54 protein-coding genes and 2 tRNA genes (2 of these 56 only partly in view) are annotated in these 56416 nt (G+C 70.3%); 43 read left to right on the top strand and 13 right to left on the bottom strand.

Annotated features, from left to right (window positions below; all coding sequences use genetic code 11):
* The 7 genes from ABEA46_RS06850 to ABEA46_RS06820 form a co-directional block, all read left to right on the top strand.
* Window positions 1–1452, top strand: the 3' portion of a protein-coding gene (locus tag ABEA46_RS06850) for an FAD-dependent monooxygenase (RefSeq protein WP_345543629.1). It extends 429 nt beyond the left edge of the window; 1452 of the gene's 1881 nt are visible here — the last part of the coding sequence; its start codon lies beyond the left edge, outside the window; the stop codon is at window positions 1450–1452.
* A 161-nt stretch (window positions 1453–1613) separates the two neighbouring features.
* Window positions 1614–2615, top strand: a complete 1002-nt coding sequence (locus ABEA46_RS06845) for an amidohydrolase family protein (RefSeq protein WP_345543628.1) — start codon at window positions 1614–1616, stop codon at window positions 2613–2615.
* A gap of 26 nt (window positions 2616–2641) precedes the next feature.
* Window positions 2642–3658, top strand: coding sequence for a DODA-type extradiol aromatic ring-opening family dioxygenase (locus tag ABEA46_RS06840; RefSeq protein WP_345543627.1), 1017 nt, complete (start codon window positions 2642–2644; stop codon window positions 3656–3658).
* Window position 3659: 1 nt separating this feature from the next.
* Window positions 3660–4325, top strand: coding sequence for an RraA family protein (locus ABEA46_RS06835; protein ID WP_345543626.1), 666 nt, complete (start codon window positions 3660–3662; stop codon window positions 4323–4325).
* A gap of 2 nt (window positions 4326–4327) precedes the next feature.
* Window positions 4328–4996, top strand: a complete 669-nt coding sequence (locus ABEA46_RS06830) for an RraA family protein (RefSeq protein WP_345543625.1) — start codon at window positions 4328–4330, stop codon at window positions 4994–4996.
* Window positions 4993–5628 (top strand): 4-carboxy-4-hydroxy-2-oxoadipate aldolase/oxaloacetate decarboxylase, encoded by a 636-nt coding sequence (locus tag ABEA46_RS06825; RefSeq protein WP_345543624.1) that lies wholly within the window; start codon window positions 4993–4995, stop codon window positions 5626–5628. The genes ABEA46_RS06830 and ABEA46_RS06825 overlap by 4 nt, the downstream gene beginning before the upstream one ends.
* 10 nt (window positions 5629–5638) lie before the next feature.
* Window positions 5639–7303, top strand: a complete 1665-nt coding sequence (locus ABEA46_RS06820; protein WP_345543623.1) for an FAD-dependent monooxygenase — start codon at window positions 5639–5641, stop codon at window positions 7301–7303.
* A gap of 56 nt (window positions 7304–7359) precedes the next feature.
* Here ABEA46_RS06820 and ABEA46_RS06815 read toward each other — a convergent pair whose 3' ends face one another.
* Window positions 7360–8736 carry an aldehyde dehydrogenase family protein gene (locus tag ABEA46_RS06815; protein WP_345543622.1) on the bottom strand — a complete coding sequence of 459 codons (1377 nt, stop codon included), beginning with the start codon at window positions 8734–8736 and terminating at the stop codon, window positions 7360–7362.
* A 112-nt stretch (window positions 8737–8848) separates the two neighbouring features.
* Window positions 8849–10045, bottom strand: a complete 1197-nt coding sequence (locus ABEA46_RS06810; RefSeq protein ID WP_345543621.1) for a PucR family transcriptional regulator — start codon at window positions 10043–10045, stop codon at window positions 8849–8851.
* A gap of 114 nt (window positions 10046–10159) precedes the next feature.
* On the opposite strand from ABEA46_RS06810, the gene ABEA46_RS06805 reads away from it, so the two are divergent.
* From ABEA46_RS06805 to ABEA46_RS06765, 9 genes are all read left to right on the top strand, one after another.
* Window positions 10160–11770, top strand: a complete 1611-nt coding sequence (locus tag ABEA46_RS06805; RefSeq protein ID WP_345543620.1) for a thiamine pyrophosphate-binding protein — start codon at window positions 10160–10162, stop codon at window positions 11768–11770.
* 116 nt (window positions 11771–11886) lie between these two features.
* Window positions 11887–12564 (top strand): FadR/GntR family transcriptional regulator, encoded by a 678-nt coding sequence (locus ABEA46_RS06800; protein ID WP_345543618.1) that lies wholly within the window; start codon window positions 11887–11889, stop codon window positions 12562–12564.
* A gap of 92 nt (window positions 12565–12656) precedes the next feature.
* Window positions 12657–13706, top strand: coding sequence for a pyridoxal phosphate-dependent aminotransferase (locus ABEA46_RS06795; RefSeq protein WP_345543617.1), 1050 nt, complete (start codon window positions 12657–12659; stop codon window positions 13704–13706).
* Window positions 13707–13905: 199 nt separating this feature from the next.
* Window positions 13906–15675: an ABC transporter permease gene (locus ABEA46_RS06790; protein ID WP_345543615.1), complete on the top strand. Its 1770-nt coding sequence runs from the start codon at window positions 13906–13908 to the stop codon at window positions 15673–15675.
* A 19-nt stretch (window positions 15676–15694) separates the two neighbouring features.
* Entirely contained in the window at window positions 15695–16810 is a 1116-nt protein-coding gene (locus tag ABEA46_RS06785; RefSeq protein WP_345543614.1) for an ABC transporter substrate-binding protein, read from the top strand.
* A 40-nt stretch (window positions 16811–16850) separates the two neighbouring features.
* Window positions 16851–18005, top strand: a complete 1155-nt coding sequence (locus ABEA46_RS06780; protein WP_345543613.1) for an ABC transporter ATP-binding protein — start codon at window positions 16851–16853, stop codon at window positions 18003–18005.
* A 23-nt stretch (window positions 18006–18028) separates the two neighbouring features.
* A complete protein-coding gene (locus ABEA46_RS06775) occupies window positions 18029–19294 on the top strand; it encodes an amidohydrolase family protein (protein ID WP_345543612.1) in 1266 nt (421 codons plus the stop codon).
* A 1-nt stretch (window position 19295) separates the two neighbouring features.
* Window positions 19296–19610, top strand: a complete 315-nt coding sequence (locus ABEA46_RS06770) for a hypothetical protein (protein ID WP_345543611.1) — start codon at window positions 19296–19298, stop codon at window positions 19608–19610.
* Complete coding sequence (locus tag ABEA46_RS06765; RefSeq protein ID WP_345543610.1) at window positions 19607–19996, top strand: Rieske (2Fe-2S) protein; 390 nt, start codon at window positions 19607–19609, stop codon at window positions 19994–19996. Before ABEA46_RS06770 ends, ABEA46_RS06765 begins: the two co-directional genes overlap by 4 nt.
* 137 nt (window positions 19997–20133) lie before the next feature.
* Here the strand turns inward: ABEA46_RS06765 and ABEA46_RS06760 are convergent, their stop codons facing one another.
* Entirely contained in the window at window positions 20134–21057 is a 924-nt protein-coding gene (locus ABEA46_RS06760; RefSeq protein ID WP_345543609.1) for an aminoglycoside phosphotransferase family protein, read from the bottom strand.
* Between the two features lie 91 nt (window positions 21058–21148).
* Here ABEA46_RS06760 and ABEA46_RS06755 point away from each other — a divergent pair, with 91 nt between their 5' ends.
* The 4 genes from ABEA46_RS06755 (at window position 21149) to ABEA46_RS06740 (ending at window position 25274) form a co-directional block, all read left to right on the top strand.
* Window positions 21149–21928 carry a DeoR/GlpR family DNA-binding transcription regulator gene (locus ABEA46_RS06755; protein WP_345543608.1) on the top strand — a complete coding sequence of 260 codons (780 nt, stop codon included), beginning with the start codon at window positions 21149–21151 and terminating at the stop codon, window positions 21926–21928.
* Window positions 21925–22866: a 1-phosphofructokinase gene (locus ABEA46_RS06750; RefSeq protein WP_345543607.1), complete on the top strand. Its 942-nt coding sequence runs from the start codon at window positions 21925–21927 to the stop codon at window positions 22864–22866. The genes ABEA46_RS06755 and ABEA46_RS06750 overlap by 4 nt, the downstream gene beginning before the upstream one ends.
* A 32-nt stretch (window positions 22867–22898) precedes the next feature.
* Entirely contained in the window at window positions 22899–24923 is a 2025-nt protein-coding gene (locus ABEA46_RS06745) for a PTS fructose transporter subunit IIABC (RefSeq protein ID WP_345543606.1), read from the top strand.
* 81 nt (window positions 24924–25004) lie between these two features.
* On the top strand, window positions 25005–25274 hold the full coding sequence (locus tag ABEA46_RS06740) for an HPr family phosphocarrier protein (RefSeq protein ID WP_345543605.1): 270 nt from the start codon (window positions 25005–25007) through the stop codon (window positions 25272–25274).
* Between the two features lie 103 nt (window positions 25275–25377).
* On the opposite strand, the gene ABEA46_RS06735 is transcribed toward ABEA46_RS06740, so the two are convergent.
* Window positions 25378–26010: an MBL fold metallo-hydrolase gene (locus tag ABEA46_RS06735; RefSeq protein ID WP_345543604.1), complete on the bottom strand. Its 633-nt coding sequence runs from the start codon at window positions 26008–26010 to the stop codon at window positions 25378–25380.
* 106 nt (window positions 26011–26116) lie between these two features.
* Between ABEA46_RS06735 and ABEA46_RS06730 the strand changes: the two genes are divergently transcribed.
* Together ABEA46_RS06730 and ABEA46_RS06725 are read left to right on the top strand one after the other, a co-directional pair.
* Window positions 26117–26192, top strand: a tRNA-Glu gene (locus tag ABEA46_RS06730).
* A gap of 41 nt (window positions 26193–26233) precedes the next feature.
* Window positions 26234–26309: transfer RNA gene (locus ABEA46_RS06725), tRNA-Glu, on the top strand.
* Window positions 26310–26378: 69 nt separating this feature from the next.
* Here ABEA46_RS06725 and ABEA46_RS06720 read toward each other — a convergent pair.
* Together ABEA46_RS06720 and ABEA46_RS06715 are read right to left on the bottom strand one after the other, a co-directional pair.
* The gene (locus ABEA46_RS06720) at window positions 26379–27554 is read right to left on the bottom strand and encodes a DUF4349 domain-containing protein (protein ID WP_345543603.1); all 1176 of its coding nucleotides are present in this window, start codon (window positions 27552–27554) and stop codon (window positions 26379–26381) included.
* The gene (locus ABEA46_RS06715) at window positions 27551–28120 is read right to left on the bottom strand and encodes an RNA polymerase sigma factor (RefSeq protein ID WP_345543602.1); all 570 of its coding nucleotides are present in this window, start codon (window positions 28118–28120) and stop codon (window positions 27551–27553) included. Before ABEA46_RS06715 ends, ABEA46_RS06720 begins: the two co-directional genes overlap by 4 nt.
* 268 nt (window positions 28121–28388) lie before the next feature.
* Here ABEA46_RS06715 and ABEA46_RS06710 point away from each other — a divergent pair, with 268 nt between their 5' ends.
* From ABEA46_RS06710 to ABEA46_RS06680, 7 genes are all read left to right on the top strand, one after another.
* On the top strand, window positions 28389–29426 hold the full coding sequence (locus ABEA46_RS06710) for a TerC family protein (protein ID WP_345543601.1): 1038 nt from the start codon (window positions 28389–28391) through the stop codon (window positions 29424–29426).
* A 196-nt stretch (window positions 29427–29622) separates the two neighbouring features.
* The gene (leuC, locus tag ABEA46_RS06705) at window positions 29623–31095 is read left to right on the top strand and encodes a 3-isopropylmalate dehydratase large subunit (protein WP_345543600.1); all 1473 of its coding nucleotides are present in this window, start codon (window positions 29623–29625) and stop codon (window positions 31093–31095) included.
* 1 nt (window position 31096) lies between these two features.
* A complete protein-coding gene (gene leuD, locus ABEA46_RS06700) occupies window positions 31097–31693 on the top strand; it encodes a 3-isopropylmalate dehydratase small subunit (RefSeq protein ID WP_345543599.1) in 597 nt (198 codons plus the stop codon).
* Between the two features lie 110 nt (window positions 31694–31803).
* On the top strand, window positions 31804–33186 hold the full coding sequence (gene murA, locus ABEA46_RS06695; RefSeq protein ID WP_345543598.1) for a UDP-N-acetylglucosamine 1-carboxyvinyltransferase: 1383 nt from the start codon (window positions 31804–31806) through the stop codon (window positions 33184–33186).
* Between the two features lie 4 nt (window positions 33187–33190).
* The gene (locus ABEA46_RS06690; RefSeq protein WP_345543597.1) at window positions 33191–33955 is read left to right on the top strand and encodes a lysophospholipid acyltransferase family protein; all 765 of its coding nucleotides are present in this window, start codon (window positions 33191–33193) and stop codon (window positions 33953–33955) included.
* Window positions 33945–35081 (top strand): NAD(P)H-dependent glycerol-3-phosphate dehydrogenase, encoded by a 1137-nt coding sequence (locus ABEA46_RS06685; RefSeq protein WP_345543596.1) that lies wholly within the window; start codon window positions 33945–33947, stop codon window positions 35079–35081. Before ABEA46_RS06690 ends, ABEA46_RS06685 begins: the two co-directional genes overlap by 11 nt.
* Entirely contained in the window at window positions 34981–36081 is a 1101-nt protein-coding gene (locus ABEA46_RS06680; protein WP_345543595.1) for a D-alanine--D-alanine ligase family protein, read from the top strand. Before ABEA46_RS06685 ends, ABEA46_RS06680 begins: the two co-directional genes overlap by 101 nt.
* Before the next feature lie 17 nt (window positions 36082–36098).
* Here ABEA46_RS06680 and ABEA46_RS06675 read toward each other — a convergent pair whose 3' ends face one another.
* Window positions 36099–36602, bottom strand: coding sequence for a DUF3515 family protein (locus tag ABEA46_RS06675; protein WP_345543594.1), 504 nt, complete (start codon window positions 36600–36602; stop codon window positions 36099–36101).
* Window positions 36603–36739: 137 nt separating this feature from the next.
* Here ABEA46_RS06675 and thiL point away from each other — a divergent pair, with 137 nt between their 5' ends.
* Both thiL and ABEA46_RS06665 read left to right on the top strand, forming a co-directional pair.
* Window positions 36740–37735, top strand: coding sequence for a thiamine-phosphate kinase (gene thiL / locus ABEA46_RS06670; RefSeq protein ID WP_345543593.1), 996 nt, complete (start codon window positions 36740–36742; stop codon window positions 37733–37735).
* Window positions 37736–37779: 44 nt separating this feature from the next.
* Window positions 37780–39162, top strand: a complete 1383-nt coding sequence (locus tag ABEA46_RS06665) for a serine hydrolase domain-containing protein (protein WP_345543592.1) — start codon at window positions 37780–37782, stop codon at window positions 39160–39162.
* On the opposite strand, the gene rsmD is transcribed toward ABEA46_RS06665, so the two are convergent.
* Window positions 39123–39683 (bottom strand): 16S rRNA (guanine(966)-N(2))-methyltransferase RsmD, encoded by a 561-nt coding sequence (gene rsmD, locus ABEA46_RS06660; protein WP_345543590.1) that lies wholly within the window; start codon window positions 39681–39683, stop codon window positions 39123–39125. The genes ABEA46_RS06665 and rsmD overlap by 40 nt on opposite strands.
* Window positions 39684–39778: 95 nt before the next feature.
* Here rsmD and ABEA46_RS06655 point away from each other — a divergent pair, with 95 nt between their 5' ends.
* From ABEA46_RS06655 to mutM, 6 genes are read left to right on the top strand one after another with little or no spacing between them, the layout of a single operon-like run.
* Window positions 39779–41941: an ATP-dependent DNA helicase RecG gene (locus ABEA46_RS06655; protein WP_345543589.1), complete on the top strand. Its 2163-nt coding sequence runs from the start codon at window positions 39779–39781 to the stop codon at window positions 41939–41941.
* A 40-nt stretch (window positions 41942–41981) separates the two neighbouring features.
* On the top strand, window positions 41982–42479 hold the full coding sequence (coaD, locus tag ABEA46_RS06650; protein ID WP_220299661.1) for a pantetheine-phosphate adenylyltransferase: 498 nt from the start codon (window positions 41982–41984) through the stop codon (window positions 42477–42479).
* 42 nt (window positions 42480–42521) lie between these two features.
* Window positions 42522–43067 (top strand): YceD family protein, encoded by a 546-nt coding sequence (locus tag ABEA46_RS06645; protein WP_345543806.1) that lies wholly within the window; start codon window positions 42522–42524, stop codon window positions 43065–43067.
* Between the two features lie 2 nt (window positions 43068–43069).
* Complete coding sequence (gene rpmF / locus ABEA46_RS06640) at window positions 43070–43279, top strand: 50S ribosomal protein L32 (RefSeq protein ID WP_045297913.1); 210 nt, start codon at window positions 43070–43072, stop codon at window positions 43277–43279.
* Window positions 43280–43292: 13 nt separating this feature from the next.
* Window positions 43293–43994: a ribonuclease III gene (gene rnc, locus ABEA46_RS06635; RefSeq protein WP_345543588.1), complete on the top strand. Its 702-nt coding sequence runs from the start codon at window positions 43293–43295 to the stop codon at window positions 43992–43994.
* Window positions 43987–44904 carry a bifunctional DNA-formamidopyrimidine glycosylase/DNA-(apurinic or apyrimidinic site) lyase gene (gene mutM, locus ABEA46_RS06630; RefSeq protein WP_345543587.1) on the top strand — a complete coding sequence of 306 codons (918 nt, stop codon included), beginning with the start codon at window positions 43987–43989 and terminating at the stop codon, window positions 44902–44904. Before rnc ends, mutM begins: the two co-directional genes overlap by 8 nt.
* Before the next feature lie 12 nt (window positions 44905–44916).
* Here the strand turns inward: mutM and ABEA46_RS06625 are convergent, their stop codons facing one another.
* From ABEA46_RS06625 to ABEA46_RS06615, 3 genes are all read right to left on the bottom strand, one after another.
* Window positions 44917–46011: a GNAT family N-acetyltransferase gene (locus ABEA46_RS06625; protein WP_345543586.1), complete on the bottom strand. Its 1095-nt coding sequence runs from the start codon at window positions 46009–46011 to the stop codon at window positions 44917–44919.
* The gene (locus tag ABEA46_RS06620; protein ID WP_345543585.1) at window positions 46004–47086 is read right to left on the bottom strand and encodes a GNAT family N-acetyltransferase; all 1083 of its coding nucleotides are present in this window, start codon (window positions 47084–47086) and stop codon (window positions 46004–46006) included. The genes ABEA46_RS06625 and ABEA46_RS06620 overlap by 8 nt, the downstream gene beginning before the upstream one ends.
* Before the next feature lie 77 nt (window positions 47087–47163).
* Window positions 47164–47418, bottom strand: coding sequence for a hypothetical protein (locus ABEA46_RS06615; RefSeq protein WP_345543584.1), 255 nt, complete (start codon window positions 47416–47418; stop codon window positions 47164–47166).
* A 488-nt stretch (window positions 47419–47906) separates the two neighbouring features.
* Here ABEA46_RS06615 and smc point away from each other — a divergent pair, with 488 nt between their 5' ends.
* From smc to ABEA46_RS06590, 5 genes are all read left to right on the top strand, one after another.
* The gene (gene smc, locus ABEA46_RS06610; protein ID WP_345543583.1) at window positions 47907–51473 is read left to right on the top strand and encodes a chromosome segregation protein SMC; all 3567 of its coding nucleotides are present in this window, start codon (window positions 47907–47909) and stop codon (window positions 51471–51473) included.
* A 44-nt stretch (window positions 51474–51517) separates the two neighbouring features.
* A complete protein-coding gene (locus ABEA46_RS06605) occupies window positions 51518–52186 on the top strand; it encodes a hypothetical protein (RefSeq protein WP_345543582.1) in 669 nt (222 codons plus the stop codon).
* A 64-nt stretch (window positions 52187–52250) separates the two neighbouring features.
* The gene (gene ftsY / locus ABEA46_RS06600; RefSeq protein ID WP_345543581.1) at window positions 52251–53123 is read left to right on the top strand and encodes a signal recognition particle-docking protein FtsY; all 873 of its coding nucleotides are present in this window, start codon (window positions 52251–52253) and stop codon (window positions 53121–53123) included.
* A gap of 81 nt (window positions 53124–53204) precedes the next feature.
* The gene (locus tag ABEA46_RS06595; protein ID WP_345543580.1) at window positions 53205–53705 is read left to right on the top strand and encodes a DUF2004 domain-containing protein; all 501 of its coding nucleotides are present in this window, start codon (window positions 53205–53207) and stop codon (window positions 53703–53705) included.
* A 2-nt stretch (window positions 53706–53707) separates the two neighbouring features.
* Window positions 53708–54370, top strand: coding sequence for a hypothetical protein (locus tag ABEA46_RS06590; RefSeq protein ID WP_345543579.1), 663 nt, complete (start codon window positions 53708–53710; stop codon window positions 54368–54370).
* 109 nt (window positions 54371–54479) lie between these two features.
* On the opposite strand, the gene lipA is transcribed toward ABEA46_RS06590, so the two are convergent.
* On the bottom strand, window positions 54480–55511 hold the full coding sequence (gene lipA, locus ABEA46_RS06585) for a lipoyl synthase (RefSeq protein WP_345543578.1): 1032 nt from the start codon (window positions 55509–55511) through the stop codon (window positions 54480–54482).
* Window positions 55508–56146 carry a lipoyl(octanoyl) transferase LipB gene (gene lipB / locus ABEA46_RS06580; protein ID WP_345543577.1) on the bottom strand — a complete coding sequence of 213 codons (639 nt, stop codon included), beginning with the start codon at window positions 56144–56146 and terminating at the stop codon, window positions 55508–55510. The genes lipA and lipB overlap by 4 nt, the downstream gene beginning before the upstream one ends.
* A gap of 100 nt (window positions 56147–56246) precedes the next feature.
* On the opposite strand from lipB, the gene ABEA46_RS06575 reads away from it, so the two are divergent.
* Window positions 56247–56416, top strand: the 5' end (the start) of a protein-coding gene (locus ABEA46_RS06575; RefSeq protein WP_345543576.1) for a hypothetical protein. 262 nt of this gene lie beyond the right edge of the window; 170 of the gene's 432 nt are visible here — the first part of the coding sequence; the start codon lies at window positions 56247–56249; its stop codon lies off the right edge, out of view.

Here is a 56416-nt window from a genome sequence, read left to right as displayed (position 1 = left end):
CGCCTCGACCCGCTGCTCTACCGGCACGCCCTTGCCGCGGCGCCCGGTCGCATCCGCAAGCGCCAGGAGGTCGTCGCGATCGATCAGGATGCCGACGGCGCCACCGTGGGGATCCGGGATGTGGACTCGGGCGAGGTGCGTCGCATCAGAGCCCAGTACGTGATCGCGGCAGACGGCGGGCGCGACAGCTCCACCCTGCTGGGGGTGGAGCTGGAGGGACCCCGCGACATGCGAGAGGTCGTCAACTATCACGTCAGTCTCGATCTCTCGGCCTGGTCTGAGCCCGACGCGCTGCTCGGGCACTTCCTGCACCCGGCCGGCGGCGCCCGCCGTCGCGGGACCATCCAGGCGCTCGGACCGACGCACTACGACCGGGACTCCGAGGAGTGGCTGGTCTCGGTCGCCGGCTGGATGGTCGAGGGGGACCCCGACGACGAGGCGGTGCTGTTCGAATCGATCCGTCGGATGCTCGGCCTCGACGCGAAGCATCCGATCATCATGCACTCGATGACCCGCTGGAGCTACAACGGCCTCGTCGCCGAACGGTTCCGCGTCGGGCGGGCATTCCTCGCGGGCGATGCGGCGCACAAGCACCCGCCCACGGGCGGGCTCGGACTCAACAGCGGCATCCAGGATGCCCAGAACCTGTGCTGGAAGCTCGCGGCCGTGCTCGATGGGCAGGCTCCGGACGGGATCCTGGACAGCTATCAGGCCGAACGGCGTCCCATCGTCGCCTGGTACACGGCGCACTCGCTCGAGAACGCGAATCGTCATCCTCCCATCGCTGCCGCGCTCGGGTTCGGTGACGATGAGCAGGACGGCTTCCGCAGCCTCGAGGTGTTCGTCAGCGACACCCCGGAAGGCGCGGCCATGCGCGAACGGGTCGCGGCCGAGGTGAATCACAACGCCCACGACTACAGCCAGTTGGGGGTCGAGGCGGGGTTCCACTACACGGCGGGTGCGCTCGTCCCTGACGGGACGCCGATCCCTGGCGACCCGACCGATCCCGTGGCGTTCCACCCGACGTCGCGCCCGGGGCACCACCTGCCGCACGTCTGGCTGGACGGACGCGGACCGGACGACCCGGACCGGCGCTCCTCGCACGACCTCGTCGCCGGGACGGGCCTCACGCTCATCACTTCCGCGTCGGCAGCGCCGCGCTGGGGCGAAGCGGTGTCGACGGCCGGCGGCGCCATGCCGATCACCGTCGTCGCCGTCTCCGACGACGACGACGCGTGGCTCGCGGCGAGAGAAATCGCCGACGACGGCGCGCTCCTGGTGCGCCCCGACCGCAAGGTCGCCTGGCGATCGCCGAACATGCCTTCAGACGCAGTCTGCGCGCTCGACGACGCCCTCGCGACGATCCTCCGCGGCGGCGACACCCCTGCCCAGGATCCCGCCGAGCAGTACCTCATGCGGATCCGGGCGGCAGCGAACGTCCTCGTCCAGTAGGGCGCGGCGGTGGCGATCCGGCACCGTTCCTACACGGTGTCGGATCGTCCCGCGCGAGATTCCCGCAGCCCGCCGATCCTTCGGAAGAGGCGCTCTCGTAGCGTCGAGACATCGCCGCACCACCCGCATCGGGACGGCAGAGAAAGCACCAAGGAGCCACCGTGATCATCGACGTCCACGGCCACATGACCGCCCCGGATTCGTACTACGCGTGGAAGGCCTCTCTGCTGGCCGCCCGCGGATCGCACGGCGGCAAGCCCCCGGTCATCAGCGACGACGAGCTCATCGCGTCCTACCACGCGCCGCACCCGAGCTTCGGGCACATCTCGCACATGGCGCACATCGACGGTGCGGGCATCGATCTGCAGCTGCTGTCTCCGCGACCGTTCCACGCGATGCACTCCGAGCGCCCGACGAAGATCGTCGAATGGTTCACGGCCGAGACGAACAACATCATCCACCGCACCACCGAGCTGTTCCCGGGACGGTTCAAGGGGATCGCGGGCATTCCGCAGAGCCCCTACCTCACCGTCGAGCAGTGGCTGCCCGAAATGCGTCGCGCGGTCACCGAGCTGGGCTTCGTCGGCGCGATGGTCAACTCCGATCCCTACGAGGGCACCGAGGTGCCTCCGGCGATGGGGGAGCGGTACTGGTACCCGCTGTACGAGACCCTCTGCGAGCTCGACGTGCCGATGCTGCTGCACTCCGCCGGATGCCGGTTCCCCGCCCGTGAGCCCTACAGCCTGCACTTCATCCAGGAGGAGACGGTCTCGGTCTGGAGCATGATCCAGGCCGACGTGTTCGCGGACTTCCCGGATCTCAAGGTCATCGTCGCCCACGGCGGCGGAGCCATCCCCTACCAGATGGGGCGCTTCCTGCCCTCGGTGGTGCGCACCGGCGTCTCGTACCTCGACAAGCTGCGCAACTTCCACTTCGACTCCTGCCTGTACACGCAGGACAGCCTGGAGCTGCTCATGAAGGCCGTCGGCACCGACCGCGTGCTGTTCGGATCCGAGAAGCCGGGCACCGGCTCGCAGATCGACCCCGAGACCGGGCGGTGGTTCGACGACATCCATCTGCTGATCGACGACATCGCGTGGCTCGACGCCGACCGCCGCGCCGACGTGCTCGAGAACAACGCCCGCAGCCTGTTCCGGCTCTGAGCACCGCATTCGAGAAGGGATCCACCATGACCGAGATCGTCGCCGGGATCGGCACGTCGCACGGACCGCAGCTCAAGGCCGCACCGCCTGAGGCCTGGGAGACCCGGGGCGTCGCCGACCGCCGCAGCAAGGGCCTGAAGTTCCGCGGAGCCACCTACACCTTCGACGAGCTGCGCGAGGCGCGGGAGGACTTCTCCGCCGAGATCAGCCACGATGTCATGCGGCGCCGGTGGGACAGCTGCCAGGCATCGATGGACGACCTGTCGCGGTTCCTCCGAGAGCAGGACGTGGACGTGCTCGTCATCGTCTCGAGCGACCACAAAGAGACGTACGGCGACGAGTGGCTCGCCCCGTTCTCGGTGTTCTGGGGCGACGAGGTGGCGCATGTGCCGTTCACCCAGGCGCAGCTGGACGAGATGGCACCCGGCCTGGCGGAGGCGGCCATGGGCGACGTCCCCGACCACACGATCGCGCGACCGACCCACCGCGCGCTGGGCAAGCACATCATTCAGTCGACGCAGGGCGAGGACTTCGACACCGGTGCGACGGAGATCGTGCCGGCCGGCCGGTACGAGAACCACTCGATCCCGCACGGCTTCGGGTTCATCTATCAGCGCTTCATGGGCGAGGACTCCGCGGTGCCCATGGTCCCGATCTTCATCAACACCTTCTGGGAGCCCAATCCGCCGAGCGCGAAGCGCTGCTATGACTTCGGTCGCGCCGTGGGCCGGGCGATCCAGTCGTTCCCCGGCGACCTGCGGGTCGCGGTGGTCGCGTCGGGCGGCCTCAGCCACTTCGTCATCGACGAGAAGCTCGACGGCGAGTTCATCCAGGCGATGCGTGATCACGACGCGGACTATCTGTCGTCGGTGCCTGCGGACGAGATGGTGTCGGGTGCCTCTGAACTGCGCAACTGGATCGCGGTGGCCGGTATCGCGGACGAGGTGGGCCTGGACGTCATGAGTGTCGACTATGAGCCGTGCTACCGCACCGAGGCGGGCACCGGGAATGCGATGGGCTTCGTCACCTGGGGGCGCGGCTGACATGGCTTCACCGACGGAGATCGTCTCGGCTCTGCGCACGCTCGACAGCTGCGCCGTGTCGGACGCCCTGGACACGCTCGGGCTGCGGGGCGCGGTGACGGGCCTTCCGCCGATGTGGCCTGCGGGGCGCACGGTGGCCGGTCGCGTGCGCACGGTGACCGCCGCGCCCAAGGCGGCTGCCGGCGCCGCGAACCACATCGCCACCGCGCTGGTAGCCGTCGCCGAACCCGACGACGTCGTGGTGATCGACAACCACGGACGCACCGACGTGTCGTGCTGGGGCGGCCTGCTGGCCGAGGCCGCCGTGCAGCGCGGCATCGCGGGGGTGGTCGTCGATGGCGCGTGCCGCGACGTGCAGGAGAGCGAGGCGCTCGGGCTGCCCGTCTTCGCGCGGGCGGCGGTGCCGATCAGCGCACGCGGACGGATCATGCAGCAGGCAATGGACGAGCGCGTCCAGATCGCCGGCGTCGCGGTGGCCTCCTTCGACTACGTGATCGCCGACGTCAACGGCGTGGTCTTCATCGCCGCCGGTCAGGCGGAGCGCGTCGTCGCGCTGGCGCAGCGGATCGCCGATCGCGAAGCCCTCATGTCTCAGGCCGTCCGTGCCGGCCGCGACGTCAGCGAGGTCATGCACGACTCACAGTTCCCCACCGTCACCGCGGAGTAGGCATGTCAGACTCACTCATCCAGCGCTTCGCGCAACTCGGCACGGCGACGGTGTCGGACGCGCTCGACAAGCACGCGCGCCCCGGCAGTCTGCTCGGCATCGCACCGCTGGCCGACGGGCAGCACATGGTCGGACGGGCCTTCACCGTCCGCTATGTCAGCGCGCAGGTGCCGGCGGGCACGGTCGGCGACTTCATCGACCAGGTCGAGCCAGGTCAAGTGGTCGTGCTCGATAACGACGGTCGTGTGGACTGCACGGTGTGGGGCGACATCCTGACGGCCGTCGCCCATCACCGCGGGATCGCGGGAACCGTGATCGAGGGCGTCTGCCGGGACACCCACCGCGCGCTGTCGATCGGCTACCCGATCTACAGTCGCGGACGCTTCATGCGCACCGGCAAGGACAGGGTGGAGGTCGCCCAGGAGCAGGGGCCGGTCACGATCGGCGGCGTCACGGTGCGCCCCGGCGACATCTTGCTCGGCGATTCCGACGGAGTCGTGGTGATCCCGTGCGACATCGAAGAGCAGGTGCTCGAGACCGCCGAGATGATCCACGCGAGGGAGGAGTCGATCCTCGAGGCCGCCCTCGGCGGCGCGTCCATCGCCGAGGCCCGGGCGCGCTTCGGCTATCACGATCTGCAGCGTTCCGGCCGGCAGAAGGCTGACGCATGATCGACCTCGACAGGGATGCTGCGGAGCTGCTGCGTCTGGGCACCGCGACGCTGTACGAGGCGTCGCACAGCGACTGCTTCCTCGACGCGTCGTTCCGGCCCGCGTGGGAGGGGTCGCAGATCGTCGGTCGCGCGCTCCCCGTCACCGCGCAGCAGGGCGACAACCTCGCGCTGCACCACGGCATCGAGGCTGCGCAGAGCGGCGATGTGCTCGTCGTCGACGCCGGAGGCGCGCCGTTCGGATACTGGGGCGAGGTCATGGCGGTCGCCGCGCGTGCGCGCGGCGTGCGTGGGCTGGTCATCGACGGCGGAGTCCGCGACACCGCGCAGCTCGCCGGGTTGGGGTTCCCCGCGTTCAGCACCTCGATCTCCATCCGCGGAACGGTCAAGCACTGGGCCGGAACGATCGGTCTGCCCATCACGCTGCGCGGCCGCGTCGTGCACCGCGGAGACGTCGTCGTGGCCGACCGCGACGGCGTGATCGTGCTTCCCGAGGACCGCTACGACGAGGTGCTGTCGGCCTCGCGGGAGCGTGCGGCCAGGGAGGACGCCTACATGGCGCGCCTCAGCGCGGGCGAGACGACGCTCGACGTGTACGACTTCCGGCGCCTCGGAGCGCCGATCACCGGTTGAGAGGAAGACCATGACCCAGCACCCCGACGCGGACGTCCTGATCATCGGAGCAGGGCCGGTCGGACTCGTCGCCGCACTCGACCTCTCCGCCCGCGGAGTGCCGGTGATCGTGATCGAGCAGCGCGCGTACCTCGAGCCGCCGAACGTGAAGTGCAATCACGTCGCGTCACGCACGATGGAGAGCTTCCGTCGCCTGGGGATCGCCGCCGAGGTGCGTGCCGCCGGACTGCCGGCGGACTATCCGCAGGATGTGGCCTTCCGCACCGCGCTCACCGGTCGAGAGCTGGCGCGCATCCCGATCCCCGCCAGCGGCGAGCGTTACACCTCGCGCACCGGGCCGGACACCTCGTGGGACACCCCCGAGCCGCCGCACCGCATCAACCAGACGTTCCTGGAACCGATCCTGGCGCGGCACGCCGCGGCCGCCCCGGGCGTGACGCTGCTCAACGCGACCCTCTTCCATTCCTTCGCGCAGGACGACGACGGCGTGTCGATCGTGGTGTCCGACCTGGACGGCGGGAACGAGCGCACCCTCCGCGGCCGATACGTCATCGGCGCCGACGGCGGGCGCTCGAAGGTGCGCAAGCAGATCGGCGCGAAACTCAGCGGCGACCCCGTGCTGCAGCACGTGCAGTCCACCTGCATCCGTGCCACCGGCCTGTACGACCGGATGGCGGCTGCGGAGCCGCGTGCGTGGGGGTACTACACCTTCAACGCGCGCAGGATCGGGCATGTCTACGCGATCGACGGGCGCGAGACCTTCCTGGTGCACACGTATCTCTCGCCGGAGGAGGCCGAGACGCCAGGCTCCGTCGACCGGGACGCGGCGATCCGCGCCATCCTCGGCGTGCCGGACGAGGTCGACTATGAGGTGATCTCGAAAGAGGACTGGATCGCCCGCCGTCTGCTTGCCGACCGGTTCCGAGACGGCCGGGTGTTCCTCGCCGGCGACGCGACGCACTTGTGGGTGCCGTTCGCGGGGTTCGGGATGAACGCGGGCATCGCGGATGTGCTCAACCTCACGTGGGCGATGGGTGCCCACCTGAACGGGTGGGCGGGTGCGGGCATCCTCGACGCGTACGAAGCGGAGCGCCGACCGATCACCGAGCAGGTCTCGCGCTTCGCGATGAACCATCAGCAGAAGCTCGCGAAGCCGGCGCTTCCGGAAGCCTTGGAGGACTCGTCCGCCGAGGGCGAGCGGGCGCGCGCCTCGTTCGGCGCCGCGGTGCGGGCGCTCAACGAACCTCAGTTCGCCGCGGCAGGACTGAACTACGGCTATGTCTACGATGCGTCGCCCGTCATCGCCTACGACGGTGAGCAGGCGCCCGGGTACACGATGGGGGAGTACACGCCGTCGACGGTGCCCGGATGCCGCGCCCCGCACTTCCGCGTCCCCGACGGGACGTCGTTCTACGACCTGCTCGCGGACGGCTTCACGCTCGTGGCGCGGCCGGGCGCCGACACATCTGCGCTTGCCGCCGAGGCCGAGCGTCGCGGCATCCCGTTCTGCGTGGTCGAGGCAGACGACCGGACGCTGCCCGTCGAGTACCGCCTCTCTCTCACGATCGTCCGCCAGGACCAGCATGTGGTGTGGCGGGGCGAGCATGCCGATGCCGAGACGGCTGCGGGGCTGTGGGACCTGCTGTGCGGTGCTCCCGTGGTCGCCGCGATCTGACACAGGACGCAGAGGAGGGCCGGTCGCGCAGCGCGACCGGCCCTCTTCTGCACGGCTCAGCGCCGGATGACCTTCGTGGCGGCCATGGCCTTCAGCCCCTCGACACCGAACTCCAGGCCGTAGCCGGAGGCCTTCGTGCCCCCGAACGGGATGGCCGGGTCGACGCCGCCGTGCTGATTGATCCACACGGTGCCGGCTTCGAGGCGCTGGGCGACCTCGGCCGCGGCATCCGGATCCGGACCCCACACCGAGGCGCCGAGACCCTGCTCCGTGCCGTTCGCGCGGCGCACCGCGTCGTCCAGGTCCGTGTAGCGGATCACGGGCAGCACCGGGCCGAACTGCTCCTCGTCGACGATCGCCGCACCGTCCTGGACGTCGGCGATGATCGTGGGCCGATAGAAGAGCGGGCCGAGTTCGGGTGCGGGCTCCCCGCCCGTGACGATGCGGGCGCCTCGGGCCCTCGCGTCGTCGACGAGCCGCGCGACGATGTCGAACTGCGAGGGGTTCTGGATCGGCCCCAGCCGGTTCTGCTTGTCGTGCCCCGAGCCCATGGGGGCTGCGGCGGCCCGGTCGGCGAGCGCCGCCACCATCTCGTCGTAGACGGAGTCGTGCACATAGAGCCGCTTCAGCGCGGCGCACACCTGCCCGGTGTTCATGAACGCGCCCCAGAACAGCTCGTCGGCGATGCCGGCGACGTCGGCGTCCGGCAGCACGATGCCGGCATCGTTGCCGCCGAGTTCGAGGGTGAGCCGAGCCAGGTTCGATGCGGAGCTCGCCACGATGCGCCGGCCGGTCGCCGTCGAGCCGGTGAAGACGATCTTCGCGATGCCGGGATGCGCGGCGAGCGCCGCCCCGACCTCGCGGTCGCCGGACACGGCTGACACCACGCCGTCCGGAAGGTGGCGCCGGAAGATCTCGACGAGGGCGAGCACACTCAGGGGCGTGTGCTCGGAGGGCTTGATGACGACGGTGTTGCCCATCCGCAGTGCGGGGGCGATGTGCCACACGGCGATCATCACCGGGAAGTTCCACGGGCCGATGGACGCGACCACGCCGAGCGGGACGTAGTGAAGCTCGGCGTCGCCGCCGAGCTGCTGGGGCTCGAGCACGATGTCGGCCGCCCCCCGCAGCCAGTGCGCCGCGCCGTGGGCCTCGCCGGCGCCGGCGACCTTGCCCTGCTCCTGCGTGACGATCAGACCGAGCTCCTCGGCGTGCGCCTCGATGTCGTCCGCGACCTCGCGCAGCAGGCGCGAGCGCTCGGCGTGGCCGAGGGTGGCCCACGCAGGCTGCGCCGCGGCGGCGGCCGAGATCGCGGACTCCAGGTCCGAGACCGTCTGCTCAGGGGCGTAGCCGACCACCTCCCGCGTCGCGGCATCGAGGATGGGGCGGCCGCTGTCGGCATCAGCGGAGACCGTGGCGAGGAGTGCGTTCATTGCGGGTCCTTTCCCGATGTTCGAGGGCGACTCCGTGAGCGCCCGCTAAAAGATCAATTCAATATAGTCAATTGCGGGATGCGCCACCACGACGCGCCTCGACGACCTGGCGTCAGCGCAGGCCGGCGAGGGTCGCCACGCGAAGTGCGGTGTGCAGCTCGCGGCGCACGGATCCGTCCGACAGGTCGATGTCGGCGATCGCGCGGACGCGGTCGAGGCGGTAGTACAGAGTGCTGCGGTGCACGTGCAGTTCCTGCGCGGTCCGCTGTGCGTCGCATCCGCAGTCGAGGTACGCCTCGAGGGTCTCGGCGAGATCGGGGCCCGACTGGTTGTCCAGGAGGCGCTGGACCGGCGCGGGCAGGTCCGAGGTGCTCAGCTCCTGCAGGGGGAGCTGCAGCAGGATGCGATCCAGGCCGAGCTCGTCCCAGTGCACGATGCGTCCTCGGGAGGGGTCCACGGCCGCGCCCCGCGCGGCGATGCCGGCCTCGCGGCGGGAGTGGTGCGCGTCGGTGAGGGGGGAGTGGGCGCCGCCGATCCCGGCGTGCAGCTCGCTGAAGGCCGGGATGTCCAGCAGCGCGGCCAGACGCTGCCGGTCGATCTCGTACGGCACGACGATCACGGCCTCGCCGTCGATCACGGCGCCGACGGCCTTGAGGCGGGGGAAGACCGGGATCACCGACAGGGCGCGATCGAGGACGAGCCGGAGTGTGGCGGTGTTCGCGTCGGCGGCGGGCGTCGACAGCGTGATCACGGTGTAGTGCGGCACCGGAGAGACGAGGCTGCCGGTGAGCAGTTCGTCGGCCGCCCTGGTGCGCTGGGCCGGGTCACCGTCGACCAGCGCTGTCACGAGGCGCAGTGCGCGATCCTCGTCCTCCCGGTGACCCAGCGCCATGGCGGCGAGGATCACCCCGATCTGCGCGCGTCCCTCGCGGATGGCGTCGTCTTCGGCGAGCTGCTCGTCAGGAGTCTCGTCCGGGATCGTGGAGGACACGTATCCGACGAGCTGTCCCTCGTGGCGCACGGGGGCCACGTGCCGGGTCATCCCGCCATCGAGCGGGGGGATTCGCACGGGGGCGTCGGCCTGACCGACCCGATACTCGCGAATGGACTCGCGGGCCCGGGAGGACCCCTTGTGGGACAGGATGATCGCCAGCCGGGCGTGGTCGACGTCGCGGTCGTGCACGCTGAATGCGATCACGTTGAACTCGACGTCGAACACGATGATCGGCCGCCCGAGTCTGTCGGCATACGCCTGCACCTGCGCCTCGAGATTCATCGTCCACCTCACCGTGCGCGACGGCGCGCACATCGACCGAGTCTAGGTCGCCGCGAGCGGGGCGCTCAGACGGCGCAGGGTGACTTGTGACGCCCGCGAACATAGACCTATATTCAATATAGTCATTTATGAGAGAGGCGGCCACACATGGCGAAGATGACAGGCGGCGACGCACTCGCACAGGCACTGATCACCGAGGGGACCGAGACCGTTTTCGGCATTCCCGGCGTGCAGCTCGACGGTCTCACCGACGGCATGTACCGGCGGCAGGACGACCTGCATCTGCTTGTGCCCCGGCATGAGCAGAGCACGACGTACATGGCCGACGGCTTCCATCGCGTCACCGGGCGTCCGGGCGTCGCGATGGTCGTACCGGGGCCCGGCGTGCTCAACGCGGGGGCAGGGATGGCCACTGCCTACGCCTGCTCCTCGCAGGTGATGCTCCTCGCGGGCACGATCCCCTCGACCCTGGTCGGCTCGGGCCTGGGCGCGCTGCACGAGATCCCCAGGCAGAGCGAGACGATCGAGGGGCTCACCAAGTGGACGGCGCGGCCGACACGGGTCGAAGAGATCCCCGAGCTCGTGCACGAGGGCTTCCGGCAGATGCGGACCGGCCGTCCTCGTCCCGTCGCCCTGGAGCTTGGGCCCGACCTGCTGCACGCGGTCGCCGACCTCGAGGTCGGCGACCCGTTCACCGTGCCCGCTCCCGTCGCTCCCGAGGACGGTGTCGCCGACCTGGCCGCGCTGCTCGCCGCCGGGCGCCGACCGGTCATCCACGTCGGCGGCGGCGTGCGCGGACGGCGGGCCTTCGACCTGCTGTCGCGCCTCGCCGACCTGCTCGATGCGCCGGTGGTGATGAGCGAGAACGGTCGCGGAGCGGTCGATGCCCGCGACCCGCACGCGCTGCCGGCGTTCGCGCTCTGGGAGCTGCGGAACACCGCTGACGTGGTCGTGTCTTTCGGCAGCCGGTTCCTCACGCCGTTCGGCCAGCAGCTGGCGATCGGCGATGCGCGACTGGCGCTGGTGAACATCGATCCCGCAGACTTCGGCGCCCCGCGCCGCCCCGACCTCACCGTCCAGGCGGACGCGACGGCGGTGCTGGAAGCGCTCGTGGACAGAGTGGAGCGGCGCGCAGGCTGGGGTGACGAGCTGACCCGCCTCCGAGCCGAGGGCGAGGAGCGGGTGCGCGCGCAGGTCGCGCCGCAGATGGCGTTCGTCGATGCCATCCGGGCATCGCTCCCCGAGGACGGCGTGTTCGTCAACGAGCTCACACAGATCGGCTACGTGTCCACATACGGCTACCCCGTGCACGCGCCGCACTCGTACGTCTGGCCCGGCTATCAGGGCACGCTGGGCTACGCCATGCCCACTGCGCTCGGGGCGGCTGTCGGCGCCGGCGATCGACCGGTCGTCGTCGTCAGCGGGGACGGCGGCATCGGCTGGTCGCTGCAGGAGTTCGCCACTGCGAAGAAGTACGGCATCCCGCTGATCACCGTTCTCTTCGAGGACAACAGGTTCGGCAACGTCTGGCGCATCCAGCGCGACACCTACGGCGGGCGCTTCATCGGCTCCGACCTCACGAACCCCGACTTCGAGCTGCTCGCCCGGGCGTTCGGCATCGATTTCACCCTGGCCGAGGACGCGGACGCCGTCCAACGCGCGATCGGCGAGGCCATCTCCGCACGGCGACCGGCCGTGATCAAGGTGCCGGTGGACGTCTTCCCGTCGCCGTGGTCGTTCATCCACGAGAAGCACTGATGCGATCCCGGCGGGACGGCGAGCGAGATCCGTCGTCCCGCCGCGGAATCGTGTATGTCTAATCTGTAGACGCGCCCGCCTGCCCGGCACGTCGTCGACGCAACCGAAGGGGAGACATGACGATCACCAACACCGCGGCTGCGGTCCAGGTGGCGAGAGCCCTTGAGCAGGAGATCACCTCCAACGGCTGGAAGCCCGGCCACTTCGTCGGGCGCCGGCAGGAGCTCGCCGCCCGGTTCGCGGTGGCTCCCGCGACGCTCAGCGAGGCGATCCAGCTGCTGCGCTCGCGCGGTGTGGTGGATGCCAAGCCCGGGCCCGGCGGCGGGATCTTCGTCGCGGCCCGTTCACCCTTCATGCAGCTCAGCGATCAGCTGCTGCAGCTGCGCGAGGAGAAGACGACGGTCGCCAACTGTCTGCGCGTGCTCGACGCGCTGGACGGCACGATCCTGCACGATGCCGTCGAGTTCGCCTCCGAGAGCGATATCGACGAGGTGCGGGAGCGCGCCGCGCGGCTGGAGGCGGAGTGGGACAGTCCGCAGGCCCCGGCGGCGATCTGGGCCCTGCACGCGCGCATCGCGCGGATCACTCCGAACGAGCTGCTGCGCAGCCTCTACACGAACCTCGTCGACTACATCATCGCCGCGGAGCTCGAGGATGCGATGGCGCCGAGCACCCCGGAGCGGCTGCGCACCCACCTCGATTTCGCGGCTGCGGTCGTTGAGCGCGACCATGTCCTCGCCGCTTCCGCAGTAGACCGTCATCGGGGCGCGTCCTCGGCCGCCCTGCACTCCTGAGCAGTCGCGGCCCGCTGGTTTGACAGCGACCAGTCACGAGCATATTGTTCATATTCAATACTGACAATTGCTCGTCCTCAGGAGGAACCGCGATGGTGCTGGAGTTCCGCAGCGTGATCGACCAGATGCTCACCGCCCCCAATCGTCCGGCCGGGGCGACGCCCCCGCCCATCCGTCTCTCGCAGAACGAGATGCCCTGGGCGCCCAGCGAGCCGATCGTGCGGGCGATGTCCTCGGCGGCGCTGTCGGCGCACCGCTATCCCGACTATCACCGCACGGCCGCCCGCACAGCGGTGGCCGACGCCATGGGGGTCGCGGCCGAACGGATCGCCATCGACAACGGCTCCGGCTCGCTGCTGCACGGGCTCGCACGTCTGGTCTGCGAGCCCGGCGTGAACGGCATCTACTGCTGGCCCTCGTTCGAGGCCTATCCGGCGGCCCTCGGGCTCGCCGGCGCCGAACGCACGCCTGTCGCGCTCGCCGAGGACGGCGCGATGGACATGAGCGCGATGCTCGATGCCATCGGGCCCGCCACCCGGATCGCGTACCTGTGCAACCCGAACAACCCGACCGGCGGCTTCGTCGGCGTCGACGCCATCCGCTCGTTCCTCCGCGACGCGCCCTCGAACGTGCTCGTCGTCCTCGACGAGGCGTACCGCGAGTTCGTCACCGCTGAGCCGGTCGACGCGACGGAAGCGCTGCTCGACGAGTTCGACAACCTCGTCATCCTGCGCACGCTGTCGAAGTCGCACGGGCTCGCCGGGGTCAGAGCCGGCTATGCCGCGGCGTCGCCGCGCGTGGCTGAGGCTCTGCGGCGCACCTCGGTGGGCTTCGCCCTGAACAGCGTCGCCGAGGCCGCGGTGATCGCGGCATTCGGGGCGGAGGCCCAGGCTGTCGCCGCGGAGCGCATCGAGGTGATCGTCACCGAGCGCGACCGCATGGAAGCCGGACTGCGCGCGGCCGACGTCTCGTTCCTCCCGAGCCAGTCGAACTTCCTCTTCGTGCACGGCGACGCGCCGCTGCTCATGGAGCGATTCGCCGCGCAGGGCGTTCTCGCCCGCCCGTTCCCCGCGTCCGGCGGTGTCCGGGTGACGATCGGCCTGCCGGCCGAGAACGACGCCGCGCTGGCCGCGCTCACGTGAACGGATCGCCCATCCGAGGGTGATCCTCCGCCCCGGTCGGACGTTGTCCGACACAGTGTCGGATGGGGCGCCGAGGACTTAGGAGCGACGACCGATGATCGCTCATAGCCTCGGTTCGTACGCTGACACACACCAGGACGAAGCCGTCCAAACCCGATTCAGAACCGACGACGTCTGACAGGCGCGAAGGGATGTGGCAGTGGCTGCGACGATCGATTTCGAGCGCGACCGGCGTGCGTCGCTGCGTCGCTCGGTGACCGGCGCCGGCGGGTGGACCATCTTCGCCGCCGCGCTCACCCTCGTCTTCGTCTTCCCCGTGACGATGATCGTGATCGGCGCGTTCCGCGACGGCCTGCCGTCCGACAACCTGCCGTTCACGCTCGACGGTCTCATCGCCGCGTTCCAGGACGAAGAGACCTGGACCACGATGTGGAACTCCGTCGTGCTCGTCCTCGTGTGCGGCACGATCTCGGTCGCCGGCGGCGGGCTGTTCGCCTGGATCGCCGCCAACACCAACGTCCCCGGTCGCCGGCTGCTCACGCCGCTGATGGCGATCAACCTCTTCGTCCCGCCGCTGTTCCACACCCTGGGCTGGATCATGCTCGGCAACCCCCAGAACGGCCTGCTGAACCAGTGGGCGCGGATGCTCGGCGCGACGGGTCCGTTCATGAACATCCAGACGTGGGGCGGGCTGATCCTGCTCATGTCGCTGGGCTACATGCCGTTCGCGTACTTCCTCCTGCTGGGTGCCTTCAAGAACCGCGACCAGTCGCTCGACGAGGCTGCTGCCATCAGCGGGGCGGGTGCCGTCCGCACCTTCTTCACGATCACGCTGCCCTCGGTCGGGCCGGCGATCACGGGGGCGGCGATCCTCGTCGCCGTGCTCGTGTTCCAGGCGTTCGACAGCCCGCAGCTCATCGGCCGTCAGGCCGGCATCTTCGTCTTCTCCACGCAGATCTACCACTACGTCCGCGACCAGGCTCCGGCCGAGTACACGAAGGCGTTCGCACTGTCGCTCGTGCTCATCGTGCTGGTGCTGCTGCTGTTCCTCGCCCAGCGGTGGATGCTGCGGGGCCGCAGCTTCACGACCCTGACGGGCAAGACCTCGCGTCGCGAGCCGCAGGAGCTGGGTCCGGTGCGCTGGGTGCTGGCCGCCCTCGTGCTGCTCTTCCTGCTGCTCAACCTCGTCCTGCCGCTGTTCGCGATGATCCTCGGCAGCCTGCAGCCCATCTTCGGCGTCATGAGCACCGGACTCACATTCGACAACTACGCGCAGATGCTCACCGACCAGGAGTTCAGCTCCAGCCTCGCCCTGACCGCCTGGCTCGCGGTGATCGGCGGCTTCGGGTCGATCGCCGTCGCGCTGCTCACCGCCTACGTGACCGCGCGCCGATCCGGATTCATCCGCTCGTACACGTCGTTCGCCGTGTGGGTGCCGTGGGCGCTCCCGGGCATCGTGCTGGCGCTGGCGTACATGTTCGCCGTGCTCTACGTGCCGGCCTTCCGCAGCATGTACGGCTCCGCATTCCTCATGACGCTCGTGCTCGTGGTGGCCACGATCCCGGTGTCCAGCCGGATCGCGGAGGGTGCCCTCGCACAGCTCTCGCCCGAGCTCGAGGAGGCGGCACGCACCTCGGGGGCAGGCTCCGTACGGGTGCTGCTGAGCATCGTGCTCCGGCTGGTGATCCCGAGCTTCCTGGCCGGATGGTTCCTCTCCGCGCTGTTCATCTCCGGAAACCTCGCCGTGCCGATGCTGCTCGCCCCTCCGGGGCTGCAGCCGGTCTCCCTGACCGCGTTCCAGCAGTTCCTGCTCGGGAACATGTCGCAGGGCGCCGCCCTGTTCATGATCATCCTGGTCGCCGCGATGTCCGTGCTGGGCCTGGCCGCCCTCGCGATGAAGTTCGGCCCGCGTCTGCGAGGACGCTCGACGCGCGCCACCACAGTCCCCCTCACCCGTATCGCACCTTGACACCCCGAGAGGAAGAATAATGACGTTCTCCCGCAAGACAGCCCGCATCGGATCGGCGATCATCGCCGTCGGTGCCCTCGCCGCCCTCACCGCCTGCTCCGGCGGTGCGGCCGCGAAGCCCTCCGAGCCGATCGAGGTCCCCGGCGCGAGCGCCGACGCCAACGACCACATGAACGAGCTGTACGACAAGGCGATCGAAGAGGGCAAGACCGACCTGGTCCTGTACGGTCCCAGCGTCTCGGCGCAGAAGTCGCTCTTCAAGGTGTTCACCGACCGCTTCCCGGGGATCAAGGTCATCCCGCAGGATCAGCCGGACGCGCAGAGCATCACGAAGATCGAGGCCGAGGCCGCGAGCGGCAGCAAGATCGCCGACGTGTACGACGGCGGCGAGTCTCCTCAGGTCGCCGCCGAGCCCGGCATCTGCACGCAGGCGGATGTCCGCACGGCCCCGGAGGGGTTCGAGATCCCGACGAACTTCGACGGCCGGCTCACCTACTACGCGCTGCGCTACTTCGGATTCGTCTACAACACCGACATGGTCAAGGACGCCGATGCGCCGCAGAACTGGGAGGACCTGCTCGACCCGCAGTGGAAGGGCAAGATCTCGATGGGCGACCCCACTGTGCCCGGCGGCATCCGCTACATCCTCACCTCGCTGATGGTCCCCGAGAGCGAGGACAAGTGGGGTGAGGCGTACGTCGAGAAGCTCGCGGATCAGGACGTGCAGTTCGCGCAGTCCGAGCCGAACGTGCCTTCCGATGTCGCCAGCGGCCGCTTCCCGGTCGGCATCGCCGTCTACCAGGGGTTCTACGAGGACGTGAAGGCCAAGGGCGGCCCGATCAAGATGGTGTTCCCGCTCGATGACGGCGGCAACTTCATGTCGCGCACCGGCATGTGCCTGATCAGCGACGCGCCGCACCCCGATTCCTCGCAGCTCTACATCAACTGGCTCTACTCGCCCGAGGGTCAGCAGGCCCTGGCCGAGAAGAACCGCTCCTACGGCTGGACGCCCGAGGCTCCGGGGCCGGAGGGCACGCCGTCGCTCGATCAGCTCGAGCGGCTGCCGTTCTCGAACCCGGACCCCGCGTTCAACCAGCCCTACTTCGACTTCATCGACGAGCAGTTCAAGAAGTAGGCACTCTCCACCTCGGACTCCCGGGAAGGCATCGAAAGAAATGACTGAGGTCCTGGTCTCCGGGCTCACCAAGCGATACGGCAGCAAGTCGGCGCTGCACGGGCTCGATCTGCACATCGGGTCCGGCGAGTTCGTCACCCTGCTCGGCCCCTCGGGCTGCGGCAAGACGACGACGCTGCGCTGCCTCGCCGGCCTCGAGCGCCCGACCACGGGTCGGATCACCATGGGCGACCGCGTCGTGGTGGACACCGATCGACGGACGTTCGTACCGGCCGACAAGCGGCGGGTCGGGATGGTGTTCCAGAGCTACGCGCTCTGGCCGCACATGAGCGTCGCCGAGAACGTGGCATATCCGCTCAAGGTGGCCAGGCTCGGAGCCCAGGACCGTCAGAACCGGGTGCGCGAGATGCTCGACGCCGTGGGCCTGGCGGAGTTCGAGAAGCGTCCGGTCACCGCCCTGTCGGGCGGCCAGCAGCAGCGCGTGGCCCTGGCCCGTGCGCTGGCCGCCCGACCGGGGATCATCTTCTACGACGAGCCGCTGTCCAACCTCGACTCCAAGCTGCGCTACCAGATGGGCCAGCAGGTGCGGGCGCTGCACAATCAGTTCGAGACGACGTCGGTGTATGTCACGCACGATCAGGAGGAGGCGATCACCCTCTCCGACCGCATCATCGTGATGAGCCAGGGCGAGATCGTGCAGGACGGAGCTCCCGCGGAGCTCTACGACCGGCCGCGGTCGGCCTACGTCGCGGACTTCATGGGCTTCCAGAACATCCTTCCCGGCGAGGTCATCGCCGTGGACGACGGCGTGGCGGACATCCGGATCGACAACACCTCGCTGGTGATCGCCGGCACCGCCACCACCGGCGTGGCCGTGGGCGACCGTGCCGACCTCGCCTTCCGTGCCGCCCACGTGCGGATCGACGACCGCGGCGGGTTCGGGGTCGGGCGCTTCACCGGTGTCGTGGAACGCACCACGTACCTCGGCAGCGCGGTCAACCTGCTCGTGCGCGCCGACGGGATCCCGCTGCGCGTGCGCGTGGAGACGTCGGATCTCAGCGCCGACGCCGTGCCGCGAGCCGGCGACGAGCTCGCTTTCGCCGTGAACCCCGCCCGAGCGGTCGTGATCTCCCGCGAGCCGTCCGAGGACGCCTTCCTGACGACCGCGACCGACGCCATCGTGGCCGCCCGCTGACGAACCCGACCCGAGAGGACAACATGAACGACCTGCCCACGCCTCGATCAGACGCGCCGCGCATCCGCGAGCTCGCCGAGATCGGCGGGCGATCCGACACCCGCGACGTGCTCGCCCACGCGACGAAGCAGGCGAAGGACGACTACGACGACTACTTCATCGTCGACATCGACGCGCACGTCTCGGAGGACCATTTCTGGGGCGAGGTCCTCGACCTCATCGACAACGACGTCTGGCGCGACCTCGGCATGAGCCAGTACGCCGGATTCGCCGGCAACAACGCGCTGCTGAACATCCAGCCCGGCATGTCTCACCAGAGCGTCGGCGGCAGGATCGGCCACCAGGGGCGCAAAGAGCCCGTCGAGGGCACGGAGGGGCATCCGTTCGTCACCGCCGCCCGCCGCGGCATGGATGCCATGGGCCTGGACTACCAGGTCGTCTTCCCCAGCGCGATGCTGCTGCTCGGCATGCACCCGCAGGACGAGGTCGAGGTCGTGCTGGGCCGCGCGTTCAACCGCTGGCTCACCGAGGTCATCCTGCCGCCGAACCCGCGCCTGAAGGGCATGCTCTACCTGCCGTACAACACGCCCGAGGTGTGCGAGGAACTGGTGGAGAAGTACGCGGACGACGAGGGCATCATCGGCTACACCGTCTGCTCGACGCGCAACAACCCGGTGCACTCCGACGTGTACACGCGTCTGTACAAGCTGATCGAGGACAGCGGCAAGCCTCTCGCGTTCCACTCCGGGTATCACTGGGGGGACCCCTCGTTCGCCCAGCTGAACCGTTTCCTGTCGATGCATGCGCTGTCGTTCACGCACTACAACCAGATCCACGTCACGAACTGGATCATCAATGCGATGCCCGAGCGGTTCCCCAAGCTCAAGATGGTGTGGGTCGAGAGCGGGCTCGCCTGGATCCCCTTCCTGATGCAGCGGCTCGACCACGAAGTGCTCATGCGGCCCAGTGAGGCGCCGGGGCTGAAGCGTCTGCCGAGCGAGTACATGAAGGAGATGTGGTACACCACGCAGCCCATGGAGCGGACCAACATGGAGCTCCTGGAGGCGACGATGAAGTCTTTCAACGCGGAGACGCAGCTGCTCTACTCGTCGGACTGGCCCCATTGGGACTGGGACGCCCCGTCCACGATCACCCGTCTGCCGTTCCTCTCGGAGCAGGCGAAGCGCAACATCCTCGGGCTGAACGCCGCTCGTGTGTTCAACCTGCCCACCGACCGAAAGAAGCCCTCCGCCGAGCAGGTGCTCGCGGAACGACCGGGGATCTCCTGACATGACTGCTGAAACCACCGCCGCCGACCTCGAGCTCGCCGAGCTCGACACCGTCGTCACCCGCCTCGGCGAGCTCACTCGCCACGTCGCCGACCAGGAGCTCGGAGCCGCCGTCACCGACGAGCAGATCGCCGACGTGCTCTACGCCGCGGCGAGGCTCTTCTCCGCCAAGACCGACCGCGTCGGCAAGATCGCCTGGCCGATCAGGGAGGATGCGCTGAACGCGACCGAGACCGTCGTCCTCGTGACGGCGCTGCTCGACGCCGCGGACGTCAACCTCTTCGACATGGCGATCTGGTACCGGAGAGCGGAGTGAGCGCCGCCGTCGTCCGTCGTGACGTCGTCGTCGCCGGTCTCGACGATCTCAAGGCACGCGAGCGGATCGTCGTCGATGTCGACGGGACCGAGCTCGGCGTGTACTTCCACGCGGGTGAGGTGCGTGCCTGGTACAACGTCTGCCCGCATCAGGGCGGGCCGGTGTGCCAGGGCAAGATCATGCCGCGTACGGTTCAGCTGGTGCGTGGCGAGGACGGCCTCAAGAGCGGCGGTCCCGGGTTCCACCCGACCGACCGCAACATCGTGTGCCCGTGGCACGGCTTCGAGTTCGACATCCTCACCGGCAAGCACCCGGCGGACCACCGCATCGGTCTGCGTCCGGTGCCGGTCCGGGTCGAGGGCGATGACGTGATCGTCAGGATCTGAGGGGCCGAGAACCCGCTGGGCCCGGACGGCGATGCGTCGCCCCCCACCGTCCGGCCAGCGCGGGGTGCGGTCTGCGCACCCCGCCTTCATCGTCCTGCTCCGGTACCGGCCGCGCGGCAGCGGAGCAGTGGATGCCGTCACGCCGGCGCGTCGGCGAGCACCTGCGCGACGGCATCCGTTGCCAGCGCGAGGTAGTCGGGGTTGTCGTCGCTGTGCACGAGGAGGATGAGCACGACGGCGGCGGCCCACGCGTGGGCGCGACGCCACGTGGCGACGTCGTAGCGATCACCGGTCGCGGCGATGAAGCGCGCACGGGCGGGCGCGTCGAAGGCGAGCCACGCGACGCCGAGGTCGTAAGCGGGGTCGCCGGCTGTGACGTCGCCGAAGTCGATGACGGCGGCGAGCGCGCCATCCCGTGACAAGAGGTTGCCGGGATGCAGGTCGCCGTGGATCCACACCGGTGGCAGGTTCCAATCAGGGGCGTCCAGCCCTGCGTGCCAGATCTCCCCGAGGGCGTCCGCCGTCGCCGCGTCGAGTGCGCCCGTCGCACGCGCGGTCCCGAGCCGCTCCTCGAATGCCGCGTCGCGCGTCGCGAGCGGCCGGCCGCGCACCGGGTTCACCGGGAAGTCCGCCGGCGCCTCGGCATGCAGGGCGATCAGCGATGCGGCGAGCAGCTCGACCCAGCCTCCGCGCGCGGCGCGCGGAACATCGAGGCCGCGTTCGCCCTCGATCCACGGCACGACGGACCAGGACCACGGATAGTCGTCCGACGGCACGCCGCACACCACCGGCGCAGGCACCGCGACGCCGAGCCGGGCGAGCCGCGCCGCGATCGCCGGAAGCACACGCTGCTCGTTGACCACGAGCGGAGCGGCGAGCTCGCGGCGCGGAAGGCGCACCGCGTGGGCCTCGCCGAGCCGCCAGATCTCGCTGTCCCAGCCCTCGGAGACCTTCTCGAGGCGGCCGTCGACGATGTCGATGAGTGCAGGCGCCTGCTCGGTCACGAGCCGTCGAACGAGGGCGGCGTCGATGTGGACCTCGGCGGCGGGCTTGTCGGGCATCGTTCGAACCTACTCCCGTGCAGGCGCCTGGGATTGCTTGTGTTTGTGTTGGAACATGTTGTATCGTGTGGGAATCCAAGGAGGAATGCAGATGTACGCAACGGAGCGCCACGAGCAGATCGAGCTTCTGCTGGCCGAGCAGGGCCGCGTCAGCGTCGTCGAGCTGGCAGAGCGATTCGACGTCACGACCGAGACGATCCGCCGCGACCTCGACCACCTCGAGTCGGTCGGCGCGCTGCGCCGCGTCCACGGCGGAGCCGTCGCCCGGGAGCGGGCCAGCACCCGCGAGCCGTCGCTGGCCGAACGGCTCGAGCGCCACGGCGGAGCGAAGGCTGCCATCGGCGCGCGAGCGCTCGAGGCACTGGGCGCGGACTTCAGCGGATCCGTCTTCCTCGACGCCGGCACGACGACGGCCGCCGTGGCCGCCGCCCTCGCGCCGCGCCTGAGCGCCGAGCGCATCGAGGTCGTGACGCATTCGCTCACCCTCGGCTACGCGCTCGCCGCCGTCCCCGGCGCGTCGCTCTCGCTCATCGGCGGCCGCGTGCGCGGACTCACCGCAGCGGCCGTCGGCGCCGACACCGTGCGCGCCATCGGCGCCCTGCGCCCCGACGTCGCCTTCGTCGGCACCAACGGCCTGTCGGCCGCGTTCGGTCTCAGCACCCCGGATCCCGATGAGGCGGCGGTCAAACGCGCGATCGTCGAGTCCGCCCGCCGGGTCGTGGTGGTCGCGGACGCCGAGAAGTTCGGGGCCGAGCTGCTCGTGGGCTTCGCGCCGCTGCACGAGATCGACGTCCTCGTGACGGATGCCGCACCCGACGCCGAGCTCGCCGCGGCGCTCTCCGATGCCGATGTGGAGGTCTGGCTCTCATGATCGTGACGCTCACCGCCAATCCGTCGCTCGACCGCACCGTGACGCTTCCCGCGCCGTTGCAGGTCGGCGACGTGCAGGCCGCCCGGTCGGCGAGAGAGGATGCCGGCGGCAAGGGCATCAACGTCGCGCGGGCCGTCGTCGCGGCCGGCGCGGCCTGCGTCGCCGTGCTGCCGCTCGCGGTGGACGACCCGTTCGACACCGCGCTGCGGGGGAGTGGCCTCGATGCCCACCGCGTGCCCGTCGCCGGACACGTGCGCGCGAACCTCACGATCACGGACCCCGCCGGGATCACGACCAAGCTCAACCTGCCCGGCGCGCGGCTCGCTCCCGACGAGATCTCCGCCGTCGTGGACGCGACTGTCGTCGCCTCGGCCGGCGCCGACTGGCTGGTGCTCGCCGGCTCCCTGCCTCCCGGCGTTCCCGACGACTTCTACGTCCGGGTGATCGGCGCCGTCCGCGCGGTGCACGGCGCCCAGGCCCCGCGCATCGCGGTCGATGCGGCAGGGCCTGCCCTGGCCGCCGTCGTCGCGCACGGTCATCCCGACCTCATCAAGCCCAACGACGATGAGCTCGGCGAGCTCGTCGGCACGTCGCTCGACGGCGCCGACGCGAAGACCGTGCTCGACGTCGCCCGTGCGCTCGTCCCCGACCGCGTCGGGGCGGCGCTCGTGACGCTCGGCGCCCGCGGCGCGGCCCTCATCGAGGCCGACGGGGCATGGGGTGCGGTCCCGCCGCCCATCCGCGTCGTGAGCACCGTCGGCGCGGGCGACAGCTCGCTCGCGGGCTACGTGCTCGCCGAGAGCGGGGGCGGGACCCCCGATGAGCGGCTGCGCCTGGCCGTCCGCTACGGGGCGGCGGCGGCATCCCTTCCCGGCACGCAGGCGCCCGCCCCCGGCGACCTGCCCCGCGGCGACGTGCCCGTCACGCGCCTCGCCTGAGTCCCACCCGATACCGACCACTGGAGGTCACCGTGTCCGACACGATCACACCCGGCCTGGTGAGCCTGGACGCCGCGCTCGGCGCCGACAAGTCCGCCGTCATCCGCGCCCTCGCGGAGCGCGTCGTCGCGCAGGGCCGCGCCGCCGACGCCGAGGCGCTCTTTGCCGATGCGTGGGCCCGCGAGCAGAAGGACGAGACCGGCCTTCCTGGCGGCATCGCGATCCCGCACGCCAAGAGCGCCTCGGTCACGACCCCGTCGCTCGCCTTCGCCCGACTCAAGCCCGGCGTCGACTTCGGAGCGCCCGACGGCGACGCCGACCTCGTCTTCCTGATCGCGGCCCCGGCTGACGCCGCCGAGGCGCACCTCGCCGTCCTGTCCAAGCTCGCCCGCAGTCTCATGCAGGAGGACTTCACGGCGAGCCTTCGCGCAGCCGCCTCCGACGAGGAGGTGGTTGCGATCGTGCGCGCCGCGATCGGCGAAGGGGATGCCACGGCCCCTGCGACGGCGGCGGCATCCACTCCTGCGACAGCTGCTACCGACGCCCTGAGCATCGACGGCCGTCCCGCGCGCATCGTCGCGGTCACCGCCTGCGCGACGGGCATCGCCCACACCTTCATGGCGGCCGACGCCCTGACCGCGGCGGGAAAGAAGGCCGGGGTCGACCTGGTCGTCGAGCCGCAGGGCTCCAGCGGCTATCAGGCGCTGCCGCGTCACGTCATCGATGACGCCGATGCCGTGATCTTCGCCACCGACGTCGACGTGCGGGAACCGCAGCGCTTCGCGGGCAAGCCCGTCGTGCGCTCCGGGGTCAAGCGGGGCATAGAGCAGCCGGCGCAGCTGATCTCCGAGGCCGTCGCCGCCGTGCACGACCCGTCGGCTGCCCGCGTGGGCGGCGACGCGGCCGCGTCGACGACGGCCCCGGCCGAGAGCATCGGGTGGGGTGCCCGCATCCAGCGGATCCTGCTCACCGGCGTGAGCTACATGATCCCGTTCGTCGCGGGAGGCGGCCTGCTGATCGCACTCGGGTTCCTCCTCGGCGGGTACGACGTCAACCAGGACGCCGCGAAGGTCATCGTCGAGAACGCGCTGTGGGATCTGCCCGCGGGCGGACTCGGGCAGTACCTCGGCTCTGTCGCCTTCATGATCGGCGCGACGTCGATGGGCTTCCTGGTGTCGGCACTGGCCGGCTACATCGCTTTCGCCATCGCTGACAGGCCGGGCATCGCCCCCGGATTCGTCGCCGGTGCCGTCGCGGTGCTGATGAACGCCGGGTTCATCGGCGGCATCATCGGCGGCCTTCTCGCCGGCGTCGTCGCGTGGTGGATCGGCACGTGGCCGGCACCCCGCTGGCTGCGCGGCCTCATGCCGGTCGCGATCATCCCGCTGCTGGCGTCGATCGTGGCCTCGGGCCTGATGATCCTCTTCCTGGGACGTCCCATCGCGTCGCTGATGGAAGGCCTCAATGCCTGGCTGACCGAACTGGCCTCGACCGACGCGATCATCCTGGTGGGTGTCATCCTCGGCCTCATGATGTGCTTCGATCTGGGCGGTCCGGTCAACAAGGTGGCGTATGCGTTCGCCGTCGCCGGCCTGAGCGCCGGGTCGGCCGACAACCCCACGCCGTACCTGATCATGGCCGCGGTGATGGCCGCCGGCATGGTGCCTCCGCTCGCCATGGCGCTCGCCTCGACCGTGCTCGCGCGCAACCTGTTCCCGCCTGTCGAGCGCGAGAACGGCAAGGCCGCCTGGCTGCTGGGAGCCTCGTTCATCAGCGAGGGCGCGATCCCGTTCGCCGCAGCCGACCCGCTGCGCGTCATCCCGGCCTCGATGATCGGCGGCGCCGTCACCGGTGCGTTGTCGATGGCTTTCGGCGTGCAGTCTCTCGCGCCCCACGGTGGCGTCTTCGTGCTCTTCGCGATCGACCCGTGGTGGTGGTTCCTCATCGCCGTCGCGGCCGGCGCCGTCGTCTCGGCGTTCGCGGTGATCGCGCTCAAGCGCTGGGTCGGACGCAAGGAACTCGAGCAGGCCGAATCGGGCGTACCCGTGGCGGCCTGACCCGCTCGTCCGACAGAATCGGAAGCGTCGATCCGTCCACCACCGTTCCGACGGACGGATCGGGCCAGACAGGAGAGAACCATGGCAGAACGTCAGGCCACCATCGCGAGCAGCTCGGGTCTGCACGCGCGCCCCGCGAAGCTGTTCGTGCAGGCCGTGCAGTCCAAGTCCGTCCCGGTCACGATCGCCGTCGAGGGCGGCGCCGATCTCAACGCGGGCAGCATCCTGTCGCTGATGGGACTGGGTGCATCGCAGGGCACTGTCGTGACGCTCAAGGCTGAGGGCGACGGCGCCGAGCAGGCGCTCGACGAGCTGGTCGCCCTGCTCGAGACCGATCTCGACGCACAGTAGGACCCCTCACCCCCGCTCCGGCGCGGGTGGGTGAAGATCGAGACGACGGATGCCGCGGGTCGAAGCCGCCGCAGCATCCGTCGTCTCGTGCGTCCGGGTGGGGTCAGATGTCGACCGAGTCGCCCGGATCGAGCACCACGAGCTCTCCGCCGTCCTGCTGGGCGGCCCAGCCGAGCCGGCCGCGGCCCATGTCGCGTCCGGCGACCGACAGCGTGAGATCGTGCGTGCCGAAGACCTGCCGCGGCTTGACGGCGAGCACGAAGTCCATGGCCTCGCCGATCTTGAGCCACGGCGCACCGACCGGGGCGGCGAGCAGCTTGACGGGCCGTCCCGGCTCGGCGTACGAGTCGCCGGGGTAATAGAACTCGTCGTTGACGAGCACGCCGACGTTGTCGACCACGGGGATCGACCGGTGGATCAGGGCGTGCGTGCCGCCGAAGAACTCGAGGCGGAACGGCGCGATGTCGACGACGTCGCCCGGGTGCACGACGGTGATGTCGAAGCCGGCGGCCGCCTTCGCGACGCCCTCGGGGGCGTAGATCGGGGTGTCGGGGAACTGTTCGAGGATCCGATCGAGGTGATCGGGCGTCCAGTGGTCGGCGTGCTCGTGGGTGACGACGACGGCCACGACCCCTTCCAGATCCAGGGGAGTCGTGAACGAACCGGGGTCGATGACGATGGTCCGGCCGCTGTCGGTGAGGGTGAGCGTCGCGTGCTCGAACTTGGTGACTCGCATCTGACGAGTCAATCGCTCCGGGCGACCCGCGGCAAGCCGATGACGCCCGCCGCCTCGATTTGGAGCGACGATGCGCGGCGTGGCATAATCGAACGGTTGCCTGAACGGCCCCATCGTATAGCGGCCTAGTACGCCGCCCTCTCACGGCGGTAACGCGGGTTCGAATCCCGCTGGGGTCACCAGTCAGGCAACACGTCGGAGCGCAGGCTCCGGCTCGCTGTACGGCCCCATCGTATAGCGGCCTAGTACGCCGCCCTCTCACGGCGGTAACGCGGGTTCGAATCCCGCTGGGGTCACCACGACGAAGAGCCCCGGTCCACTGCGGACCGGGGCTCTTCTGCTGTTCGGGCCGTGCGACCCGACGTGTCTCATGACGCGTCGTCGCCGGATGCCGCGCCCTTCGCGTCCTCCCGGGCGCGCGCGGTGCGCCGCCGCCGGCGCGCGCCGCGCACGATGAGCCAGACGACGACGGCCACGACGGCCGCCACGGCGATCCAGGGGATCAGGAAGCCGAGCGCGACGACGATCCCGTTGAGCGTCGCGACGAGCCCGTTCCAGCCGGCCGCGAGTCCGTCGGCGAATCCAGCAGGGTCAGCCGAGACCGGAGCGGCCTCAGGAGTGAGGGTGACCGACAGGGTCGACATCGCGACCTGGTCATCGATCATCTTGAGCTGCTGCTGGTAGGACTCCAGGAGCGCCTGCCGCTCCGACAGGGCCGACTCGGCCGCGATCAGATCCGAGACGCTCTGCGCCTGCGCCATCAACGCCGTGAGCCGGTCCACCGATGCCTGCGCGGCGTCGATGCGGGCCTGCAGGTCGACGGTCTGCGATGTCACGTCCTGCCGGTCGATATTCGTGGCCGTCACGGTGCCGAGGTCGTCGAGCGTGCCGACCACGGCGGTGAGCTCGTCGGCCGGCACGCGCACGGTGATCCATCCGCCGTCCGTCGGCGAGGGATACGGCATGACGTCCGGCGCGATGACGCCGTCGGTGACGCCGCTCTGCGCCGGATCGACGGGGGAGCCGTCGCTGCCGATGCTCATCGACTCGACGTAGCCGCCGTGCTGGGCGGCGGTGTCGGCGATGCTGCGGGCCGCGGCATCCACATCGTCCACCGTGACCGAGGCGGACGCGGTCGTCACGATGTCACGGCCCGCGGTCGGCTGGTCCGCTCCGGGGGCGAGTCCGCTCGCGCTGCCCGCCGCCCCGGCGAGCGGCCCCGCCTCGTCCCGCGCGCCCGTGCTCGAATCGGCGGCACCGCCGTCGGCGGCCTCGTTCGCCGGCGCGACGGCGGCGCTGTCGGACGTGCCCGTGGGGGAGACCAGCGCTCCGACGCTCGGTGCGATGACGGCGGCGACGACGATGACGGCCGCGGCCGCACCCCCGGCGATCCAGAATCGGCCGTGACGCCGCCGCCGTGCGGCGGTCTGCGTGCGCTCGTGGGCGATGTCGGCGAACAGCGCGTCCTCGATCTCGTCGATGCGCTGCGGGCTCAATTCGGGGAGGGATGCCGCACCCTGCGGGTCCGGTGGCTGCGTGTTCATGTGCTCTCCTTCACGACGGTCCGCAGTCGCGTGCGGATGCGGGAGAGACGATTGCGGACGACGCCGTGCGCGACGCCCAGCTGCTCGGCGGCCGCCTGATAGGCATACCCCTCCGTGGCACACAGCCGGAAGATCTCGCGGTCGAGCTCGCCGAGCCCGGCGACCTCGCGCAGGATCGCATCGGCCAGCTCGCCGTCGACCACCTGCTGCTCGACGTCGACGGTGTCGGGCAGGCTCTCGTCGGCGGGTGCCGCTGTGTGGTCGCGGTCGCGACGCATCCGCCGGATGCGGTTGGCGGCCTGGAAGCGGCAGATCGTCGCCAGCCACGGCAGGAGCGAGTCGCCCGCGAGCTCGAATCCCGCGAGCTTGCGCCACGCGACCAGGAACGTCTCCTGCGTGACCTCCTCGGCGTCCGCCGGATTGCCGACCAGCCCGTGGGCGAGCCAGTACACAGGGCGCACGTAGGCGCGGTAGATGCTGCGGAAGGCGCGCTCGCTCCCGCCCGCAGCGAGCGCGGCCAGCGCCGCGTCGCCCTGCGGGCCGTCGTGCGATACGTCCTCAGCCATCCGCATCCTCCGAACCCTCGAATCATCTCTCACTGAACAGGTGTCGGCACAGGCCCGATCGTCTCGACAGGATCCGCGCGGATCGGCGAGGTGAAGCATCCCGAGCCTGTATCCTGATGCGAGCGAGAGGGAGTATCCCAAGAACCGCGCATCCGTCATCACGGGTCCCGACAGAGCGACCCCGGGTGTGCGACGCAGGCCACATGGCCTGCGGGGGAGAGACTTTCGGATTCGACCGACCCCTCTCCGCATTCTCGAAAGGCCCGCAATGGACCTCGATCTCCCGCTGTGGTTCGAAGTCGGATCCCTGGTGATCCTGACGCTGATCCTCATCGCCGACCTGCTGCTCATCCTCAAGCGCCCCCACATCCCGTCCGCCAAGGAGTCGACCCTGTGGGTCGTCTTCTACGTCGTCCTCGCCCTGATCTTCGCGGGGCTCATGTGGATCTTCGCGGGCGGCGAATACGCCGGGCAGTTCGTGGCCGGGTGGCTCACCGAGTACAGCCTGTCGATCGACAACCTGTTCGTCTTCGTGCTGATCATGACCCAGTTCGCGGTGCCGCGCCGGTACCAGCAGGAGGTCCTGATGGTCGGCATCATCATCGCCCTCGTGCTCCGCGGCATCTTCATCATGATCGGCGCGGCCGTGATCGAGGAGTTCAGCTGGATCTTCTACATCTTCGGCGCGTTCCTGGTGTGGACCGCGTGGCGCCAGGCCTTCCCGGGCGGCGACCACGACGATGACGTGCAGCGCGAGAACTTCATCGTGCGCGTGCTCCGCCGCACCATCGACATCAGCGACACCTACGACGGCGCGAAGATCCGCACGGTCGTGGCCGGCAAGAAGATGTGGACGCCGATGATCATCGTCTTCGTCGCGATCGGCGTGACCGACCTGCTGTTCGCGATCGACTCGATCCCCGCGATCTTCGGCATCACGCAGAGCCCGTTCATCGTGTTCACCGCGAACATCTTCGCCCTGATGGGTCTCCGCCAGCTCTACTTCCTGCTCGGCGACCTGCTCGACCGCCTGCGGTACCTGCACTACGGCATCGCGTTCATCCTCGCCTTCATCGGCCTCAAGCTCGTCTTCCACGCGATGCACGTGAACGAGCTTCCCTTCATCAACGGCGGCGAGCCCATCGAATGGGCGCCCGAGATCTCGACCTGGATGTCGCTGGGCGTCATCATCGTGTCGATGGTCGTGGCGACGATCGCGAGCCTCATCGCGTCGGCTCGCGACAAGTGGAACGGTCTGGATGCCGCACCCGCCGCCGACGGGTCGTCGGAGTCCGAAGCGCACTGAGCGCGGGTCCGCACGAGTCGATGCCGCCCGTGCCGGTGGTAACCTGGGCTCGTGCGGATCGCTCGCCTTCTCCTTAGCGGCCGCGACGAGTCCTAGTTCCCAGGCCTCCCTCGTCGCGGAGTTCGTCGCGGGCCCCCACCCCTCACGGCCCCGGTTTGTCGCGGGCGCCGTCCCATCCGAGGAGAACGACAGAGCAATGAGCACGATCGACGCATCCGGCATCCCGGACCGCCCCCGCACGCTGGCCGAGAAGGTCTGGGACGACCACGTCGTCGTCCGCGGCGAGGACGGCCAGCCCGACCTCATCTACATCGACCTGCACCTCGTGCACGAGGTCACGAGTCCGCAGGCCTTCGACGGGCTGCGGGCCGAGGGGCGCCCGGTGCGGCGGCTCGACCTCACGATCGCGACCGAGGACCACAACACCCCGACGCTCGACATCGACAAGCCCATCGCCGACCTGACCAGCCGCACGCAGATCGAGACGCTGCGCCGCAACGCCGAGGAGTTCGGCGTGCGACTGCACTCGCTGGGCGACAAGGAGCAGGGCATCGTCCACGTCGTGGGCCCCCAGCTGGGCCTCACGATGCCGGGCATCACGGTGGTCTGCGGGGACTCGCACACCTCGACCCACGGCGCCTTCGGCGCAATGGCGTTCGGCATCGGCACGAGCGAGGTCGAGCACGTGCTGGCCACCCAGACCCTGCCGCTGAAGCCGTTCAAGACGATGGCCATCACCGTCGAAGGCGAGCTGAAGCCGGGCGTCACCGCGAAGGACATCGTGCTCGCGATCATCGCGAAGATCGGTGCCAACGGCGGACAGGGCTACGTGCTCGAGTTCCGCGGCAGCGCGATCCGGTCCCTCTCGATGGAGGGCCGCATGACGATCTGCAACATGTCGATCGAGGCGGGCGCCCGCGCCGGCATGGTCGCTCCCGACCAGATCACCTTCGACTACGTGCAGGGGCGCGCGCATGCGCCGCAGGGTCAGGACTGGGACGACGCCGTCGCCTACTGGCGGACACTGCCCAGCGACGAGGGAGCCGTGTACGACGCCGAGGTCTTCCTCGACGCGAACGAGCTGGAGCCGTTCGTCACGTGGGGCACCAACCCGGGGCAGGGCGTGTCGCTGTCGGGCGTCGTGCCCACGCCGTCCGACATCGCCGACCCCAACGAGCGCGCCGCCGCCGAGCGCGCGCTGGAGTACATGGACCTGCGGCCGGGCACCGCGCTCAAGGAGGTCCCGGTCGACGCGGTGTTCATGGGCTCGTGCACGAACAGCCGCATCGAGGACCTGCGGGCGTTCGCCTCGGTCGTCAAGGGCCGCAAGAAGGCCGAGGGCGTGCGCGTCATGGTCGTCCCCGGCTCGGCCCGCGTGCGGCTGGAGGCCGAGGCCGAGGGCCTCGACAAGGTCTTCGAGGAGTTCGGTGCGGAGTGGCGCTTCGCGGGCTGCTCGATGTGCCTGGGCATGAACCCCGACCAGCTCGCACCGGGGGAGCGCTGCGCCTCCACGAGCAACCGCAACTTCGAAGGCCGTCAGGGCAAGGGCGGCCGCACCCACCTGGTCTCGCCGCTCGTGGCGGCGGCGACGGCGGTGCGCGGAACGCTGTCGAGCCCGAGCGATCTCGGTGAGCTCGTCGGATCGGCTGCGGACGGACAGGGAGCCTGACATGGAGAAGTTCACCACGCACACCGGCATCGCGGCCCCGCTGAAGCGCTCGGCCGTCGACACCGACCAGATCATCCCCGCCGTCTACCTCAAGCGCGTCACCAAGACAGGCTTCGAGGACGCCCTGTTCGCCAGCTGGCGGCAGGACCCCGAGTTCGTGCTGAACCAGCCCGCCTATCAGGGAGCGAGCATCCTCGTCGCCGGCCCCGACTTCGGCACCGGGTCCAGCCGCGAACACGCCGTGTGGGCGTTGCGCGACTTCGGGTTCAAGGTCGTCCTGAGCCCCCGCTTCGCCGACATCTTCCGCGGCAACGCCGGAAAGCAGGGCCTGGTCACGGGGGTGATCTCCGAGTCCGACCTCGAGGCCGCGTGGGCGGCGATCGAGGCGGATCCGGGTGCCGAGATGACGGTGGACCTGCAGGCTCGCACGGCCAGGATCGGCGAGCTGGAGCTCGGTTTCGACATCGATGATTACACTAGGTGGCGGCTTCTCGAAGGGCTCGACGACATCGGGCTCACGCTGCGCGAGGCAGACAAGATCGCGCAGTTCGAGGCTCGCCGAGAGGCGTGGCGGCCGCGGACGCTTCCTGTTCCGTGAGCCGGGTCGGGCGCCCCAACCGGGCGCCCGCTCCGCCGCAAGCCGCCGTCGGGCAGACCCCGAGCAACCCTCGGGCGACAGCCCCCGACCAATACAGTGAGGTCCACCGGATGAAGTCGCTTCTGAATGTCGCCGCGGGCGCAGAGACGGTCGCGAAGTCGGGAGAGAAGCACGTGAACGGTGAAGTCCTCGCCATCCGCGGCGGTCGCCCGCTGACCGGTCGGGTCGAGGTGAAGGGCGCCAAGAACCTCGTCACCAAGGCGATGGTCGCCGCCCTCCTCGGCGAGACCACCAGCGTCCTGCGCGACGTGCCCGACATCAGCGACGTCCAGGTCGTGCGCTCCCTGCTCGAGGTGCACGGCGTCCGCGTGTGGGACGGCGAAGAAGAGGGGACGATCCACCTCGACCCCAGCGGTGCCGTCGCCGCCCACTTCGAAGAGATCGACGCGCATGCCGGGGCCTCCCGCATCCCGATCCTGTTCTGCGGGCCGCTGCTGCACCTCCTCGGCGAGGCGCTCATCCCCGACCTCGGCGGCTGCCGCATCGGCGACCGTCCGATCAACTTCCACATGGACGCGCTGCGCGCGTTCGGCGCCGTCGTCGACAAGAGCTACGAGGGCATCCGCATCACAGCCCCCAACGGCCTGCACGGCGCCAACATCGAGCTGCCGTACCCGAGCGTCGGTGCGACGGAGCAGGTGCTGCTCACGGCCGTCCGCGCGAAGGGCGTCACCGAGCTGCGCAACGCCGCCATCGAGCCCGAGATCATGGACCTGATCGCGGTGCTGCAGAAGATGGGCGCGATCATCTCCTACGAGCCCAACCGCGTCATCTTCATCGAGGGCGTCGACTCGCTGCAGGGGTACGACCACCGCGCGATCTTCGACCGCAACGAGGCCGCTTCGTGGGCGTGCGCCGCACTGGCGACCGACGGCGACATCTTCGTCGGCGGTGCCCGCCAGCAAGAGATGCTGACCTTCCTCAACGTCTTCCGCAAGGCCGGCGGCTGGTTCGACGTGCGCGAGGACGGCATCCAGTTCCGCCGCGGCGGCGTGCTCAAGCCCGTCGTGGTCGAGACCGACGTGCACCCCGGCTTCATGACCGACTGGCAGCAGCCGCTGATCGTCGCTCTCACGCAGGCCGAGGGCGAGTCCACCGTCCACGAGACGGTGTACGAGAACCGTCTCGGCTTCACCGACGCCCTGAACCTGATGGGCGCCGACATCGTCGTGCACCCCGACGGCATCGACGCCCCCGCGCGCCGCGTTCCGCGCCGTGCCCTGGAGCAGGCTGCCGTCATCACCGGCCCGACGCCTCTCCACGGCGCCGACGTGGTCGTGCCCGACCTGCGCGGCGGCTTCAGCTACGTCATCGCGGCACTCACGGCCGAAGGCGAGTCGGTCGTCCGCAACATCGGCATCATCCGCCGCGGGTACGAGAAGTTCCTCACCAAGCTCGAGATGCTCGGTGCCGACTTCGACGTCATCGGGTGATCCCGTGACCTCCCGCCGACCGCGCGCCTCGAGCGAGAAGACGCGCCCGAGCCTGTTCTGGCCGCTCGCGGCGATCGTGATCCCGCTCATGGGCCTCGTGTTCAAGATCGAGGTCGAGAACGGCGAGAAGCTGCCGCGAGAGGGCGCCTTCGTGCTCGCCCCCAATCACGTGAGCGAGATCGACCCGCTCGTGGTGGCCATCGCCGTGTGGCGGATGGGCCGTGCGCCGCGGTTCATGGCGAAGGAGAGCCTGTTCCGCGTTCCCGTGCTCGGCTGGGTGCTGCGCCACACCGGAATGGTGCCGGTGTCCCGGGCGACGTCGGCGGCGGCCGCCCGTGCGACGCTCGAGTCCTCCGAGACGCTGGTCCGCCACGGTCGCGGCGTCATCGTGTACCCCGAGGGATCGCTCACCCGCGAGCCCGACCTGTGGCCGATGCGCGGCAAGACCGGTGCCGTCCGCCTCGCCGTCGCCGGCGGCATCCCGATCATCCCGATGGCGCAGTGGGGAGCGCAGCAGGTGCTGCCCCGCTACGGCAAGCTCAAGCTCTGGCCGCTCCGCCGGCGCGTGCGTGTGATCGTCGGCGACCCCGTCGACATCTCGGCCCACGCCGGTGCCGAGACGTCGCAGAGCGCGCTGGTCGCGGCCACCGACGTGGTGATGGCCGACATCGCCGGACTGCTGTCGCAGCTGCGCGGCGAGCCCGCCCCCGCCACGCGGTGGAACCCCGCCGACCACGGGCAGAAAGAGACGGGTCGCCTTGAGCCGTAGGCAGGATTCCGCGCGGCCGCGGGTCGCCGTCGTCGGCGCCGGCAGCTGGGGCACGACGTTCGGCAAGATCCTCGCCGACGGCGGCGCGCACGTCACGATGTGGGCACGGCGGCCGGAGCTCGCGGGCGAGATCCAGGAGGGCAAGCGCAACAGCGAGTACCTCCCGGGCATCAACCTGCCGCGCGACATGCATGCCACCCATCACCTGTCCGAGGCTCTCGACGGCGCCGAGCAGGTGTACCTGTCGATCCCGAGCCAGGCGGTGCGGCAGAACCTGAAGGCCGTGCGCCCGCTGATCACCAAGACCGACGCGCCGATCGTGTCGCTCATGAAGGGCGTCGAGCGTCGCACCGGTCTGCGCATGAGCCAGGTCATCGAGCAGGAGCTCGGGTGCGACCCCGCGCGCATCGCGGTGGCCTCCGGGCCCAACCTCGCCCTCGAGATCGCGCGCGAGCAGCCCACCGCCGCGGTCATCGCCTCGACGAGTCAAGAGACGGCGGAGGCCGTCGCCCGTCGCGCCCGCAACAAGTACTTCCGCACGTTCGTGAACACCGATGTCATCGGCACCGAGTTCGGCGGCGTGCTCAAGAACCTCATCGCCGTGGCGATCGGCATCGTCGACGGCGTCGGCTACGGCGAGAACACCAAGGCGTCGATCATCACGCGCGGCCTCGTCGAGATGACGGACTTCGCGGTCGCGTTCGGCGCGCAGCCCGAGACGCTGCAGGGCCTGGCCGGCCTCGGCGACCTGATCGCGACGTGCCAGTCGCCGCTCAGCCGCAACAACACCGCCGGGCGGCTGCTCGGCCAGGGCTACCGCTTCGACGACGTGGTCAAGCAGATGAACCAGACGGCGGAGGGGCTCGCATCGGTCGCGCCCATCCTGCAGCTGGCGCGCGAGGTCGGCGTGCAGATGCCGATCGTCGAGCAGGTCAAGATGGTGCTCGACGGCACCATGAACCCTCGAGACATCGCGCCCCACCTGACGACAGACGACGACACCCCCCAGGGGGAGAGGACGCAGAATGGACAAGCCGGCGGTGGCGGTGCTCTTTGGCGGTCGATCCAGCGAGCACTCGATCAGTTCCGCAACGGCGGGCGGGGTGCTGCGGGCGATCGACCGTGATCGCTACCGTGTGATCCCGATCGGGATCACACGCGACGGCGTGTTCGTCCTGGAGGACGACGACCCCGACAAGTTCGCGCTCGACGCCGACCGGCTCCCCGAGGTCGCCGACAACGGCACCCGCGTGGTGTGGCCCGAGGGCGGCTCCGACCGGACGCTGCGGGTGCGCCGCGCCGACGGCACTGTCGAGGACCTCGGCCGCCTCGACGTCGTGCTGCCGATCCTGCACGGCCTGCACGGCGAGGACGGCACCGTCCAGGGCTTCTTCGACACGCTCGGCATCCCGTACGCGGGCGGCGGCGTGCTCGACTCGGCGCTGTGCATGGACAAGCACTTCATGAAGATCGTCCTCGCGGCCGCCGGCGTGCCGGTCTCGCCGTGGGTGACGGTCACGCGTGCCCGGTGGGAGAGCGACCCTGACGGCGTGCGGGTGGATGCCGCAGCCCTGGGTGAGCCGTCGTTCGTGAAGCCCGCTCGCGCGGGGTCGAGCGTCGGCGTCTCGAAGGTGCACGCGGCCTCCGAGCTGGACGCGGCGCTCGAGCTCGCGTTCGCCGAGGACGACAAGGTGCTCATCGAGTCCGCGATAATCGGCCGCGAGGTCGAGGTCGCGGTGCTGGAGGGCCGCGGCGGCGCGGGGGCACGGGCATCCCTTCCCGGCGAGATCGTGCTGACCACTCGCGAGTTCTACGACTTCGAGGGCAAGTACCTCGGCGGTGACGGCGCCGATGTGGTGTGCCCCGCCGACCTGACCGACGCCGAGATCGCGGCGATCCAGGACCTCGGCATCCGCGCGTTCGACGCAGTGGACGGTCGCGGGCTGGCGCGGGTGGACTTCTTCCTCACCGCGGACGGCCTGTACGTCAACGAGCTCAACACGATGCCCGGATTCACGCCGATCTCGATGTTCCCGAAGTGCTGGATCGCGTCGGGCATGACCTACCCGGAGCTGATCACCGAGCTGATCGACACCGCCCTCGAGCGCGCCGCGGTCGCGGTCTGACGTCGCGCGACGGCACGTCAGCCGTTGTCGGCCGTCGCGTCCTGCAGCAGTGTCTCGGTGTTGGTGCACGCCGAGACACTGGTCGTGGCGTTCTGCACGACCCGCTCACCCAGCTGGGTGAGGGCCTCGTTGGGCGACACCGTCTCGTTGTCGATGAACACCTCGACGGCGGGCTCGCGTCCGTAGGTGGTGACGAGGTACTTCGGCGCCTGCGACTCGTCGACGACCCAGTCGACGCCGCCGAGCGTGATGCACTTGGCCTCGGTGGGGCCGGGGGCGGCGACCCCGCAGCGCAGCAGGATGGCCGAGCCGTCGTTGCCCCACGCGCCCGTCGCCTGTGCGTCGGTCCAGATGCGCGACTGGCCGTCGACGGAGCCCGGCAGCCGCACGCTCACCTCGGCGCACGCCGGGTCGTTCGCCCCCTCGGCGGGGACCATGTCGACCGTCGTCGAGCAGCCGGCGAGACCGATCGTCGCGACGACGGTGAGTCCGGCCGCGGCCAGGGAGGGGATCAGACGCACCGTTCCAGGCTAACCCGGCCGCGACGCGGTGCCGGACGGCGCGGGCGTGACGGCATCCCGATCCGTGACGGCATCCCGATCCGTGACGGCATCCCGATCCGTCACGGCATCCCGACCCGCGACGGTAGCGTGGACGGATGGTCGACGAGCACGCGGATCCGACGGTGGGGGCGCTGAGCGAGGGGACGATCCTCGGGCGCATCCTGGAGCGGCTGGGTGGGTCGAACGCTCTCGTGGGTCCCGGAGACGACGCGGCCGTGATCGCCGCCGCCGACGGCCGCGTGGTCGCGACGGTCGACACGCTCGTGCACGGCCCGGACTTCCGGCTGGCGTGGTCGGGCGCCTACGACCTCGGCTACAAGTCGGCGGCGGTGAACCTGGCGGACGTCGCCGCCATGGGCGCCACGCCCACGGCCCTCCTCGTCGCTCTGGCGATGCCCGAGGCCACGCGCCTGTCGTTCGTGACCGGGATCGCCGACGGCCTGCGCGCCGCGTGCCGGGAGCTCGCACCGGGCTGTCGCGTCGAAGGCGGCGACCTCACGGTGTCCGACACGCTGACTGTCGCGGTCACGGCTCTGGGCGCGCTGGCCGGACGCGCGCCGGTGCTGCGGTCGGGGGCGAGTCCCGGCGACGTCGTGGCGGTCGCCGGCGAGTTGGGGCGTGCGGCACGCGGGCTGCGGGTCCTGTTCGAGAGGTTCACGGATGCTGCCGGTGACCCGGTCGCGGTCGACGAGAGCCTGCTGTCGCCCGACGAGCGCGCGGACCTCGCCGCGCAGCTGCGTCCGTCGCCGCCGGTGGCGCTCGGCCCGATCGCGGCCGACGCGGGCGCCACGGCGATGATGGACGTGTCGGACGGACTGCTGCTGGACGCGTCACGGATGGCTGCGGCATCCGGCGTCAGCATCGCGCTCGAGACGGCCACGCTCGGCGGCGACGCCCATTCTGCGCTGACCGGGGGCGAGGACCACGCGCTGCTGGCGACGTTCCCGCACGATCGCCCGCCGCCGGCCGGCTTCCGCCGTATCGGCCGCGTGGTCGCGCAGGGCGCCGACCCGGTGCTCGTCGACGGCGCCCGCTACGAGGGCCGCACCGGCTGGGATCCGTACCGCGACTGGGACGCGCGCACCGGCTGAGTCGGCATGCCGACGATGGCGCCGTCGCCCGCTACGGTGGCGGGATGCCCCTTCTTCTTCCTCGCTCGACGCCCGAGCAGCAGGCTCTCCCGACCGCGGCGATCGAGCGCCTCGTGGCCGCCCTCGGGCGCATCGCCCACGTCCACACCGTGACTGTCGTGCGCCACGGTCACGTGGTCGGTGAGGCGACCTGGGCGCCGTACGAGCGCGAGGGGCGGACCGCGATGTACTCGATCAGCAAGAGCTTCACCTCGATGGCGGTGGGCATGGCGATCGGCGAAGGACGGTTCGGGCTCGAGGACCGGGTGATCGACCTGCTGCCCGACGCCGTCCCTGCCGAACCGTCCGAGCATCTGGCGCAGCTGTGTGTGCGGCACCTGCTCACGATGACCACCGGGCACACGTCCGAAGTCGAGCTGTGGGACGGCGACTGGGCGCGCGAGACCCTCGCCGCCGAGCTGGTCCACGCGCCGGGCACGCACTGGATGTACAACACGCCGGCGACGTACCTGCTCTCGCTCATCGTGCAGACGCGCACCGGCGAGCGCGTGCTCGACTACCTCCGTCCGCGGCTGTTCGACCCGCTCGGCTTCGTCGACCCGCTCTGGCTGCAGAGTCCCTCGGGAGCGGATGCCGGCGGCTTCGGCCTCTCCATCCGTCCCGAGGAGCTGGCGGCCTTCGGTCAGCTGCTGCTGCAGCGCGGCAGCTGGAAGGGTCGTCAGCTGGTTCCCGCGGAATGGGTCGACCAGGCCACGCGATGGCAGGTCGCGAACGGTCCGGGCGAGTCGGACTGGAACCAGGGCTACGGCTTCCAGTTCTGGCAGTGCCGTCACGGGGCGTACCGCGGCGACGGCGCATTCGGTCAGTACGTGGTGGTGATGCCCGAGCACGACGCGGTCGTGGCGATCACCGGCGGCCTGCCCGACATGCAGCTGCCGCTGGACGCGGTGTGGGCGGAGCTGCTCCCCGCGTTCGACGCGGTGCCCGCGGGCGTCGACGAGGGGCCGGCCGTCGTCGTCCCGACCGAGCCGATCCCGGCGCCGGACGGCGACGTGCGTGATGCCGAGGTCGCCTTCGAGTACGAGGGCGGTCCGGTGCGCCGGCTGCGCGTCGCGGGCGGTGTGCTCGCGATCGACGAGCACGAACTGGCGTTCCGGCCGGGGGAGTGGACTGTCGCGGTGTTCCCCGCCGATCCCGCGGCGGGCCGCTTCTGGTACGGCGACAGGGTCGCCGTCGGTGGCGGCTGGAACGGCGACGGGTTCGCGGCCGAGCTCCGACTGCTCGGCGACGCGTCGACGCTCCGGCTCGTGCTCGACGGCGCAGGACGCCTGTCGATCACGCAGGACGTCGGCTTCGACGGCCCCGACGTGTGGCAGGGGGACCCGACTCAGGCCGTGGTCGCCCACCAGAGCGTGGTGTCGCCGTAGCGCTTCGAGCGTGACGCGACGAGCCCGTCCGGCAGGGCGGGCTCCGGTGAGCGCGACGCGCGTTCGATGACCACGTCGCCTCCCGCCGCGACGAGCGGAGCCACGAGCGCGAGCGTCGCCGCGAGCTCTGTCTCGCCGACGTCGTACGGCGGATCGAGGAACACCAGGTCGAAGGATCCGCTCGCGGTGCGCAGATACGCGTCGGCCGCGGACCGGTGCACGCGGATGACGACGTCGGCGCCCACCGCCTTGGCGACCCGCGCGGCGTTGCGCTGGGCGACGGTGGCCGCGCGCGGCGCCTTCTCGACGAGATCGATGGATGCCGCACCCCGGCTGGCCGCCTCGAGCCCGAGCGCGCCCGAGCCGGCGTACAGGTCCAGCACCGCCGCGCCGCGCACCGCGTCGGCGGACTCGAGGGCGCCGAAGAGGGACTCGCGCACGCGATCGCTGGTGGGACGCGTGCCGGCGTCCGGGACGTCGAGGGCGAGCGAGCCGGCGCGGCCCGCGATGATGCGCGTCACCCCCTCACGATAGCCCGCGCGCCCCGCGGGTCGGGGCACCGTGCGGGCACGCTCCCGCGTCGCCGCGGGTCGGGACCCCGCGATAGCCTCGGATCATGACGTCCTTCAGCCTCGATACGCGTCTGGGCGGCGCGATCGGCGGCAAGACGGCGGCTGCCCTGGAGCGCGCCTTCGGCATGGCGACGGTCGGCGATCTGCTCGTGCACTACCCGCGACGCTACGCGCGGCGCGGCGAGCTGACGCCGATCTCGACGCTGCCGATCGGCGAGCCGGTGACGATCGTCGCCGAAGTGCGCCGCGTGAGCGAGCGGCGCATGAAGAACCGCAACGGCTCACTGCTCGAAGTCGTCATCAGCGACGGCAACGGCGAGATGTCGCTGACGTTCTTCAACCAGGCGTGGCGCGTGCGCGACCTCAAGCCAGGACGGCAGGGGATCTTCGCGGGCAAGGTCGGCGTGTACCGCGGGGCGCAGCAGCTGGCCCACCCCGACTACGAGCTGTTCGACGACGAGGATGCCGCGCGGCTCAAGGCTGCCGAGAACGTCCACCTGCCGATCCCGATCTATCCCGCGACCAGCACAGTCGCGAGCTGGCAGCTCCAGAAGACGGTCGAGCTCGTGCTCGACGGCCTGGGCGAGATCCCCGAGCCGCTTCCGCCCGAGGTGAGGACGCGGCACGATCTGCTCGAGGCGCGCACGGCGCTGGAACGCATCCATCGTCCGTCGGAGTTCGACGAGATCGAGCAGGCGCGCGCGACGCTGCGTATGCAGGAGGCGTTCGTGCTTCAGGTCGCGCTGCTGCAGCAGCGCGCCTTCGTGCGCGCGATGTCGGCCACCCGTCGCACGCCCGGGTCGCTCCTGGAGCGGTTCGATGCCGCGCTGCCGTTCCCGCTCACACCCGATCAGGTGAGCCTGGGCGACCAGATCGTGCACGACCTGCAGGGCGAATGGCCGATGAACCGGCTCGTGCAGGGCGAGGTCGGTTCGGGCAAGACGCTCGTGGCGCTGCGTGCCATGCTGCAGGTCGCCCAGGACGGCGGCCAGTCCGCACTGATCGCGCCCACCGAGGTGCTCGCCGCTCAGCACGTGCGTTCGATCGCGCGCATGCTCGGTCCGCAGCTCGCCCCGGAGCTCATGCCGACGCTGCTCACCGGCCAGCTGCCTGCCGCCGAGCGCCGCAAGGCGGCGCTGCGCGCGGCATCTGGCCAGGCGCGGATCGTGGTGGGCACCCATGCCCTGCTGAGCGAGAGCACGACGTTCGTCGATCTGGGTCTGGTCGTCGTCGACGAGCAGCACCGCTTCGGCGTCGAGCAGCGTGAGTCGCTGCGGGCGAAAGGGTCGGCGCCGCACGCGCTCGTGCTCACCGCCACCCCGATCCCGCGCACCGTCGCGATGACGGTGTTCGGCGACCTCGACGTCTCGACGATCCGCACGATGCCTGCCGGCCGCGCCCCGATCGAGACGTTCGTCGCTCCGCTCGCCGAACGCCCGGGCTGGTTCGGGCGGGTGTGGGAGCGCATCGCCGAAGAGGTCGCGCAGGGCCGTCAGGCGTTCGTCGTGTGCGCGGCCATCGATGCCGAGGCGCTGACGAAGGACGACACGGCCGACGAGCCCGCAGGCGACGCCACGGGCGAGGCCCCGCGCACGCGGTGGGGCGTCGTGCAGGTCGCCGACCTGCTGTCGCGGCACTCCTCGTTCGCAGACATCCGCGTCCAGATCCTGCACGGCAAGATGCCCTCGGACGAGAAGGATGCCGTCATGCAGGCCTTCGCGCGGGGCGACGTCGACGTGCTGGTCGCGACGACCGTCGTCGAGGTCGGCGTCGACGTGCCCAACGCGTCGACCATGGCGATCCTCGAGGCCGACCGCTTCGGCGTCTCGCAGCTGCATCAGCTGCGCGGCCGCGTCGGCCGTGGCGGCGTGCCCGGCCTGTGCCTGCTGGTCACCGAGGCGCCGCAGGGCTCGCCGGCCCGCGACCGCGTCGAGGCCGTCGCCTCGACCCTCGACGGCTTCGCCCTGGCAGAGGTCGACCTCGAACTGCGCGGCGAGGGCGACGTGCTGGGCGACGCACAGTCGGGCGCGCGCTCGTCGCTGCGCCTGCTGCGGGTCGTCAAAGACGCCGACGTCATCGCCGAGGCGCGCATCGCTGCCGAGCAGGTGCTCGCGGACGACCCGGCGCTGGACCGCAATCCGGGCCTGGCTGCCGCGCTCGAGCACAGCGTCGGCATGGCCGAGCGGGCCGCACTGGCCAAGAACTGACGCGTCGGCGCACCCGTCTCGGGCCAGTAGGCTGGTCGGCATGAGCAGCCGGATCGCCGTCGTCCCGGGATCGTTCGATCCGCCGACCCTCGGTCATCTCGATGTCATCCGCCGTGCCGCGTCGCTCTACGACCAGCTGCACGTGCTGGTGGTGCACAACCCCGGCAAAGAGGCGATGCTGCCGATCGCGCAGCGTCAGTCGCTGCTGGAGCAGTCGATCGCGGAGAGCGGGATCGAGGGCGACGTCGTGGTGGCGTCGTGGAGCATGGGACTGCTCGTGGACTATGCGACCGACGTGGGCGCCGGCGTGCTCGTGAAGGGCATCCGCTCGCAGGTCGACGTGGCCTACGAGACGCCGATGGCGATCGTCAACAGGCACCTGGCGCACGTCGAGACGGTGTTCCTGCTGCCCGATCCCGCGCACGCCCTGGTGTCGAGCTCGCTGGTGCGCCAGGTCGCCTCACTGGGCGGCGACGTCTCGCCGTACGTGCCCGCAGCGGTGGCGCGGTTCCTCGACACGGGCGCTCGCGGCATCTGACCCGTGAGCCGCGGCTAGGCTGGGTCCGTGGTCAGAAAGCATGTGACAGGTCCGTTCGCGATCCCGGTCCGCGATCTCGTGCATCGTCCCGGCGAGATGCGCGAGCACTCCTTCGAGGTCCCCGTTCCTGAGAAGTGGGGCGAGGGTCTCGTCTCGGTCGCCGCGGGCGAGCAGGTCGCCGTGGAAGTGCGCCTGGAGTCGGTGCACGAGGGCATCCTCGTGTCGGGCGACGTCGACACGGAGTACTCCGGGGTGTGCGGTCGGTGCCTCACCGACATCGCCCAGGGGCTCCAAGTCGAGTTCCAGGAGCTTTTCGCGTATCCTGGAGAAGACGAAGCTGACTTCGAGGTTCAAGACGACCACGTGGATCTTGAAACTCTGGTCAGGGAAGCGGTCGTCCTGTCGCTTCCATTTCAGCCGGTATGTCAGCCGGATTGCCCCGGCCTTGATCCGGCCACGGGTGAGCGACTGACCGAGAATGCCGGTGCAGAGCTGAGCCAGCCGGCCGATCCACGATGGGCCGCGCTCCAGGACTTCACCCCAGACGTTCCCCGCTCACGCGGGGATGATCCGACAGAAGAGAGTTAGCCATGGCAGGTAACCCCCCGAAGCGCAAGGTTTCCCGTTCGAACACCCGCTCGCGTCGCGCGCAGTGGAAGGCCGAGGCCCCCACGCTGGTCAAGACCGTCGAGAACGGCAAGACCGTCTACAGCCGTCCGCACCAGGCCAAGGTCGTCACCGACTCGCAGGGCACCGAGCTGTTCCTCGAGTACAAGGGCCGCAAGGTCGCCGACGTCTGATCGTCGCACTGACGTGACCGACGTCACTGCCGAGCGCCTGGCGCTCGCAGAACTCACACAGAAGCTCGGGGTCGATATCGATCCCGAGCTTCTGTCGCTGGCGCTCACGCATCGTTCGTGGGCGTACGAGAACGGGCAGGTCCCGCACAACGAGCGTCTGGAGTTCCTGGGCGACTCGGTGCTCGGCCTCGCCGTGACGGTGCGCCTGTACACCGGGCATCCCGAACTCGACGAGGGCGCGCTCGCCAAGCGGCGCGCGAGCGTCGTGTCGACCGTCGCCCTCGCCGAGATCGCCCGCGGCATCGACCTCGGTCGGCACCTGCTGCTGGGGCGCGGCGAGGATCTCACCGGCGGCCGCGACAAGGACTCGATCCTCGCCGACACGATGGAGGCCGTCTTCGGCGCCACGCACCTGTCCGCCGGATCGGATGCCGCCACCGCCCTCGTGCTGCACCTGGTCGAGCCGCTGCTCGCAGACCCCGAGCGCTACGGCGCCGCGATGGACCCGAAGACCGCGCTGCAGGAGCTCGCCGCCCACGGCGGCATGCTGCCGCCGTCGTACTCGGTGACCTCGACCGGCCCCGACCACGACCGTCAGTTCACGGCGACGGTGTCGGTCGGCGACCTCACCGCGGACGGCACCGGCACGAGCAAGAAGCACGCCGAGATGGCCGCCGCGCTCACCGCGTGGCGAGAGCTCACCGGGCGTGCCTGAACTTCCCGAGGTCGAGGTCGTCCGCGCCGGTCTCGCCCCTGCCGTCACCGGCGCGACCGTGCTCGGGGTGTCGGTGCTCGACGAGCGTGCGCTCACCCGCCACCCGGGCGGCGGGGCGGACTTCGAAGCTGCCCTCACCGGTCGGCGGATCCGCGCGTCCGTGCGCCGGGGCAAGTTCCTGTGGCTGCCGCTGGAGCCGCAGCACGGAACCGGTCCTGCGTCCGAGGCCGTCGTCGGACACCTCGGCATGAGCGGCCAGCTGCTGCTGCGTGCGCCGGGTGCGGCTCCCGAGCGGCACGAACGCGTCCGCATCGACCTCTCGCACCCCACCCACGGTGAGGTGTCGGTGGTCTTCGCCGACCAGCGCACGTTCGGCTCGCTCGCGATCGACGACCTCGTGGCGACGCCCGATGCGGCGGCCGGCGGTTTCGGCGGGGAAGAGGCATCCGTTCCCGCGCAGGTCGCGCACATCGCGCGCGATCCGCTGGATCCGGCGTTCTCGGATGCCGGGTTCCGCCGCGCGCTGGCGCGCAAGGACTCCGCGATCAAGCGCGTGCTGCTGGATCAGACGGTGATCAGCGGCGTCGGCAACATCTATGCCGACGAGTCGCTCTGGGCGGCCCGCATCCATCCCGAGACACCGGCCCGGGGGCTGTCGACCCGCGCCGTGAACCGCGTGCTCGGCGAAGTGCGCCACGTGCTCGACAAGGCGCTGGCCGAGGGCGGCACGAGCTTCGATGCCCAGTACGTCAACGTGAACGGCGAGGCCGGCTACTTCGCGCACTCGCTCAACGCGTACGGCCGCACCGGGGAACCGTGTGCCCGATGCGGCCGTCCGATCGTTCGCGTGTCGTTCACCAACCGGTCGAGCCATTTCTGCGCCCACTGCCAGCGGCGGGCGAGAGGCTGATCCGGTCGCCGGTCAGAGGTCCAGCACCTTCTTCCACGCGCCCGCGTACGAGGCGGGCACGAAGCCGATCGCCTCGTTGATGTCGAGCATGTGGCGGTTCTCTTCGGCGTTGAACGTCGAGACGCGCGGCGATTGCGGTGCGATCGTGCGCCACCGCAGCAGATTGGCGCACTTGACGATCGTGCCGAGGCGGTGGCCACGGTGCTCCTTGACGACGAGCGTGCCGAACTGCTGCGTGGCACCGGTCGGGTCGTCCGCGATAGCCAGCTCGTTGTAGGCGGCGACGCGGCCCGTCGGCTCGTGGAGCACCGCAGCAACCGAGACGGTGAGCCCCTGGGCCTTGAGCCGGGCGTCCCGCCGCTTCACGCGGGCGGCGTCCCAGTGCTGCTCATCGACGACGAGACCGCCTTGCGGCGTGTCGGTCGACATGCGAGAAAGGGCGTAGGCGAAGCCGTCGATGTACTCCGGCGGTGTCGGCGACGTCCACGTGATCGCCCGGTACTCGTCGCCGGCTGCCGCTTCGGCGTCGCGGAGCATGCGCTCGACGAGCGAGACGTCGCCGGTGAGATCGAACACGCTGTTGCGTTCGACCTGCTCGAGCGTGAACCCGTTCGCCTGCTGCCGCAGCGCCTCGGCGTCGGCCGGGATCGAGCCCCACCCGGTGGGCGCCTCCAGTCGCGGACCGGATGCGTCGGGGCGGTGCAGGGTCCAGGTCTGGATCGTGTCGATCCTGCGCTCGCGCGCTTCGCGCTCGACCTCGGCGAGCAGACGCTCCTCGACGCCCTGGCCGCGGTGCGGCGGGTCGACCATGAGGTCGAACTCGACGGTGCCGGCATCGGCCTGGTTCGAGATGAGCAGCTTGACGACGCCGAGCACGTCGTCGCCGCGGAGGGCGGCGTAGCCGAGCTGGGTCCAGTCGGCCTGGTCCTGCCACATGCCGAGCATCTCTTCGGGCTCTTCGTGCAGGTAGTCGTGACCGGCGTCGTACAGGCACACGGCGTTGGCGATCCGCACCATCTCCACGAACAGGCGGGCGTCGGGGGCATCGACCGTCGCCGGGACGACGACGGGGCTGATGGCGACGACGTCGGCGGCCAGATCAGTCATCGAGCACCTTCTTCCAGGCGCCGCTGTATGCGATCGGCGCGAAGCCGATGGCCTCATTGATGTCGAGCATGGGACGGTTCTCCTCTGCGTTGTAGGTGAGGACGCGCGGCGACGCGGGTGCGACGTCGCGCCAGGCGAGCAGTCCGGCGCACTTGACGAGCGTGCCGAGCTTGTGACCGCGGTGCTCCTTAAGGACGAGGGTGTCCTCCTGATGGGTCGCCTCGGTCCGGTCCTTGCCGACGACGAGCTCATTGAACGCGCAGAGCTCGCCGGTGGCGGTGTGCTGGGCGGTGGTCACCAGCAGCGTCCGGTCCGTGTCGGTGTACCGCGCATCGTGCTCGGCGATGCGGGCGGCATCCCAGACCTCCTCGGCGAACTCCAGTGCGCCGATCGGGGTGTCGGTCGACATGCGCGACTTCATCCACGCGTAGCCGTCGACGTGCTCGGCGGGTGTCGGGGCGAACCACTGGACGACGCGGTAGCCGCCCGATGCCTCCTCGGCGACCGCCAGCAGGCGCTCGACCTCGGCGAACGATCCGGTCAGGTCGAAGGCGCTGCCGCGCTCGACCTGCTCGAGGGTGTAGCCGTGACGCAGGTAGAACCGCGCCGCGTGGTCCTCGGGGATGGTTCCGAACCCGGTGGGCGGCGCAAGGCGCGGCCCGTCGGCCGCGGGGTGCTCGGCCCACGACTGCAGGACGGTGCGGCCGTATTCACGGGCGGCGCGCTCGACCAGTTCGTATGCCGCCGACCCGATGCCCTGGCTCCAGGAGCGGCGGAGCAGCTCGATGATCCAGATGGCGGACGTCGATCCCTCGTCGAGGGGGATGTCGACGCCGACGCGGCCGACCACCTCGCCATCCTGGACGACGATCCAGAAGCGACGGATCTGGTGTTCGCTCGGCTGGTAGTGCGGCAGCAGTTCGGCGGGTGTGATGGCCTCGTCGCCATGGCCGGAGATCTCGCGATAGATCTCATTGCGGACGTCGACCATCGTGATGAAGTCGGCGGCCTCGGGAGCGTCGATCGACGCCGGGACGATGAGGGGTCGGATCTCGACCCCGGTGATGGTGGTCATTGTCGGTGTGTCCTTGGTGTTCGAAGCGGTGGGGGTGGGGTCCGCCGCCCGGTCGAGGGCGGCGGACCCGGTGACGATCACAGGCCCCGCGAGAGGATGACGCCGCGCACATAGGCGCGTTCGCGCTCTGCGGCGTCTTCCTGTCGGCGGAATGCTTCGCTGTGCCGGTCGCGGACGTCTGCGAGCCGGGGTGTGCGCGTGCTCCACAGGAGCAGACGCAGACCGAGGTGCAGTGCGGCGCGGTCCACGAGCGAGATGCGGTCGTCGCGGCTCGGAAGCCGCAGCGTATCGGGCTCGCCCGGTTGGCGCTGCGGCGCGAGGAGTGTACTCATGATGGTTCTTCTTCCGATCGGAAAGGATGCCGCCGGCGGGCGCCGGTGGCGGAGATGCCGTACCGCAGCACGACGGGAGGGAGGCAGGGGGAGAGCGCTCAGCACCCGGACGCGGATGCGGCGCAGCAGACGGTCCTCGCCCCGTAACGGGCAGACTCGTCCCCTGCGGGGATCAGATGGCGGCCGGGAAGCGGCCGCTCAGCACAGCGCCGAAGGAGACGGTCCCCGACGCGAACGCACGAGTCGCTTCGCCATCGCGGGCGGCGACTCCAGTGTTGTCATTGATCATCATCGGTGGACCTCCTTTCTCAACTTCAGACGCGGAGAGTGACGCTAGCGCGGATCTGTCGCCCGCGTCAAGCGTTTTCGCAGATTCGGTGTCTCCACGGCGTGTCGCGGGCTGTGCGAGTCCCCGGCCCGTCTCACGGGATCCGCCGCGCGCTCCGGTAGCGTAGGCGGGTAATCGACCGGGGGCGGAGGGCGCAGCCATGCACCTGAAGAGCGTGACGCTCAAAGGGTTCAAGTCGTTCGCCCAGCCGACGACCTTCGCGCTGGAACCCGGCGTCACCTGCATCGTCGGGCCCAATGGGTCGGGCAAGTCGAACGTCGTCGACGCGCTCGCGTGGGTCATGGGCGAGCAGGGAGCCAAGACGCTGCGCGGCGGCAAGATGGAGGACGTCATCTTCGCGGGCACTGCCACGCGCGGCCCGCTCGGGCGCGCGGAGGTGCAGCTGACGATCGACAACAGCGACGGCGCTCTGCCGATCGAGTACTCCGAGGTGACGATCAGCCGGACGCTGTTCCGCAACGGCACCAGCGAGTACGCGATCAACGGTGAGTCGTGCCGTCTGCTGGACGTGCAGGAGCTGCTGAGCGATTCCGGCCTCGGCCGCGAGATGCACGTGATCGTGGGGCAGGGACGCCTCGACAGCGTTCTGCAGGCGACTCCCGAGGATCGGCGCGGGTTCATCGAGGAGGCCGCCGGCATCCTCAAGCACCGCCGTCGCAAAGAGAAGACCCTGCGCAAGCTCGACGCGATGGAGGCCAACCTCACGCGGTTGAGCGACCTTGCCGGAGAGCTGCGCCGCCAGCTGAAGCCCCTCGGGCGCCAGGCCGAGATCGCTCGCGAGGCGGCGACGATCGCCGCCGTCGTGCGCGACGCGAAAGCGCGGCTGTTCGCCGACGAGCTCGTCGGCCTGCGCGAGGAGCTCGCGTCCCACACCCGCAACGAGCACGAGCGGCATGCGGAGCGCCTCGTGCTGCAGGAACGACTGGACAACGCGCGGGTGCGCATCGAGCAGCTGGAGAACGACCAGCGCTCGGAGGCCGTCGACCAGGCGAGGCGCGTCGCATTCGGCCTCGAGCGCGTGCAGGAGCGCCTGCGCGGCCTCTACGCGCTCGCGGGGCAGCGACTCGCGCTGCTCGGTGATGCCGAGGACGAGGACCGCATCGAGCTCACGACAGTCTCGCAGGCGATGATCGACGAGGCGCGCACCGAGATCGACGAGGTCTCGGACGGGCTCGGTTCCGCTCAGGATGCCGCTGCCGAAGCCGCCCGCGAGGTGATCCGTGCGCGGGCGGAGCTCGACGCGCTCGACGTCGACATCGCGGCGCAGAGCGCCCTGGTGTCGGAGCACGACATGCGGATCACCGCGCTGCGCGGGTCGGCAGAGGCGGCGGCATCCGCCCTCGCAGCCGTGCGCGCGGCCGTGGAACGGCAGCAGAGGGCGCTCGACGCCGCGCTGGCGCGCCGTGCCGAGGCCGAGCAGATCCTCGCCGGCGTGGACCCGGACCTCATGCCCGAGGCGGCCTCCGCCGACCATGCTGCGGCGTACGAGGCCGCGCAGCGCGACGCGTCCGACGCCGAGAGCTCGGTCGCGTCGCTGCGTGAGCGGCTGCACGCCGCCGAGCGCGAGCGCGAGGCGCTCACGGCGCAGACGGCGGCCCTCAGCCGTGCGCTGGACGTGCAGAACGGCGCGTCGTCGCTGATCGCGCAGGGGCTCGACGGTGTGCGCGGACTCGTCGGCGATGCCGTGCAGGTCAAGCCGGGATTCGAAGCGGCGATCGCGGCGGTGCTCGGTCCGCTCGCCGAGGGCGTACTGGTCGACGACCGCGCCGGTGCGTTCGCCGTCGCGGCCGCCGTCCGCGACGCCGAGGCAGGCGTGGTCGACATCGTCATCGCCGATGCCGGCGCGATGACGCCGGCCTTCCCCGCGCGGGACGGAGTCGTGCCGGCGCGCGAGGTCGTGACGGCGCCCGCCGGTGTGCTCGGACTGCTGTCGTACGTGGTCGTCGCCGACGATCTCGCTGCCGCGCAGGCGGCGGGGCCCGCTCTCGCCGAGGCCGAGCTCGGCGGACCCATCACCGTCGTCACCCGCCGGGGCGAGGTGTACACCGAGTACTCGCTGCGCGCCGGCGCGGGCGCGTCGCGGTCTCGTCTCGAGCTCGCCGCCGAGCGGGATGGCGCGGCCGAACGCCGTGACGAGGTCGCGGTGGTCGCCGACGCGCTGCGCGAGGAGCTGACGGCGGCCACCGGCGCCCTGGAGTCCGCCCGGCAGCGGACCAAGACGGCGCTGACCACGCTGCGGGAGCACGACGCCGCGCTGGCCGCCCATGCCGAGCAGCTCAACCGCGCGACGGTGCGCCATGAGGCTGCCGTGGCGGAGTGCGAGCGCCTCGAGGCGGGGCTCGCTCAGGCCGCTTCGGCCGTCGAGGACGCCGAGGGGTCGGCGCGCTCGGCGGATGATCAGCTCACGGCGGCTCTCGAGGCGCCGCGGCCGATCCTCGATGCCTCGGCCCGCGAAGGGATGCTCGCGGCGCTGGATCAGGCCCGTGATGGCGAGATGCGCGCACGGCTGGATGTCGAGACGCTGCGCGAACGCATCCGCGCGGGCGAATCCCGGGTGGTGGCGCTGGAGCGCCAGCGCGAGCGCGAGAAGGAGGCCGCGGCAGAGGCGGCCCGACGCGCGGTCGTGCGCCGCGCCCAGCGCGAGATCGCCGCGGGTGTCGCCGGACAGCTCCCCGCCGTGATCGACTCCGTCGACCGCTCGCTCGCGCAGGCCCGCGCCGAGCTCTCGGCCGCCGAGTCCGAGCGCACCGCGCTGACCGCCGAGCTCGCCGAACTGCGTGCGCAGGAGTCGTCGGTGCGCGAGCGTCTGATGGGGCTCACCGAGAGCGTCCACAGCCTGGAACTGCAGATCCACGAGAAGCGCCTGCATGTGACGGGGCTTCTGGAGCGCGTGCAGTCGGAGCTTGGGCTCGACGAAGACATTCTCATTTCGGAATACGGTCCTGATCAGCCCATCCCGGCCGATGATGCCCTGACCGCGGTGACGTCGGACGACGAGGAAGCCGACACGGACGAGGGGCCGGGGGTAGCGGCATCCCGTCCCTACGATCGCGCGCAGCAGCGCCGGCGACTACAGGAGGCGGAGCGCAAGCTGGCGCAGCTGGGGCGGGTCAATCCGCTGGCGCTGGAGGAGTTCGCCGCGCTCGAGCAGCGGCACAAGTTCATGACCGAGCAGCTCGCCGACCTGACGCAGACCCGCAAGGATCTGCTGACGATCATCGAGGAGCTCGACGAGCGCATGCAGACGATCTTCCTCGCGGCGTTCGAAGACACGCAGGTCGCCTTCGGCGAGGTGTTCCCGATCCTCTTCCCGGGCGGTTCGGGGTCGATCACGCTGACCGATCCGGACTCACCGCTCACCACCGGCATCGAGGTGGCCGTGCGACCGGTCGGCAAGAAGATCGAGCGGCTCTCGCTGCTGTCGGGCGGTGAGCGGTCGCTTGCCGCCGTCGCGCTGCTGACCGCGATCTTCAAGGCCCGGCCGAGCCCGTTCTACATCCTGGACGAGGTCGAGGCCGCGCTCGACGACGCCAACCTCGGGCGCCTGCTGGGGGTGTTCGAACAGCTGCGCGCCTCGAGCCAGCTGATCGTCATCACGCACCAGAAGCGCACGATGGAGATCGCCGACGCCCTGTACGGCGTCTCGATGCGGCAGGACGGCGTCTCGGCCGTCGTCGGCCAGCGCGTCGGCGAACGCGTGGCGTGACGGCATCCGGTCACCGTCTTCCCTTCTGACGAGAGGCTCATCGCATGACCCACCTCCTTCGCGCGGCCGCCGGGCTCGCGGTCGTCGTGGTCGGAGCCGCGACGCTCGCGGGCTGCGCCGTCGCACTGCCCACGATCGTCGGACCGGCCGACTCGTCCTCGCAGTCACCCACCGACGAGACGACCGGCGATGACACCGGCATCGGCGATCTGCCGTTCGACGTGGAGTTCGACGCCGCCACCATGACGCTGCAGTGGACCGACCCGTTCATGGCCGACGCGAACTACACCGTGAGCGCGGCCGACGACGGCAACGGCAGCTGGGCGTACACCGACGCGCGCACGGGCTGCGTGGCGACGTTCTACCAGGGGCTGATCTCGGGCCTGGACACGTCGCTCGACGACAGCGCGCTGACGGACTCCATGCTCGCCCTCGTGCTGACCAGCGACGACGACACCGTCACCGGCGACGATGTCGCGGACTACGCGTACGACGACTCCCTGCCGCTGACCCCGTCCGGCACCGTCGACGCACGCACGATCACGATCTCCAGTGACGACGGCACCACGTGGCTCGACACGGCACGCATGTTCGGCTCGGTGGGCGGAGGCATCTACCTCGGCATCCAGTGCCCGTCCGGACAGGATGCGACGACGGAGCTCGACGTGCTCATCGGCGACGGACTCGCCGCGGTGATCGTCCCCGTCCACTAGCGGCCGCTCGGCGGAGCGGCAGGCGGCGGTCGGTCCGTCGCGGGCCCGCCCCTAGGCTGGAGACATGGCAGAGAGCTCCTGGTCGCTCGGTCGCGCGCTGCGCGGCATGTTCGTCAAGCCCACGATTGACGAGAACACGTGGGAAGACCTCGAGACGGCGCTGCTGACCGCCGATTTCGGGCCCGACATCACCGAGCGGATCGTGGAGGAGCTGCGCGAGAAGGTCGAGCGGTTCCGCACGACCGACCCGAAGGACCTGCAGCGCATGCTGAAAGAGACCCTCGAGGAGCACTTCGCCAAGTTCGACACGACCCTCCGCCTCACCGAGCGGCCCGCGGTCGTGCTGGTGGTGGGCGTCAACGGCGTCGGCAAGACGACGACGATCGGCAAGTTCGCCAAGTTCCTGCAGCGGTACGGCCGCTCGGTCGTGGTCGGTGCGGCCGACACGTTCCGCGCGGCGGCCGTCGACCAGCTCGCCACCTGGGCCGAGCGCGGCGGTGCGGCGATCGTGCGACCGCAGCAGGAGGGCCAGGATCCGGCATCCGTCGCCTTCCAGACGATCGAGTACGCCAAGAGCACCGGCACCGAGATCGTGCTCGTCGACACCGCCGGCCGCCTGCACACGAAGGGCGGGCTCATGGACGAGCTCGGCAAGATCCGGCGCGTCGTCGAGAAGCAGGCGCCCATCAGCGAGGTGCTGCTGGTGCTGGACGCGACGACCGGTCAGAACGGTGTCATGCAGGCGCAGGCGTTCCTGGAGCACGCGGGTGTCACCGGGCTCGTGATCACCAAGCTCGACGGCTCGGCGAAGGGCGGGTTCGTCCTCGCGGTGCAGGAGCGCACCGGCATCCCGGTCAAGCTGCTCGGCCAGGGCGAGGGGATCGGCGACCTCACCGGCTTCACCCCGCACGTGTTCGCGGCCTCGCTCGTCGACTGATCGGGCGCGGCGGCGCGTCCGAATCGCCGCGTTCGCGTGTCCGGACTTTCGCCGACGCCCCCGGTGCGGTTTCATGGGGGCATGGCGATCGAGCACGACTACTTCGGACTCCTCGAATCGGGGCCTGACGGATCGATCTTCTGGTCCGAGAACGTCGACCTGGGTGATCAGTCGGTCACGGTCGACCTGACCGCGCCCGATCAGGACGATGTCTCGCCGGCGGCGCTGGACGTCGCGGCGGCGCTCATCTCGTCGCTGGAGGCCATCGATCTGAGCGCGCGCAACGCGATGGTCAACGAGCTCAACGACCGCACCAGCGAGGTCACCGAGTACATCCTTCAGCAGCAGGAGGCCCTCGGCGACGCGCTCGAGGACGTGCTCGTCGACATCTCGGGCGACGTCCACATGGACGTCATCCGGTCGCTGCAGCTCATGAGCATGACGATCCTCGCCGACGAACACGGCGGATCCGATCCCTTCGCGGTGCTCGAGTACGCACTCGATCCGGACGCCACCGACGACGTGCTGCTGGTCAACCTCGACTCCGACGGCGCGGTCCAATCGGTCACGAGTGCCGACTGACGATGAGACGACACCGGGGTGCTGCCCGCATCGCGATGACGATCGGATGCCTCGCACTGGCGCTCGCCTTCACCGGCTGCACCGCGCCCCCGGCCACGAGCGATGCTGACGAGCCTGCGGCGTCGCAGCCCGCGGATCCGTCCGCCACGGACGAGGCGCAGGCGTCGCCGACCGAGACGGCCACCGAGTGCGTCGACGGTGACTGGACCGCGGATCTCGACGACCTCGTCGGACAGCTGGCCGAGCAGCTCACGTCGACAGGCATGAACGTGACGAGCGCCGACGCGACCGGCACCCAGACCCTCTCGATCGGACGCGAGGGCGTCATGGGCTTCGATGCCGACATGACGTTCGTGCTGGCCGTGGACATGGGCGGCGGCCTCACGATGACTATGACGCAGACCCACGGCGGGTCGCTCCAGGCGGACTGGGAGTGGTCCGACGACGCCACCGCGGACGGCGGCACGGTCCGCTTCTCGAACTTCGAGGACTCCGGCTACGACGTCCAGACCGCGGTCGACATCAACGGGCAGTCCGCCGAGATGCCCATCACGCCGCCGTCGGTCGCCGCGGCGGATGTTCCGACCGTGGTCACGTGCGACGGCGACACGCTCACGACGCACCCGCAGGGATCGCCGTTCACGACGAGCTGGACGCGCACCTGACCCGCGTCCTCGTCCACCCGCGGAATGCCTGACGGGACTGCGACGGAGCGGTCCCGCCGGTCACGAATGCCGACGGAACCGCACCGCCCTCCGGTCGGGGGACCCGGGTTCAGACCGCCTGGGCGAAGCCGCGGTCGACGTGCACGTCCTCGGCGATGTGCGCGAGATGCGAGGGGATCTCGCGCCCCTTCGACAGCATCGACTGCGCCCACAGCCGCCCGGCGCGGTAGGACGAACGCACGAGGGGTCCGGCGAGCACGCCGAGGAAGCCGATGCGCTCGGCCTCTTCCTTGAACCCGACGAACTCCTGCGGCTTGACCCACCGCGCCACCGGGAGGTGACGCGGCGAGGGCCGCAGGTACTGCGTGATCGTGATGATGTCGGTGCCGGCATCGTGCAGGTCCTGCAGTGCCTGCACGACCTCCTCGGGCTCCTCGCCCATGCCGAGGATGAGGTTCGACTTCGTGATGAGCCCGGCATCGCGCGCCTGCGTCAGCACGTCGAGCGAGCGCTCGTACCGGAACGCGGGACGGATGCGCTTGAAGATGCGCGGGACTGTCTCGACGTTGTGCGCGAACACCTCGGGCCTGCTGTCGAACACCTCGGCGAGCAGCGCGGGGTCCCCGTTGAAATCGGTCGCGAGGATCTCGACGCCGGTGCTCGGGTTCATCGCGTGGATCTGCCGCACGGTCTCGGCGTGCAGCCACGCCCCGCCGTCGGGCAGGTCGTCGCGGGCGACGCCCGTGACGGTGGCGTAGCGCAGGTTCATGCGCACGACGCTCTCGGCGACGCGGCGCGGCTCGTCGATGTCGTAGTCGGCAGGCTTGCCGGTGTCGATCTGGCAGAAGTCGCACCGGCGCGTGCACTGCGAGCCGCCGATGAGGAATGTGGCCTCGCGGTCCTCCCAGCACTCGTAGATGTTGGGGCAGCCCGCCTCCTGGCACACTGTGTGCAGCTCTTCGGTCTTCACCAGGGAGTGCAGCGCCTGGTACTCCGGCCCCATCTTGGCCTTGGTCTTGATCCACTCCGGCTTGCGCTCGATCGGGGTCTGCGCGTTGCGGACCTCGAGCCTCAGGAGCTTGCGTCCTTCAGGGGCCGAGGACGGTGTGGATGCCGCGCCCGGCGTCGCGCAGCCGCTCATGCGCCCACCCCCGCGTACTCAGCCTCGAACACGCGGCTCACGGTGCCGATCACGTCTCTCGGGGCGATGTCGGCGCCGACGATCTCGCTGATCGTCGTGACGCCGGCATCCGTGATCCCGCACGGGATGATGCCGCGGAATCCAGCGAGGGTGTTGTCGCAGTTGAGGGCGAAGCCGTGCATCGTGACGCCGCGCTGCACGCGCACGCCGATGGCGGCGACCTTGTCCTCGCCGAGGGGGCGGCGCACCCACACGCCGCTGCGGCCCTCGACGCGGTAGCCCTCGACGCCGTGCTCGGCGAGGGCGGCGATCAGCAGCCCCTCGAGCCGCCGGACGTGCGCGACGACGTCGACGGGCTCGTGCAGCCGCACGATCGGATAGCCCACGAGCTGGCCGGGGCCGTGCCACGTGATCTTGCCGCCGCGGTCGACATCCACGACCGGTGTGCCGTCGGTGGGCCGCTCGTGCTTGGCCGTGCGCGCACCGGCGGTGTAGACCGCCTCGTGCTCGAGCAGCAGGAGCGTGTCGGGCCGCGTGCCCTGGGCGACTTCGGAGTGGATGCGGCGCTGCAGCTCCCAGCCGTCCAGGTAGGGGACGTAATCGGGGGAGAGGCCGACGGTCTGGATCTCGAGCATCGTGCTCCTTCGCTCTGACGCGATCGCTCGTGGCGATTGATGGATCGCGTCCAACAATACATCCGCCGCGCGTGTCGGACGCCCCGCGTAGCGTGCCGCCATGACACTCGCACCCGGCGCTGAAGCCGACATCTCGCTCGCCCTTCCCGATCGCCCCGGCGCGCTCGCCGACTTCGGCGATGCCCTCGGCCGTGCGGGCGTGAGCGTCGAGGGCGGGGGAGTGTGGGTCCACGACGGGGTCGGCCTCGCCCATTTCCTCGTCACGGACGT

The organism is Microbacterium jejuense (assembly GCF_039544225.1).
In the GTDB taxonomy this organism is placed as follows: domain Bacteria; phylum Actinomycetota; class Actinomycetes; order Actinomycetales; family Microbacteriaceae; genus Microbacterium; species Microbacterium jejuense.
The sequence above is the reverse complement of the archived record's forward strand: the minus strand, read 5'-3'. Positions and strand labels throughout refer to the sequence as shown.

Bases quoted from the DNA above. Each gene is read 5' to 3' on its own strand.
- ABEA46_RS06840 (WP_345543627.1), top strand. From the start codon at position 2,642: ATGACCGAGATCGTCGCCGGGATCGGCACGTCGCACGGACCGCAGCTC.
- ABEA46_RS06835 (WP_345543626.1), top strand. From the start codon at position 3,660: ATGGCTTCACCGACGGAGATCGTCTCGGCTCTGCGCACGCTCGACAGC.
- ABEA46_RS06830 (WP_345543625.1), top strand. From the start codon at position 4,328: ATGTCAGACTCACTCATCCAGCGCTTCGCGCAACTCGGCACGGCGACG.
- ABEA46_RS06825 (WP_345543624.1), top strand. From the start codon at position 4,993: ATGATCGACCTCGACAGGGATGCTGCGGAGCTGCTGCGTCTGGGCACC.
- ABEA46_RS06820 (WP_345543623.1), top strand. From the start codon at position 5,639: ATGACCCAGCACCCCGACGCGGACGTCCTGATCATCGGAGCAGGGCCG.
- ABEA46_RS06815 (WP_345543622.1), bottom strand. From the start codon at position 8,736: ATGAACGCACTCCTCGCCACGGTCTCCGCTGATGCCGACAGCGGCCGC.
- ABEA46_RS06810 (WP_345543621.1), bottom strand. From the start codon at position 10,045: ATGTGCGCGCCGTCGCGCACGGTGAGGTGGACGATGAATCTCGAGGCG.
- ABEA46_RS06805 (WP_345543620.1), top strand. From the start codon at position 10,160: ATGGCGAAGATGACAGGCGGCGACGCACTCGCACAGGCACTGATCACC.
- ABEA46_RS06800 (WP_345543618.1), top strand. From the start codon at position 11,887: ATGACGATCACCAACACCGCGGCTGCGGTCCAGGTGGCGAGAGCCCTT.
- ABEA46_RS06795 (WP_345543617.1), top strand. From the start codon at position 12,657: ATGGTGCTGGAGTTCCGCAGCGTGATCGACCAGATGCTCACCGCCCCC.
- ABEA46_RS06785 (WP_345543614.1), top strand. From the start codon at position 15,695: ATGACGTTCTCCCGCAAGACAGCCCGCATCGGATCGGCGATCATCGCC.
- ABEA46_RS06780 (WP_345543613.1), top strand. From the start codon at position 16,851: ATGACTGAGGTCCTGGTCTCCGGGCTCACCAAGCGATACGGCAGCAAG.
- ABEA46_RS06775 (WP_345543612.1), top strand. From the start codon at position 18,029: ATGAACGACCTGCCCACGCCTCGATCAGACGCGCCGCGCATCCGCGAG.
- ABEA46_RS06770 (WP_345543611.1), top strand. From the start codon at position 19,296: ATGACTGCTGAAACCACCGCCGCCGACCTCGAGCTCGCCGAGCTCGAC.
- ABEA46_RS06760 (WP_345543609.1), bottom strand. From the start codon at position 21,057: ATGCCCGACAAGCCCGCCGCCGAGGTCCACATCGACGCCGCCCTCGTT.
- ABEA46_RS06755 (WP_345543608.1), top strand. From the start codon at position 21,149: ATGTACGCAACGGAGCGCCACGAGCAGATCGAGCTTCTGCTGGCCGAG.
- ABEA46_RS06750 (WP_345543607.1), top strand. From the start codon at position 21,925: ATGATCGTGACGCTCACCGCCAATCCGTCGCTCGACCGCACCGTGACG.
- ABEA46_RS06740 (WP_345543605.1), top strand. From the start codon at position 25,005: ATGGCAGAACGTCAGGCCACCATCGCGAGCAGCTCGGGTCTGCACGCG.
- ABEA46_RS06735 (WP_345543604.1), bottom strand. From the start codon at position 26,010: ATGCGAGTCACCAAGTTCGAGCACGCGACGCTCACCCTCACCGACAGC.
- ABEA46_RS06720 (WP_345543603.1), bottom strand. From the start codon at position 27,554: ATGAACACGCAGCCACCGGACCCGCAGGGTGCGGCATCCCTCCCCGAA.
- ABEA46_RS06715 (WP_345543602.1), bottom strand. From the start codon at position 28,120: ATGGCTGAGGACGTATCGCACGACGGCCCGCAGGGCGACGCGGCGCTG.
- ABEA46_RS06710 (WP_345543601.1), top strand. From the start codon at position 28,389: ATGGACCTCGATCTCCCGCTGTGGTTCGAAGTCGGATCCCTGGTGATC.
- leuC (WP_345543600.1), top strand. From the start codon at position 29,623: ATGAGCACGATCGACGCATCCGGCATCCCGGACCGCCCCCGCACGCTG.
- leuD (WP_345543599.1), top strand. From the start codon at position 31,097: ATGGAGAAGTTCACCACGCACACCGGCATCGCGGCCCCGCTGAAGCGC.
- murA (WP_345543598.1), top strand. From the start codon at position 31,804: ATGAAGTCGCTTCTGAATGTCGCCGCGGGCGCAGAGACGGTCGCGAAG.
- ABEA46_RS06680 (WP_345543595.1), top strand. From the start codon at position 34,981: ATGGACAAGCCGGCGGTGGCGGTGCTCTTTGGCGGTCGATCCAGCGAG.
- thiL (WP_345543593.1), top strand. From the start codon at position 36,740: ATGGTCGACGAGCACGCGGATCCGACGGTGGGGGCGCTGAGCGAGGGG.
- ABEA46_RS06665 (WP_345543592.1), top strand. From the start codon at position 37,780: ATGCCCCTTCTTCTTCCTCGCTCGACGCCCGAGCAGCAGGCTCTCCCG.
- ABEA46_RS06655 (WP_345543589.1), top strand. From the start codon at position 39,779: ATGACGTCCTTCAGCCTCGATACGCGTCTGGGCGGCGCGATCGGCGGC.
- coaD (WP_220299661.1), top strand. From the start codon at position 41,982: ATGAGCAGCCGGATCGCCGTCGTCCCGGGATCGTTCGATCCGCCGACC.
- rpmF (WP_045297913.1), top strand. From the start codon at position 43,070: ATGGCAGGTAACCCCCCGAAGCGCAAGGTTTCCCGTTCGAACACCCGC.
- ABEA46_RS06625 (WP_345543586.1), bottom strand. From the start codon at position 46,011: ATGACTGATCTGGCCGCCGACGTCGTCGCCATCAGCCCCGTCGTCGTC.
- ABEA46_RS06620 (WP_345543585.1), bottom strand. From the start codon at position 47,086: ATGACCACCATCACCGGGGTCGAGATCCGACCCCTCATCGTCCCGGCG.
- ABEA46_RS06615 (WP_345543584.1), bottom strand. From the start codon at position 47,418: ATGAGTACACTCCTCGCGCCGCAGCGCCAACCGGGCGAGCCCGATACG.
- smc (WP_345543583.1), top strand. From the start codon at position 47,907: ATGCACCTGAAGAGCGTGACGCTCAAAGGGTTCAAGTCGTTCGCCCAG.
- ABEA46_RS06605 (WP_345543582.1), top strand. From the start codon at position 51,518: ATGACCCACCTCCTTCGCGCGGCCGCCGGGCTCGCGGTCGTCGTGGTC.
- ftsY (WP_345543581.1), top strand. From the start codon at position 52,251: ATGGCAGAGAGCTCCTGGTCGCTCGGTCGCGCGCTGCGCGGCATGTTC.
- ABEA46_RS06595 (WP_345543580.1), top strand. From the start codon at position 53,205: ATGGCGATCGAGCACGACTACTTCGGACTCCTCGAATCGGGGCCTGAC.
- ABEA46_RS06590 (WP_345543579.1), top strand. From the start codon at position 53,708: ATGAGACGACACCGGGGTGCTGCCCGCATCGCGATGACGATCGGATGC.
- lipA (WP_345543578.1), bottom strand. From the start codon at position 55,511: ATGAGCGGCTGCGCGACGCCGGGCGCGGCATCCACACCGTCCTCGGCC.
- lipB (WP_345543577.1), bottom strand. From the start codon at position 56,146: ATGCTCGAGATCCAGACCGTCGGCCTCTCCCCCGATTACGTCCCCTAC.